This is a genomic window from Isoptericola halotolerans, from assembly GCF_003003075.1.
GTDB lineage: Bacteria > Actinomycetota > Actinomycetes > Actinomycetales > Cellulomonadaceae > Isoptericola > Isoptericola halotolerans_A.
Map to the genome: position 1 here is coordinate 1 of NZ_PVTX01000004.1, position 57,671 is coordinate 57,671.

Annotated in this window: 46 protein-coding genes and 2 tRNA genes (1 of these 48 running past the window's edge); 25 read left to right on the forward strand and 23 right to left on the reverse strand. The window is 73.8% G+C overall.

What is annotated here, in order from left to right:
* Window positions 1–446, forward strand: a 446-nt coding sequence (locus BCL65_RS06925; protein ID WP_181340722.1) for an ABC transporter ATP-binding protein, incomplete at its 5' end; no start/stop codon positions are given.
* On the opposite strand, the gene BCL65_RS06930 is transcribed toward BCL65_RS06925, so the two are convergent.
* The gene (locus BCL65_RS06930; RefSeq protein WP_106266509.1) at window positions 443–1,438 is read right to left on the reverse strand and encodes an Fpg/Nei family DNA glycosylase; all 996 of its coding nucleotides are present in this window, start codon (window positions 1,436–1,438) and stop codon (window positions 443–445) included. The genes BCL65_RS06925 and BCL65_RS06930 overlap by 4 nt on opposite strands.
* A gap of 1 nt (window position 1,439) precedes the next feature.
* Window positions 1,440–1,898 carry a ribose-5-phosphate isomerase gene (locus tag BCL65_RS06935; RefSeq protein WP_106266924.1) on the reverse strand — a complete coding sequence of 153 codons (459 nt, stop codon included), beginning with the start codon at window positions 1,896–1,898 and terminating at the stop codon, window positions 1,440–1,442.
* Window positions 1,899–1,990: 92 nt separating this feature from the next.
* Between BCL65_RS06935 and BCL65_RS06940 the strand changes: the two genes are divergently transcribed.
* Window positions 1,991–4,003 (forward strand): M13 family metallopeptidase, encoded by a 2,013-nt coding sequence (locus tag BCL65_RS06940; protein ID WP_106266511.1) that lies wholly within the window; start codon window positions 1,991–1,993, stop codon window positions 4,001–4,003.
* A 21-nt stretch (window positions 4,004–4,024) separates the two neighbouring features.
* Here the strand turns inward: BCL65_RS06940 and BCL65_RS06945 are convergent, their stop codons facing one another.
* A complete protein-coding gene (locus BCL65_RS06945; RefSeq protein ID WP_106266512.1) occupies window positions 4,025–5,056 on the reverse strand; it encodes a hypothetical protein in 1,032 nt (343 codons plus the stop codon).
* A 260-nt stretch (window positions 5,057–5,316) separates the two neighbouring features.
* Between BCL65_RS06945 and pepN the strand changes: the two genes are divergently transcribed.
* Window positions 5,317–7,896 carry an aminopeptidase N gene (pepN, locus tag BCL65_RS06950; RefSeq protein WP_106266514.1) on the forward strand — a complete coding sequence of 860 codons (2,580 nt, stop codon included), beginning with the start codon at window positions 5,317–5,319 and terminating at the stop codon, window positions 7,894–7,896.
* 75 nt (window positions 7,897–7,971) lie between these two features.
* Here pepN and malQ read toward each other — a convergent pair whose 3' ends face one another.
* The gene (gene malQ / locus BCL65_RS06955) at window positions 7,972–10,140 is read right to left on the reverse strand and encodes a 4-alpha-glucanotransferase (RefSeq protein WP_243400897.1); all 2,169 of its coding nucleotides are present in this window, start codon (window positions 10,138–10,140) and stop codon (window positions 7,972–7,974) included.
* Window positions 10,141–10,250: 110 nt separating this feature from the next.
* Here malQ and BCL65_RS06960 point away from each other — a divergent pair, with 110 nt between their 5' ends.
* Window positions 10,251–11,246, forward strand: a complete 996-nt coding sequence (locus BCL65_RS06960; protein WP_243400884.1) for a mechanosensitive ion channel family protein — start codon at window positions 10,251–10,253, stop codon at window positions 11,244–11,246.
* Between the two features lie 101 nt (window positions 11,247–11,347).
* On the opposite strand, the gene BCL65_RS06965 is transcribed toward BCL65_RS06960, so the two are convergent.
* Window positions 11,348–11,587 (reverse strand): glucose PTS transporter subunit EIIB, encoded by a 240-nt coding sequence (locus tag BCL65_RS06965; RefSeq protein ID WP_106266518.1) that lies wholly within the window; start codon window positions 11,585–11,587, stop codon window positions 11,348–11,350.
* 161 nt (window positions 11,588–11,748) lie between these two features.
* Between BCL65_RS06965 and BCL65_RS06970 the strand changes: the two genes are divergently transcribed.
* From BCL65_RS06970 to BCL65_RS06985, 4 genes are all read left to right on the forward strand, one after another.
* Window positions 11,749–12,132 carry a globin gene (locus BCL65_RS06970; protein WP_106266928.1) on the forward strand — a complete coding sequence of 128 codons (384 nt, stop codon included), beginning with the start codon at window positions 11,749–11,751 and terminating at the stop codon, window positions 12,130–12,132.
* Between the two features lie 12 nt (window positions 12,133–12,144).
* On the forward strand, window positions 12,145–13,047 hold the full coding sequence (locus BCL65_RS06975) for an acyl-CoA thioesterase (protein WP_106266929.1): 903 nt from the start codon (window positions 12,145–12,147) through the stop codon (window positions 13,045–13,047).
* A gap of 62 nt (window positions 13,048–13,109) precedes the next feature.
* Complete coding sequence (locus BCL65_RS06980) at window positions 13,110–14,093, forward strand: DNA topoisomerase IB (protein WP_243400879.1); 984 nt, start codon at window positions 13,110–13,112, stop codon at window positions 14,091–14,093.
* On the forward strand, window positions 14,090–15,625 hold the full coding sequence (locus BCL65_RS06985) for an SDR family oxidoreductase (protein WP_106266520.1): 1,536 nt from the start codon (window positions 14,090–14,092) through the stop codon (window positions 15,623–15,625). The genes BCL65_RS06980 and BCL65_RS06985 overlap by 4 nt, the downstream gene beginning before the upstream one ends.
* An 11-nt stretch (window positions 15,626–15,636) precedes the next feature.
* Here BCL65_RS06985 and BCL65_RS06990 read toward each other — a convergent pair whose 3' ends face one another.
* Together BCL65_RS06990 and BCL65_RS06995 are read right to left on the reverse strand one after the other, a co-directional pair.
* Window positions 15,637–18,351, reverse strand: a complete 2,715-nt coding sequence (locus BCL65_RS06990) for a glycoside hydrolase family 48 protein (protein WP_106266522.1) — start codon at window positions 18,349–18,351, stop codon at window positions 15,637–15,639.
* Between the two features lie 124 nt (window positions 18,352–18,475).
* A complete protein-coding gene (locus BCL65_RS06995; protein ID WP_125206511.1) occupies window positions 18,476–21,133 on the reverse strand; it encodes a substrate-binding domain-containing protein in 2,658 nt (885 codons plus the stop codon).
* Between the two features lie 83 nt (window positions 21,134–21,216).
* Here BCL65_RS06995 and BCL65_RS07000 point away from each other — a divergent pair, with 83 nt between their 5' ends.
* From BCL65_RS07000 to BCL65_RS07015, 4 genes are all read left to right on the forward strand, one after another.
* Window positions 21,217–22,266: a LacI family DNA-binding transcriptional regulator gene (locus BCL65_RS07000; RefSeq protein WP_106266525.1), complete on the forward strand. Its 1,050-nt coding sequence runs from the start codon at window positions 21,217–21,219 to the stop codon at window positions 22,264–22,266.
* Between the two features lie 148 nt (window positions 22,267–22,414).
* On the forward strand, window positions 22,415–24,694 hold the full coding sequence (locus tag BCL65_RS07005; protein ID WP_243400877.1) for a glycoside hydrolase family 6 protein: 2,280 nt from the start codon (window positions 22,415–22,417) through the stop codon (window positions 24,692–24,694).
* A 96-nt stretch (window positions 24,695–24,790) separates the two neighbouring features.
* Entirely contained in the window at window positions 24,791–26,248 is a 1,458-nt protein-coding gene (locus tag BCL65_RS07010; RefSeq protein WP_106266529.1) for an endo-1,4-beta-xylanase, read from the forward strand.
* Window positions 26,249–26,506: 258 nt separating this feature from the next.
* Complete coding sequence (locus tag BCL65_RS07015) at window positions 26,507–29,242, forward strand: cellulose binding domain-containing protein (protein ID WP_106266530.1); 2,736 nt, start codon at window positions 26,507–26,509, stop codon at window positions 29,240–29,242.
* 111 nt (window positions 29,243–29,353) lie between these two features.
* On the opposite strand, the gene BCL65_RS07020 is transcribed toward BCL65_RS07015, so the two are convergent.
* The 10 genes from BCL65_RS07020 to BCL65_RS07065 form a co-directional block, all read right to left on the reverse strand.
* Window positions 29,354–29,851: an acyl-CoA thioesterase gene (locus tag BCL65_RS07020; RefSeq protein WP_106266532.1), complete on the reverse strand. Its 498-nt coding sequence runs from the start codon at window positions 29,849–29,851 to the stop codon at window positions 29,354–29,356.
* Window positions 29,852–29,912: 61 nt separating this feature from the next.
* The gene (locus BCL65_RS07025; protein ID WP_106266534.1) at window positions 29,913–31,598 is read right to left on the reverse strand and encodes a GTPase; all 1,686 of its coding nucleotides are present in this window, start codon (window positions 31,596–31,598) and stop codon (window positions 29,913–29,915) included.
* On the reverse strand, window positions 31,595–33,667 hold the full coding sequence (locus tag BCL65_RS07030; RefSeq protein ID WP_106266536.1) for a dynamin family protein: 2,073 nt from the start codon (window positions 33,665–33,667) through the stop codon (window positions 31,595–31,597). The genes BCL65_RS07025 and BCL65_RS07030 overlap by 4 nt, the downstream gene beginning before the upstream one ends.
* A 184-nt stretch (window positions 33,668–33,851) precedes the next feature.
* Window positions 33,852–35,534, reverse strand: a complete 1,683-nt coding sequence (gene ettA, locus BCL65_RS07035) for an energy-dependent translational throttle protein EttA (RefSeq protein WP_106266538.1) — start codon at window positions 35,532–35,534, stop codon at window positions 33,852–33,854.
* Window positions 35,535–35,635: 101 nt separating this feature from the next.
* Window positions 35,636–36,232: a single-stranded DNA-binding protein gene (locus BCL65_RS07040; RefSeq protein WP_106266539.1), complete on the reverse strand. Its 597-nt coding sequence runs from the start codon at window positions 36,230–36,232 to the stop codon at window positions 35,636–35,638.
* Between the two features lie 51 nt (window positions 36,233–36,283).
* Window positions 36,284–37,861: a GTPase gene (locus BCL65_RS07045; protein WP_125206510.1), complete on the reverse strand. Its 1,578-nt coding sequence runs from the start codon at window positions 37,859–37,861 to the stop codon at window positions 36,284–36,286.
* Window positions 37,858–39,513 (reverse strand): GTPase, encoded by a 1,656-nt coding sequence (locus BCL65_RS07050; protein WP_106266541.1) that lies wholly within the window; start codon window positions 39,511–39,513, stop codon window positions 37,858–37,860. Before BCL65_RS07050 ends, BCL65_RS07045 begins: the two co-directional genes overlap by 4 nt.
* 93 nt (window positions 39,514–39,606) lie before the next feature.
* Window positions 39,607–39,927 carry a DUF3467 domain-containing protein gene (locus tag BCL65_RS07055; protein ID WP_106266543.1) on the reverse strand — a complete coding sequence of 107 codons (321 nt, stop codon included), beginning with the start codon at window positions 39,925–39,927 and terminating at the stop codon, window positions 39,607–39,609.
* A 271-nt stretch (window positions 39,928–40,198) separates the two neighbouring features.
* Window positions 40,199–40,271, reverse strand: a tRNA-Arg gene (locus BCL65_RS07060).
* Between the two features lie 15 nt (window positions 40,272–40,286).
* Window positions 40,287–41,495: an MFS transporter gene (locus BCL65_RS07065; RefSeq protein ID WP_165799968.1), complete on the reverse strand. Its 1,209-nt coding sequence runs from the start codon at window positions 41,493–41,495 to the stop codon at window positions 40,287–40,289.
* 181 nt (window positions 41,496–41,676) lie between these two features.
* Between BCL65_RS07065 and BCL65_RS17965 the strand changes: the two genes are divergently transcribed.
* The 8 genes from BCL65_RS17965 to BCL65_RS07105 all read left to right on the forward strand — a co-directional run bounded on the left by BCL65_RS17965 (window position 41,677) and on the right by BCL65_RS07105 (window position 46,914).
* On the forward strand, window positions 41,677–41,886 hold the full coding sequence (locus tag BCL65_RS17965; RefSeq protein WP_106266547.1) for a hypothetical protein: 210 nt from the start codon (window positions 41,677–41,679) through the stop codon (window positions 41,884–41,886).
* Between the two features lie 127 nt (window positions 41,887–42,013).
* Complete coding sequence (orn, locus tag BCL65_RS07075) at window positions 42,014–42,652, forward strand: oligoribonuclease (protein WP_106266549.1); 639 nt, start codon at window positions 42,014–42,016, stop codon at window positions 42,650–42,652.
* Window positions 42,653–42,721: 69 nt separating this feature from the next.
* Window positions 42,722–42,794, forward strand: a tRNA-His gene (locus BCL65_RS07080).
* A 129-nt stretch (window positions 42,795–42,923) separates the two neighbouring features.
* Window positions 42,924–43,679 carry a class I SAM-dependent methyltransferase gene (locus BCL65_RS07085; protein WP_106266551.1) on the forward strand — a complete coding sequence of 252 codons (756 nt, stop codon included), beginning with the start codon at window positions 42,924–42,926 and terminating at the stop codon, window positions 43,677–43,679.
* A 128-nt stretch (window positions 43,680–43,807) separates the two neighbouring features.
* Window positions 43,808–44,629, forward strand: coding sequence for an ABC transporter ATP-binding protein (locus BCL65_RS07090; protein WP_106266553.1), 822 nt, complete (start codon window positions 43,808–43,810; stop codon window positions 44,627–44,629).
* Complete coding sequence (locus tag BCL65_RS07095; RefSeq protein WP_106266555.1) at window positions 44,626–45,264, forward strand: ABC transporter permease; 639 nt, start codon at window positions 44,626–44,628, stop codon at window positions 45,262–45,264. The genes BCL65_RS07090 and BCL65_RS07095 overlap by 4 nt, the downstream gene beginning before the upstream one ends.
* Window positions 45,264–45,950 (forward strand): ABC transporter permease, encoded by a 687-nt coding sequence (locus tag BCL65_RS07100; protein ID WP_106266557.1) that lies wholly within the window; start codon window positions 45,264–45,266, stop codon window positions 45,948–45,950. The genes BCL65_RS07095 and BCL65_RS07100 overlap by 1 nt, the downstream gene beginning before the upstream one ends.
* Before the next feature lie 46 nt (window positions 45,951–45,996).
* Window positions 45,997–46,914 carry an ABC transporter substrate-binding protein gene (locus BCL65_RS07105; RefSeq protein WP_106266559.1) on the forward strand — a complete coding sequence of 306 codons (918 nt, stop codon included), beginning with the start codon at window positions 45,997–45,999 and terminating at the stop codon, window positions 46,912–46,914.
* A 19-nt stretch (window positions 46,915–46,933) separates the two neighbouring features.
* Here BCL65_RS07105 and BCL65_RS07110 read toward each other — a convergent pair whose 3' ends face one another.
* Both BCL65_RS07110 and BCL65_RS07115 read right to left on the reverse strand, forming a co-directional pair.
* A complete protein-coding gene (locus BCL65_RS07110; RefSeq protein WP_106266561.1) occupies window positions 46,934–47,845 on the reverse strand; it encodes an ATP-grasp domain-containing protein in 912 nt (303 codons plus the stop codon).
* Window positions 47,846–47,869: 24 nt separating this feature from the next.
* The gene (locus tag BCL65_RS07115; protein WP_106266563.1) at window positions 47,870–49,348 is read right to left on the reverse strand and encodes a dihydrolipoyl dehydrogenase family protein; all 1,479 of its coding nucleotides are present in this window, start codon (window positions 49,346–49,348) and stop codon (window positions 47,870–47,872) included.
* Window positions 49,349–49,563: 215 nt separating this feature from the next.
* Between BCL65_RS07115 and BCL65_RS07120 the strand changes: the two genes are divergently transcribed.
* Genes BCL65_RS07120 through BCL65_RS07140 form a run of 5 tightly spaced genes read left to right on the forward strand, consistent with a single transcriptional unit; the run spans window position 49,564 to window position 54,020 of the window.
* Window positions 49,564–50,184 carry a biotin transporter BioY gene (locus BCL65_RS07120; RefSeq protein WP_106266565.1) on the forward strand — a complete coding sequence of 207 codons (621 nt, stop codon included), beginning with the start codon at window positions 49,564–49,566 and terminating at the stop codon, window positions 50,182–50,184.
* Window positions 50,185–50,186: 2 nt separating this feature from the next.
* Complete coding sequence (locus tag BCL65_RS07125; protein WP_106266567.1) at window positions 50,187–51,689, forward strand: class I adenylate-forming enzyme family protein; 1,503 nt, start codon at window positions 50,187–50,189, stop codon at window positions 51,687–51,689.
* A complete protein-coding gene (locus tag BCL65_RS07130) occupies window positions 51,686–52,774 on the forward strand; it encodes a thiolase family protein (RefSeq protein WP_106266569.1) in 1,089 nt (362 codons plus the stop codon). The genes BCL65_RS07125 and BCL65_RS07130 overlap by 4 nt, the downstream gene beginning before the upstream one ends.
* Before the next feature lie 5 nt (window positions 52,775–52,779).
* Window positions 52,780–53,451, forward strand: a complete 672-nt coding sequence (locus BCL65_RS07135; RefSeq protein ID WP_374956673.1) for an energy-coupling factor ABC transporter ATP-binding protein — start codon at window positions 52,780–52,782, stop codon at window positions 53,449–53,451.
* On the forward strand, window positions 53,448–54,020 hold the full coding sequence (locus tag BCL65_RS07140; protein ID WP_106266573.1) for an energy-coupling factor transporter transmembrane component T family protein: 573 nt from the start codon (window positions 53,448–53,450) through the stop codon (window positions 54,018–54,020). The genes BCL65_RS07135 and BCL65_RS07140 overlap by 4 nt, the downstream gene beginning before the upstream one ends.
* An 11-nt stretch (window positions 54,021–54,031) precedes the next feature.
* On the opposite strand, the gene BCL65_RS07145 is transcribed toward BCL65_RS07140, so the two are convergent.
* The 4 genes from BCL65_RS07145 to trmB form a co-directional block, all read right to left on the reverse strand.
* Window positions 54,032–55,300 carry a sugar ABC transporter permease gene (locus BCL65_RS07145; protein WP_106266575.1) on the reverse strand — a complete coding sequence of 423 codons (1,269 nt, stop codon included), beginning with the start codon at window positions 55,298–55,300 and terminating at the stop codon, window positions 54,032–54,034.
* Window positions 55,297–56,058 (reverse strand): ATP-binding cassette domain-containing protein, encoded by a 762-nt coding sequence (locus BCL65_RS07150; RefSeq protein WP_106266576.1) that lies wholly within the window; start codon window positions 56,056–56,058, stop codon window positions 55,297–55,299. The genes BCL65_RS07145 and BCL65_RS07150 overlap by 4 nt, the downstream gene beginning before the upstream one ends.
* Window positions 56,059–56,137: 79 nt before the next feature.
* Window positions 56,138–57,226 carry a sugar ABC transporter substrate-binding protein gene (locus BCL65_RS07155; protein ID WP_106266578.1) on the reverse strand — a complete coding sequence of 363 codons (1,089 nt, stop codon included), beginning with the start codon at window positions 57,224–57,226 and terminating at the stop codon, window positions 56,138–56,140.
* 166 nt (window positions 57,227–57,392) lie between these two features.
* A protein-coding gene (gene trmB, locus BCL65_RS07160) for a tRNA (guanosine(46)-N7)-methyltransferase TrmB (protein ID WP_106266580.1) crosses the window boundary here: on the reverse strand, window positions 57,393–57,671 show its 3' portion. The gene runs 528 nt beyond the window's last position; the window shows 279 of its 807 coding nt (coding positions 529–807); the start codon falls outside the window, past its right edge; it ends in the stop codon at window positions 57,393–57,395.

Sequence of the window (57,671 nt, forward strand, 5' to 3'; positions counted from 1 at the left end):
CGCAGATGACCGGTTCGAAGAACATCGAGATCGGGGGCCTCGCCCTGGGCATGACGCCCAAGGAGGTCGACGAGAAGTTCGACGAGGTCGTGGAGTTCGCCGACATCGGCAGCTTCGTGGACCTGCCGATGAAGACGTACTCCTCGGGCATGGCCGCCCGGCTGCGGTTCGCGATCAGCTCCGCGGCCATCCCCGACATCCTCATGGTCGACGAGGCCCTGGCCACCGGCGACGCCGCGTTCAAGTCCCGCTCCAAGGCGCGCATCGAGGAGGTCCGCCAGCAGGCCGGCACCGTGTTCCTCGTGAGCCACTCGATCTCCACGATCGAGGCCATGTGCACCCGCGTGCTGTGGATGCACCAGGGCCGGCTCGTCATGGACGGACCGGTCGAGGAGGTCACCGCGGCCTACAAGACATTCATCCGTGCGCACCGCCACCAGGGCTAGCCCTCGCAGACCCCGCACCAGAACAGGTTGCGACCGGCCAGCTCCTTGAGCAGCACGGGAGCGCCACAGACGCGGCACGGCAGCCCGTCGCGGTGGTAGACGTAGAACGCCTGCTCCGACGCCACGGCCCCGGCATCGCCGTCGGTGTTCTGACGTGGACGACGCTGCGGAGCCGGTGCCCCGGTTCCGGGGTGCTCGGACCGGTGCTCGGGCCGGGTGGTGACGATCCGGCCGGTGTCCGCGCCGTCGCGCATCAGGACGACGAGGTCGTCCCACAGAGCCCCGAGGACCTCTGCCGGCACCTCGCGTCCGGGGACGAGCGGGTCGACGCCGGCCCGGAACAGGGCCTCCGCGCGGTAGATGTTGCCGACCCCGGCGACCACGGCCTGGTCCATGAGCTGCTGCCCGACCGTCACGCGCGACCTGCGCACGCGCTCGACGAAGGCGTCTCGCGCCGCGTCCAGGGAGCCTCGGCCGCCGTCGGTCCGGATCGGGTCCGGACCGAGGCGCGCCTCGACGCCCGCCTTCTCGGCCGGCGTGAGCACCTCGCAGGCGGTCGGGCCGGTCAGGTCCGCCACGGCGTGCCGTCCGAGCAGACGGACCCGCACCGCGCCGCGCGGCTCCGGCACGGTCCACTCCCCCGCCGACGGCTCGGGTGCCGGGAGCGAGTCCCGCTCGCCGATCCGGCGCCGCGGCGCGCCGATGGCGTGCACGACGTCGGTGCTCGCGTCACCGGCGAACGTCCACGCCCCGTAGAGGCCGAGGTGTACCCGGAGCCAGTGCTCCGGCTCGGCCGTCTCGCCTGCCGGCCCGGGGGCGAACCCGACGAAGAGCTGCTTGCCCCACGCCTCGGCCGCGACGACCGTGCCGCCGTCGAGCAGCGACGCCCCGGCAGCGAACCGGCCCTGGGGGCTGGTGACGCGCACCGGGCTGCCGGCGAACAGCTCGCGCAGGAGCCTGGCGAGCCGGTGGACGGTGTGCCCCTCGGGCACGTCAGGCGGTGGTTCGCGACGCCTCGTAGGCGGCGAGCTGGTCGATCCGGCGCTGGTGGCGGGCGTCGCCCGAGAAGGGCTCGGCGATGAAGGCCTCGACCAGCGCGGTGGCCTCCTCCAGCGAGTGCATGCGCCCGCCGACGGCGACGACGTTCGCGTCGTTGTGCTGCCGGCCGAGCGTGGCCGTCTCGCGGGACCAGGCCAGCACCGCGCGCACGCCGGTCACCTTGTTCGCCGCGATCTGCTCGCCGTTCCCGGACCCGCCGATGACGATGCCCAACGACCCGGGCTCCGACACGACGGCCTCGCCGGCGGCGAAGCAGAACGACGGGTAGTCGTCCTGGGCGTCGTACTCGTGGGCACCGTGGTCGACGACGTCGTGCCCGGCGGCGCGCAGGTGGTCGACGAGGTGGGACTTGAGCTCGAATCCGGCGTGGTCGGCGGCGATGTGCAGGCGCATGACCCCATTCTCACCCACGCGCGGGGACGCCTGCCGACCCGTCTCACCGGCCTGCTCCACGGAGGCCGGCTGCTGGTGCGTACGCTGGCGCCATGACGACCGACGCGACCGGGCTGCGGTCCGGCATCGACACATCAGCACTCGACGAGGGCGTACGCCCGCAGGACGACCTGTTCCGCCACGTGAACGGCCGCTGGCTCGACGCGCACGAGATCCCGGCCGACCGCTCCATGGACGGGGCCTTCCGTGCGCTGCACGACGCCGCCGAGGAGCAGGTCCGCGAGATCATCACCGACGCGGGCGACGCGGCCCTGCGCGGTGCGGCGACCGGCTCCCAGGCACAGGTCGGCGCCCTGTACGCGAGCTTCATGGACACCGAGCGGATCGAGGCGCTGGGCACCTCTCCCGTGCGCGACGAGCTCGCGGCGATCAAGGAGGCGACCGACCGGGCGTCGCTCGCCCGCGTGCTCGGCACGCTGCAGCGCACCGGGGGCGGCGGCGCCGTCGGGTTCTACGTCGACAACGACGCCAAGGACCCCGAGACGTACGTGACGTACTTCGTCCAGGGCGGCATCGGCCTGCCCGACGAGGCCTACTACCGGGAGGAGCAGTACGCGCCGATCCGCGCCCGCTACACCCCGCACGTCGCGCGGATGCTCACGCTCGCGGGCGTGGGGCAGGACGCCTGGGGGACGACGGCGGACGACGCGGCCGAGCGGGTCGTCGCCCTCGAGACGCGGCTCGCCTCCCACCACTGGGACGTCGTGCGGGACCGCGACGCCACCGAGACGTACAACCCGACCACGTTCGGCGAGCTGGTCGCCTCGGCCCCCGGCTACGACTGGGCCGGGTGGGCCGAGGCGCTCGGCGCCCCGGAGGGCTCCCTCGACGCCCTGGTGGTGCGCGAGCCCTCGTTCGCCACCGGCTTCGCCGCGCTGTGGGCGTCGGCCGACCTCGACGACTGGAAGCTCTGGGCCGCCTACCACCTGATCACGGCCCGCGCGCCCTACCTGGCCGACGCCGTCGTCGAGGCGAACTTCGACTTCTACGGCCGCACGCTGTCCGGCGCCCAGGAGGTGCGCGAGCGCTGGAAGCGGGCCGTCACGGTGGTGCAGGGCGCGCTCGGCGAGGCCGTCGGCCAGGAGTACGTGGCCCGCCACTTCCCGCCCACGCACAAGGACCGCATGGACGAGCTCGTCTCGTACCTCGTCGCGGCCTACCGCGAGTCCATCCAGGAGCTCGACTGGATGACCGACGAGACCAAGCAGCGCGCGCTGACCAAGCTCGAGAAGTTCACCCCGAAGGTGGGCTACCCCGTGAAGTGGCGCGACTACTCCGGCCTCGAGGTCGTCGCCGACGACCTCGTCGGCAACGTCCGGCGCGCGCACGCGTTCGAGCAGGACTACGAGCTGGGCAAGATCGGGCGACCCCTGGACCGCGACGAGTGGTTCATGACGCCGCAGACCGTCAACGCCTACTACAACCCGGGCATGAACGAGATCGTCTTCCCCGCGGCCATCCTGCAGCCGCCGTTCTTCGACCCGGAGGCCGAGGACGCCGTGAACTTCGGCGGGATCGGCGCGGTCATCGGTCACGAGATCGGCCACGGGTTCGACGACCAGGGCTCGAAGTACGACGGCGACGGGCGCCTCGAGGACTGGTGGACCCCGACCGACCGGGCGGAGTTCGAGCAACGGACCAAGGCGCTCGTCGACCAGTACGGCGCCTTCCGGCCCGCGCAGCTCACCGGGGACGACGCGTACGTCAACGGGGCGCTGACGATCGGCGAGAACATCGGCGACCTCGGCGGGCTGTCCATCGCGATCAAGGCGTATCGGATCGCCCTCGGCGGGTCCCTGGACGACGCGCCGGTGATCGACGGGCTCACCGGCCTGCAGCGCGTGTTCCTCGGCTGGGCGCAGGTGTGGCAGGCCAAGGGCCGCGACGAGGAGATCGTGCGCCGGCTGGCCACCGACCCGCACTCGCCGAACGAGTTCCGGTGCAACGGCGTCGTGCGGAACCTCGACGAGTACTACGCGGCTTACGACGTCGCGGCGGACGACGCGCTGTACCTCCCGGCCGAGGAGCGGGTCCGGATCTGGTGACCGGTCCGGCGTCGGGGCCGGTCAGTAGGTCCCGACGCCGGCCCGTGCCAGCGAGAAGCCCTTGCCGGTCGGGTCGTGCTGGCAGTACATGCCGTCCTGCTCGCTGGAGCACGTGAAGTCGCCCTCGGTCACGGACTCGCCGTAGGGCACCTCGTCCAGCTTCTTCGGGGCCTTCTTGGGCTTGTCGGCACCCGCGACGCACGGCAGCGCGACCTTCCCCTGCCCGTCGAGGGTCACCACGTAACCGGTGGTCCCGTCGCAGCCCTCCACCGGGGCGGGCTGCTGGTTCAGCTCGGCGATGGCGCACGACACCTGGTTCTCGAACACCTCGCACGAGATGTTGCGCGACGGCGAGGCGAACGTGCTGACCGACGCGCCCGGGTCGTCGGCCGCCTCCTGCCCGTCGTCGCCCTCGGCGTCGTCCTGCGCTTCCTGGCTCGTGCCGGCGCTGGGCTGCGCGGCGGCGTCCACGGGCGCCAGGTCGGAACCGCCCAGCACGTTGACCGCGAACACGACCGCCACGACGATCAGGATCGCGTCCGCCGCGATGAACGCGATCCAGCCGGGCGTCAACCGCTTCCCCCGGCGCTTCCCGGCCGGCGTCGTCGGGTGCTGCGCGGTCCCGGGGGGCGGCGCGGGCTGCTGGTAGGCGTACTGCTGCGGCGTGTAGCCGTACTGCTGAGGAGGCCCCTGCGGCGGCTGCTGGTGGTGCGCCTGCTCGTACACGGGCTGCTGGTAGACCGCCGGCTGGTAGGCGGGCTGCCGCACCGGCGCGGTGTACTGCGGCTGCTGCGGGGCCGACGCGGGCTGGGGCTGCTGCACCTGGGTGGGTGCGGCCTCGGCCCGGTTCGGAGCCGGCGGGATCGGCGCGTGCGGGCTCGGCGCGGGCGACGGCGAGCCCGTCGCCCGGGCGTCGGGCGGGGTGCCGGGGGCGAACGACGGCGGGGCCGCCGCAGCGGACGGGCGGCGCACGGGTTCCCGCGACGAGTCGTCGCCGTAGCCCTGCGAGGCAGGGCCGGGCGGCGGCGGGGGCGGCGGCACGTTGCCGGACATCTGGACTCCCTCCCGGGACGGTCGGCCGCTACGACCGGCCGACGCGCTGACGCGCACAGCGCAGGATGTCACGACCAGGTCTCGTCCGTCGAACCTGCACCTCCCGCCGGTCGCGGGCCGACGCGCACGTGACGGCTCGGCGGCGCCGCGGAAAGGCGGGGAAAGGGTTCGGCACGCCGGGTCCGAGGTGGCATGATCGACGCACGCGACCGCGACGACCTCGTGGTCGGCGCCACCCGTCACCGTCCCAGGGAGCACCCGTGCCCGGAGAGAACCTGACCCGCGTCGAAGCGATCGAGCGCGCCCGGGTCATCACCACCGTCGAGTCGTACGCCGTCGACCTCGACCTGACCACCGGTCCGGAGACGTTCACGTCCACGACCGTCATCCGGTTCTCCGCGGTCGAGGGAACGGGCACGTTCGTCGACCTGGTCGCCCCGGTCCTGCGCGAGGTGACGCTCAACGGGCGGTCGCTCGACGTCACGCAGGTCTTCGCCGACTCCCGCATCGCGCTCGAGGATCTCGCCGCCGAGAACGAGCTGCGCGTCGTCGCCGACTGCGCCTACATGAACACCGGGGAGGGCCTGCACCGGTTCGTCGACCCGGTCGACGGCGAGGTCTACCTCTACACGCAGTTCGAGGTGCCCGACGCCCGGCGCGTCTTCGCCACGTTCGAGCAGCCGGACCTCAAGGCGCCCTTCCAGCTCACCGTGACGGCCCCGGCCGCGTGGCACGTCGTGTCGAACCAGCCCACGCCGGAACCCACGCCCGCCGAGCACGCCACCGAGCCCGCGGTGGAGGCCGCCCGCTGGGAGTTCGAGCCGACGCCGCGCATCTCCACCTACCTCGCGGCGCTCGTCGCCGGTCCGTACGCCGTGGAGCGCGGCGAGGTCACGTCGTCCGACGGCCGCACGATCCCGCTGGGCGTCTTCTGCCGCTCGTCGTTGTCCGAGCACCTCGACGCCGAGGCGATCATGACGACGACGCGCCAAGGCTTCGCCTTCTACGAGGAGACGTTCGGCGTCCCGTACCCGTTCGACAAGTACGACCAGCTCTTCGTGCCCGAGTACAACATGGGCGCGATGGAGAACCCGGGCTGCGTCACCTTCACCGAGTCCTACGTGTTCCGCTCCCAGGTCACCGACGCCGTCCGCGAGCGGCGCGTCGTGACCGTGCTGCACGAGCTCGCCCACATGTGGTTCGGCGACCTGGTCACCATGAAGTGGTGGAACGACCTGTGGCTCAACGAGTCCTTCGCCGAGTACGTCTCCACGCTCGCCACGGCCGAGGCCACGGAGTGGGAGGGCGCCTGGACCACCTTCAACGCGATGGAGAAGACCTGGGCCTACCGCCAGGACCAGCTCCCGTCCACGCACCCGATCGTCGCCGCGATCAACGACCTCGAGGACGTCCAGGTCAACTTCGACGGCATCACCTACGCCAAGGGCGCCTCGGTGCTCAAGCAGCTCGTGGCGTGGGTCGGCCGCGAGGAGTTCGTCAGCGGCGTCTCGGCCTACTTCCGCAAGCACGCCTGGGGCAACACCGAGCTGCCCGACCTCCTCGTCGAGCTCGAGGCCACCAGCGGGCGCGACCTCGGGGCCTGGGCGAAGACCTGGCTCGAGACCGCGGGCGTCAACACGCTGCGCCCCGCCATCGAGCTGGACGACCACCGCCGGATCACGTCGTTCCAGATCGAGCAGACGGCGCCCGCCGACCACCCCACCATCCGGCCCCACCGCCTCGGCATCGGCTGCTACGACCTCGACGACTCCGGGGCCGTGGTGCGCACGCGGTCCCTCCAGGTCGACGTCGACGGCCCCCGCACGGCGGTCCCCGAGCTGGTCGGCCTCGCCCGGCCCGACCTGGTGCTGATCAACGACGACGACCTCGCCTACGCCAAGGTGCGTCTCGACGAGGCCTCGCTCACCTTCGCCGTCGAGAACCTGTCGCGCATCAGCGACCCGTTGGCCCGCTCGCTCGTGTGGGGCTCGGTGTGGGACGCGGTGCGCGACGGCGAGACCCCGGCGTCGGCGTACGTCGACCTCGTCCTGGGCAACATCGCGGCGGAGACGGAGTCGACCACCGTCCGCACCACGCTGGCCCAGCTCGGCCTGGCCGCCCGCTCGTACGTGGCTCCCGAGCGCCGGGCCGCCACCCTCGAGCGCGTGGGCGACACCCTGTGGACGCTCGCTCAGGAGGCTGCTGCCGGGTCCGACCTGCAGCTCCAGCTCGTCAAGTACTTCTCGACGCTGTCGTCCACCGAGGCGCACGTCGCCCCGCTGCGCGGTCTGCTCGACGGCTCCGTCGTCCTCGACGGGCTGGCGGTCGACACCGACCTGCGCTGGGAGCTCCTGCAGGGGCTCGTCCAGCTCGGTGCCGCCGGCGACGACGAGATCGACGCGGCACTGTCCGCCGACGACACGGCGTCGGGCCGCCAGGCCGCCGCACGGGCCCGTGCGGCGACGCCCACCACCGCCGGCAAGGAGCGTGCGTTCGCCTCGGTGGTCGAGGACGCCGACGCACCGAACGCGATCATCCGCGCGACGGCGGCCGGGTTCGTGCAGGTCACCGACCCCGCGGTGCTGGCGTCGTTCGCCCAGCGCTACGTGGACGCGCTGCTGCCGATCTGGGAGACCCGCAGCTACCACATCGCGGAGGAGCTCATCGAGGGGCTCTACCCGGCTCCGCTCGCGTCGACGCGGCTGCGGGACACGGTGCGCGGCTGGCTCGAGACCCACGCCGACGCGCCGTCGGCCCTGCGTCGCATGGTGATCGAGGCGCTGGCCGGCACCGAGCGGGCGCTAGGCGCCCAGGCGGTCGACGCGGCCGTCACCGACTGACGGGCACGACCCCGCCGCGAACGCGCCGAGGGGCCCGGACCGCACGGTCCGGGCCCCTCCGTCGTCTCGAGGCGGCTATCTCGCCGCCGCGACCGCCGCGAAGAGCGACCGCAGCCGCGCGTTGTCGAACAGGTCCTCGACCAGCACCACGTTCCCGGCGGAGTCGCCGAGCGGCACCTTCCAGTTCGGGTACTCCCGGTCGGTGCCCGGCTGGTTCTGCGCGCGCCGCTCCCCCACCGCGTCGACGAGCTGGACGCCGACCAGCGCGGCCGACGACCGGCGCAGGTACCGGTGCAGCGCCTCGACGACCTCGCGCTCCGACGGGTTGTCCCCGACGAGCCCCTGCTCGGCCAGCACCGCGACCGCCGCGTTCCGCTCGGCCCGGGCCTGCCCGCGCAGCGCCTGCGCGTCCTCGGCGAGCAGGCCGAGCCGCTCCCGCAGGTCGACGTGCTCGCCGGCGAGGTACCCCGCCGTCGGGGGCATGTCGTGCGTGCCGACGGTGGCGAGGGTCAGACGGCGGTAGTCCTGCGGCGCCGTCGGCCGGCCGCCCGTCTTCTCGAACCAGAACACGGACGTGCCGAGGACGCCGCGATCGGCCAGGTACTCGCGCACCCACGGCTCGAACACACCGAGGTCCTCACCGATGACGACGGCGCCCGCGCGCTGCGCCTCCAGCGCGAGGATCCCGACCAGCGCGTCGTGGTCGTAGCGCACGTAGGCGCCGTCCCGGGCGGACCGGCCCTCCGGCACCCACCACAGCCGGAACAGGCCCAGGATGTGGTCGACCCGCAGGGCACCGGCGTGCCGCAGCGCGGTGCGCAGCATGTCGCGGTAGGGCGCGTAGCCGGCACGCGCGAGCGCCCGCGGGTTCCACGGCGGCTGGGACCAGTTCTGGCCCTGCTGGTTGTACATGTCCGGCGGGGCACCGACCCCGACGCCGCGGGCGAGCACGTCGGCGTTCGCCCAGGCGTCCGCGCCGTCAGGGTGCACCCCGACGGCGAGGTCGTGGACGATCCCCAGCCGCATCCCGGCGTCGACGGCCGTGCGCTGGGCCGCTGCCTTCTGCTCGTCGAACACCCACTGCAGCCAAATGAAGAAGTCGACCCGCTCGGCGAGCCGCTCCCGGGCGGCGGCGACGGCCGGGGACCCGGGATCGGCCAGCTCGGCGGGCCAGGGTCTGCCGCCCAGCTCCTCGACGATCGCGCACCAGGTCGCGAAGTCCTGCAGACCGGCCCCCTGGGCGGCCACGAACTCCTCGTACGCCGCCTGTCGAGCGGCTCGACGCGGCGCGGAGTGCACCACCTCGAGCGCAGCCTTCTTCGCGTCCCAGACGGCGTCCCGGTCGAGCGGTCCGCCGTCCCCGTCGAGGTCCCGGACCGGGTCGGCCGCCCACTCCACCAGGGAGCGGTCCGCGGCCGACAGGTACGCCGTCTCCAGGATGTCCTCGACGCGGACGTAGACCGGGTTGCCGAACCGGCGCGACGTCGGCAGGTAGGGCGACGGCGTCATGGGCGTGACCGGCTCGGCCGCCGACAGCGGGTTCACGGCCACGAAGTCCGCCCCGGCACGGTGCGCGGTGAGCCAGGCGAGGTCGGCCAGGTCGGCCAGGTCCCCCAGCCCCCACGACGTGCGCGAGCGCACCGAGTAGAGCTGCGCGAGGACGCCCCAGACCTGGCCCCGCGCGACGGCCGCCGGCAGCTCGAGCCGGTCCGGCGTCACCACGAGGGTGGTGGACGACTCGTTGCCCTCGCTCAGCGCGTAGAGCGTGTGCCAGCCCAGCGGGACGTCGGCGGGCACCGCGAACGTCGCACGGCCCACACGCCGGCCGTCGACCTCGCGCGGCGGGACGTCGTTCTCGGTCTGTGCCAGGTCGCGCCGCGGACGGACGGCGTGGCGCCGGGCCGCGGGCTCGGCCCCGTCCAGCTCGAGCCACACGTGCACCGACGCGCCGTCGGTGACGTGCACCGGCACCTGGGACTCGTGCCCCTGGCGCACGACGACGGTCGGCGGCAGGACCGATCGCCACTCCTCGTCCCGCACCCGGCGCAGTCCCTGGGAGACGGCCTGCGGGCTGCCGGCCTCGACGCCGAGCGCCTGGAGCACGTCGACCAGGGTCGCGTCGGGCACGTGCGCCAGCTCGCCGCCGAACCGGTGGTACTCGGTGAGCACCCCGTGCGCCGCGGCGAGCTCGTGCAGCTCGGCGCGCGCGCCGTCGTCGGGCACGGCCTGGTCCATGTCCTTCATGCTCACGGGGACGATCCTGCCACCATCGGGCGCCCAGGACCGACCCCCCACGCCACGGACCGCCTCGACGGCGGTACCGGCGACCGGGACCGGCCGTTACGGTGGCACGCGTGAACTTGCTACGCCTCCCCGCCGTACCGCCGACCGCCAGCACGCCGGACCCGTCGCCGTCGCCCACCCTCCCGGAGGAGATCGAGGAGGCCGGCGACGCCTTCTGGACCTGGTTCACCGGCTGGCCGCTGCGCGTCCTGATCATCGTCGTGGTCGGCATCGTCGTCCTGGTGCTGCTGCGTCGCGTCATCTCCCACGTGACCGAGCGGATCGCGACAGGTGTCCCTCGCGCCCAGGAGAAGGGTTGGAAGGACTGGTTCCGCCGTTCACCGATCGTCGGCGACGCGCTGGTCATGGCGAACCCGCTGGCCTCGGCGCGGCGTGCCCAGCGCGCCCGGACCGTGGGTTCGGTGCTGAACTCGACGGCCAACATCGTCGTCGGCGTCCTGATCCTGCTCATGGTCCTGACCGAGATCGGGTATCCCGTCGGGCCGCTGCTCGCCTCCGCGGGTGTGGCCGGCATCGCGCTGGGCTTCGGCGCGCAGTCCCTGGTCAAGGACTTCATCTCCGGCATCTTCATCCTCATCGAGGACCAGTACGGCGTCGGCGACGTGGTCGACCTCGGCTCCGGCGCCGAGGGAGTCATCGAGGAGGTGCAGCTGCGCACCACGCAGGTGCGCTCGATCGACGGCACGCTGTGGTGGGTCCGCAACGGCGAGATCCTGCGCGCCGGCAACCGCACGCAGGGGTGGTCGCGCGCGCTGGCGGAGGTCCGGGTCCCGGTGGACGCGGACGTCGACGTGGTGCGGGCCGCGCTCGGGCGAGCGGCCGACGCCGTCGCGGCCGACCCGGAGTGGGCCGACGAGTTCCTCGAGCCGCCGTCGGTCCGCGGCGTGGACGCCGTGACGGACTTCTCGATGTCCTTCACCCTGCACGCGCAGGTCAAGCCGGGCATGCAGTGGGACGTCTCGCGGGCGATGCTGCGCGCCGCGCAGGCTCAGCTCCGCGGCGTCAAGGTGCTGCGCACGGACGCGGTCGAGTCCGGCGAGGGCTGAGCTCGGTCGCCCCGCCCACCTCACCTCCCGCTGTGGGTGCACGACACGCCGGTCGGCTGGGCGCCGACACGGCGTGTCGTGCACCCACAGCGATCACCGGGTCAGGCCGAGGCGAGGCGTCCGTCCAGCTCGGCGGCCAGGTTGTCCGCCTCCGGGCCCACGATGACCTGGATGATGCTGCCCGAACGGACCACGCCGAAGGCACCGGACGTCTTGAGGCCGTGCTCGTCGACGAGCTGGGGGTCGGACACCTGGACACGCAGTCTCGTGATGCACGGTTCGAGCTCGACGACGTTGGTGGTCCCGCCGAGGGCTGAGAGGATGTCTTCCGCCTTGCTCATTCGGTATCTCCCCAGGAAGTGGTTCGTCGGATCGCGTCGTTGCAGGTCCATCACCACCTTAACGTCTCGGGCAACCGGGCGGGTCGGCAGAGCGGTGCCGGGCGTCCATCGGGTGACCGCCGCCACGGTCCACCGGTGCGCCGATCTGGGAAGATGTGCCGGTGACGACACCCACCTTCTACGACGACATCGGCGGGCACGCCACGTTCGAGCGCCTCGTGGACGTGTTCTACGCGGGCGTCGCGGACGACGAGGTGCTGCGCCCCATGTACCCCGAGGAGGACCTCGGCCCCGCCAAGGAGCGGCTGACGCTCTTCCTCGAGCAGTACTGGGGCGGGCCGACGACGTACAGCGAGCAGCGCGGCCACCCACGCCTGCGGATGCGGCACGCGCCCTTCAAGGTCAACCCGGACGCCCGCGACCGCTGGCTGGCCCACATGCGCACCGCCGTCGACTCCCTCGAGCTGGCCCCGGCGCACGAGTCCCAGCTGTGGGACTACCTGGAGCGCGCGGCCTTCAGCATGATCAATACCTTCGAGGAATGATGCGGAGTGAGCGTGACCGTGACCGACACGAGCGGTAGCCCCCTCGACCAGCTGCTCGCAGCCCTGGACCTGCGGGAGGTCGAGGGCTGGGGCCCGCGCGGCGAGGACGACCTCTGGCGCGGCGAGTCCGTGCCGGGCCCGGGACGGCGGGTGTACGGCGGGCAGGTGCTCGCCCAGGCCTTGCTGGCGTGCGGCAGGACGGTGGAGGACGACCGGCTCCCGCACTCGCTGCACGCCTACTTCCTGCGCGAGGGAGCCCTCGACTCCCCCGTCGACTTCGCCGTCGAACGGCTCCGGGACGGGCGCTCCTTCAGCGCACGCCGCACCCACGCGATCCAGGCGGGCCGCCCCATCCTGTCGCTGACGGCCTCGTTCCAGGTGGACCAGCCCGGCTACGAGGCACAGCTGCCGGCGCCCGACGACGTCCCCGCCCCGGAGGACGTCACCTCGACGTTCGAGGCGCTCGCCGGCGTCGACCACCCGGCGGCGAAGTACTGGTCGGAGGGGTCGGCGTTCGAGCTGGCGCACGTGGGCGGCTCCGTCTACCTCGGTGCGGCGACGGACCCTCGGCCGGACCAGCTGGTCTGGATCCGCGCCCGGCACACGATCGACTCCGACGACCGGCTGCTGCACCGTGCGCTGCTGGCGTTCGCCTGCGACCAGGTCATGCTGGAGCCGGTGCTGCGCCAGGCCGGGACGTCGTGGCTGGACGTGGGCGGCAAGGTCCCGATGGCCTCCCTCGACCACGCGATGTGGTTCCACCGGGACGCGCGCGCCGACGAGTGGCTGCTGTACGTCCAGGAGTCGCCCGGGGCCCAGGGCGGCCGTGGGCTGGGGCTCGCCCGCGTCTACGACCGTGACGGCGCGCTGGTGGCGACCATCGCGCAGGAGGGCATGGTGCGGCTCCCGGGCTGAGCGTGAGCAGCGCCCCCTCCGCATCCCGTGCACGATGACGCAGGTCGTTCCACACTGTCGGGGTGCGTCTACGCCGTTCGTCACCGTCGGACCCGGGCTACTCGCGCCGTCGGAAGGGCGACGGGTGGGTGTTCCTGGACGTCGACGGCATGCCCTTGACCGACACCGACGAGATCGAACGGTGCCGGCAGCTGGCGATACCACCCGCCTGGCGCGACGTCTGGATCTGCCGGCACCAGAACGGCCACCTGCAGGCTTTCGGGCACGACGACGCGGGCCGCGGGCAGTACCTGTACCACCCGCAGTGGCAGGAGCGCCGGACCCGTCGCAAGCACGACCACGTCCTGGAGTTCGCCCGGCGCCTGCCCGGCGCGCGGCGGAGGGTGACCCGCGACCTGGCCCTGCCCAGGTTCCCGCGCCAGAAGGTGCTGGCCCTCGCGTTCCGCCTGCTGGACGAGGCCTACTTCCGGGCGGGGAGCGAGGTGTACGCGCGCAAGCACGGCACCTTCGGGCTCGCCACGATCCGCAAGGAGCACGCGCGGGTGGCCCGGGACGGGTCCGTCCGCTTCCGCTACCCAGCCAAGTCGGGGCAGGTGCGCGACGTGGTCGTGGCGGACGAGACCGTGGCGGGCATCGTGGCGTCCCTCAAACGGCGCCGCGGCGGCACGGAGCTGCTCGCCTGGCGGGACGACGCCGGAGGCGGCCGTACCTGGCACGACGTCACGAGCGCGGACGTGCAGGCGGACATCCGGGCGCGTCTCGGGGAGGACGCCACGCCCAAGGACTTCCGGACCTGGCACGCGACCGTCCTGACGGCCCAGGCGCTGGCGGAGACCGGGCCTGCGCCCTCCTCGCAACGGGCCCGACGGCGCGTCGTCGCCGGCATCGTGAAGGACGTGGCCGAGGAGCTCGGGAACACCCCGGCCGTCGCCCGGTCGTCGTACATCGACCCCCGCCTGTTCGACCTGTGGGAGCGGGGCGAAACGATCCCCGCCGCCCGCCGCCGGTCGGGCGCCGAGCGGGCCGTGCTGGAGCTGCTCGGATGAGGGCCGTCGTCACCGGGGTCACCGGCTACGTGGGCGGCCGGCTCGTGCCCGAGCTGCTGGACGCCGGGTTCACCGTCCGCGCGCTCTCGCGGAACCCGGCCCGCCTGGACGGGCGCGAGTGGGCCGACGACGTCGAACGCGTGGCGGCCGACGTCGGCGACCTCGAGGCGGTGCGCGACGCGCTCGAGGGGGCCGACGTCGCCTACTACCTGGTCCACTCGCTCGGGACGGGCCGCACGTTCGAGGCCGTCGACCGCCGCAACGCCCTGACGTTCGCCCGTGCCGCGCGCGAGGCGGGCGTGGGCCGCATCGTCTACCTGGGCGGCCTCTACCCCGACGTCCCCGAGGGCGAGCTGTCCCCGCACCTCGCGTCCCGCAAGGAGGTCGAGGAGATCCTGCTGGCCTCCGGGGTGCCGACGGCGGTGCTGCGGGCGGCGGTGATCCTCGGCTCGGGCTCGGCGTCGTTCGAGATGATGCGGTACCTCACCGAGCGGCTCCCGGCGATGACGACGCCACGCTGGGTGGACAACCGCATCCAGCCGATCGCCATCCGTGACGTCCTGCGCTACCTCGTCGGCGCGGCGACCATCCCGGCCGAGGAGTCGCGCGGGTTCGACATCGGCGGCCCGGACATCCTGACGTACCGCGAGATGATGCACCGCTACGCCCGGGCCGCCGGCCTCCGGCGGCGGGTCATCGTGGGCGTGCCGGTGCTCACCCCGCGCCTGTCCAGCCACTGGGTCGGTCTGGTCACCCCCGTGCCGTCGGGCATCGCACGCCCGCTCGTCGAGTCGCTCCAGCACGAGGTCGTGTGCCGGGACGACGACGTGCGCCGGTTCGTGCCGGACCCGCCCGAGGGGCTCGTCGGCGTCGACCGCGCGATCGAGATGGCGCTCGCTCGCGTCCACGACGGCGAGGTGACGACCCGCTGGTCGTCGGCCTCGCTGCCGGGGGCGCCGTCGGACCCGCTGCCCACGGATCCCGACTGGGCCGGGGGGTCGTTCTACGTGGACGAGCGCCGCACGGTGGTGGAGGCCCCGCGCGACGTGCTCTGGCAGGTGATCGAGGAGATCGGCGGCCAGGACGGCTGGTACTCGTGGGCGCTCGCCTGGCGGTTGCGCGGGGTGCTGGACCGCCTCGCCGGGGGGCCGGGTCTGCGGCGCGGCCGTCGCGACGAGCATCAGCTGCGCGTGGACGACGTGCTCGACTTCTGGCGGGTCGAGGCGATCGACCCCGGCAAGCGGCTGCTGCTGCGCGCCGAGATGAAGCTGCCCGGCCTCGCGTGGCTCGAGCTGCGCGTCGACGAGGCGGCGGAGGAGGTCACGGACAGCGACGACGACGGTCCGGTGCCCGAGGACGCCGCCGGCCCGGGCCGCACCTACTTCGCCCAGCGGGCGCTGTTCCACCCCCACGGCCTCGCCGGCCAGGTCTACTGGTGGTCGGTCGCCCCGTTCCACGGGATCGTCTTCGGCGGGATGCAGCGCAACGTGGCTGAGGAGGCCGAGCGGCTGTTCCGCCGCTCGGCCTCCTGAGCCGGTCGGCGTCAGCCCGCCGGGACCGTCCCGGTGCAGTCGAGCTCCTGCGCGGCCGGGGCCGCACCGTTGCCGATGAACCCGACCGTGGCGGTCTGGTCGGGACCGAGGTCCGCGTTCCACGACTCCGGCGTGACGACACCGTCGGCGAGGCGACCGCCCCACATGTTCGACGTCGTCAGCCCGTCGGGAACGGTGACCTGCCAGCCCTGGACGCCCTCGGCGCCCCCGGTGACCGTGATGGCGCCCTGGTACCCGCCGGACCAGGAGTTCGCGATCGAGAGCTCGGCGGTGCAGGCACCGGCCGGCGGGTCGACCTCGCCCTCCCCCGTCGTCACCGTCACGGCGTCGGACGCAGCGGACACGTTGCCCGCGGCGTCGTGCGCCGTCACCGCGTAGGTGTACTCGGTCGACTCCTCGAGGCCCGCGTCGGTGAACGCCGTCGTGGTCCCTCCGACGCCGGCCACGACCTCGCCGTCACGGGTGACGTCGTACCCGGTCACCCGCACGTCGTCCGTCGACGCGGTCCAGGAGAGCTCCACCGTGGTGCCGTCCGCCGTCGCGGTCAGGTCCTGCGGTGCCGTCGGCGCCTCGACGTCCTCCGGCGGCTCGACGACGTCGCCGAAGAGCCGGTCGTAGTCGGCGAGCGCCGTCGCCACCGCCGTCTGGGCCCAGAACCGGTGGTAGGTGAACTCCGGCTCCGGCCCGCCGTCGAGGTGCGCCTGGACCTTGTCCCACTCGGGGTCGTCGCGCAGGAACGAGCGGATGTCGATGAAGGACACGCCGGGCTCGATGACGTCGCCGTTGGGCATGGTGCCGCTCCAGCCCTCGGGGACGTAGACGCCGTCGCCGTCCGGCTCGGTCAGCACGTCGTCGAAGCGGCCATAGTCGCCGCGCGTCTCGGTGGTGGCCACGCCCAGGGGGTCCGAGCTCTGCGTCCACAGGGCGTCGAGCAGGTCGTGCGAGACCTGCTGCGCCTGCGTGTCGCCGGAGGCCGCCGCGTAGTACATCAGCGTGCGGGCGAGAGCGCCCGCGACGCCGACGTCCTGGCCGTACCCGGTGACCTCGACGCTGAGGCCGGAGTTGTCACCCGGGTTCTCCGGGTCCCAGGTGTCGGGCTGACCGGTCCAGGCGATGTTGGACGGGATCTGCCAGTCGTCCTCGGAGACGGTGATGTGGGAGATCACCCACGGCACCCAGGAGTCCAGGATGTCCTTCGCCCGATCGTCGCCGGTCTCGTGGTAGAGCTGCGCGATCCGCTCCACGCCCCAGCCCTGCATGCCGAACCACTCGTTCGACGGCGGGTCGTGGTAGACCGGGGCCTCGTCGTAGGCCATGCCGTAGAACGTCGACGTCCCGGCGGGCCGCTCGGCGTAGGCGCCGTCCCAGCTGTTCGTGGCGCCGCCGGCGATGCCACCCTCCGGGGACTGGAGCCACTGGAAGAGCTCGACCTGCCGGTCGAGGCTCTTCGACCAGTCGTCGTCGGCGGTCGCCGAGTCGGGCACGAGGTCGGGGTCGTTCGCCAGCGCCCAGGCGGCCATCGGGTTCTGGTAGCCGAAGTGCGCGTGGGAGGAGCCGATGCGCCAGGCCCACGGAGCCTGCTCGTCGAGCGCGCCGCCCCAGGCGTAGTACCAGCTCAGCAGGTAGTGGGCGCTGTCGCGACCGCTGCCAGCGGGGCACGACGGCGAGTCGCAGCCGGGAGTCTTGAAGTACTTGTCGAAGAGCGAGTACCGCAGGTAGTCGCCCATCTTGGCGGCCTTGCCCACGGCCTCGGCCACGGCCTCCGGCTGGCCCTGCTCGGTCGCGAACTTGTTGGCCCAGTAGGCCGCCTCGACGGCCCGGGCGTCGGCGTCGGGGGCGTTGGTGTACTTCCACTGCTTCGCCGGTTGCGGGTCGGCCGTGAACAGGTCGAGGTAGCCGAACTCCCCGCCGTAGGAGAAGTCGTCGATCGACGGCTGCGGGATCGTCTCCCAGACGGACTCCTCGGGACCGCGCTGGAACGTGTTGATGTAGCTCGTGCCCTCGTGGTCGGGGCCGAGCAGCTCGCCGGAGCCCGGGGCGGCGCCGTAGCCGTAGACGTTGTCGACGTCGGCGAGCCAGTGCATCCCGTAGATCTCGTCGGTGCCGTACGTCTGGGAGAGCTCGCCCGCGAGCGGGTCGCTGCCGACGGTGACCCCGGAGTCGAGCTCGGAGGGGTAGCCGCTGGGGTGGTTGTGCTCGGCGGCGTAGGTGGCCGGGCTGCCCGGGTCGTAGGCGCCGTTGGTGGGCTGGTTCTCCGTGGTCGGGATCATGTACGCCTCGAGGGTGGCCCAGGCGTCGTTGAACGGTTCCCAGTCCCCGGTCACCTGACCGTAGGACGTCTCCAGCCAGAGCCAGAACGAGTACGCCTCGCTCGTGGTCTCGTGACCGTTGTCCGGGGCCTCCACCATGAGCGACTCGACGGCGTGGTACGGGATGCCCTGGTCGGAGAAGTACCCGTTGGCGGGGTCGTGGATCTTGTCGTAGAGCTCCAGGAACCGCTGGGTGTACTCCCCGTCGGTGTCGAGGTCGCCGAGCGCCGCAGCGACGGGTGCCGCGGCGACGGGTGCCGCGGCGGCGGGTGCCGCGGCGGCGTCGGCCGACGCGGGCGGCGCCGCGCCGGCGGGGACGGCCGCGACCAGCGCGGCCAGGGTGGCCGACGCCGCGGCCCCTGCCAGCAGCCGGGATCGGATGGATGCGCGATGCATGGTGCACCTCTCTTCGTTGAGCGGACACCCTGACGATCGAGGGATGGAAGCGTTCCCACAACGCGGCGAAACGTTTAGGAGGACGCCCCGCCCGCTTCGTGGGCGGGGCGTCCTCGGCCCGGCGTCACGCGTGGGCGTCGGCCGTGGCCTGCCACCGCAGCACGCCGGTCTTGCGGTTCAGCGCGGCGGTGACGCGCTCCAGGACATCGGCCGCCCTGAGGGGAGCACCGCCCGGCTCGGTCGTGGCGACCCGCTGCACGTCGGCCCGCGAGCCGAGGACCGCGGCGAGCCGCGCCGCCCGGTGCTGAGCGGACCTGCCGTCCTGCCCGTCGAGCAGCACCGCCACACCCACGGTCCCGACGGGGGTGGCGCAGTCGTCCTCGTCGAGCTCGCCCCGCAGCCGGCGCAGGTCCGCGCCCGCCGGCGGTCCGGGCAAGGACACGGCGAGGACCTGCCACGCGTAGGCGGGCAGCCGCCGGCGGCGACGGATCGCCCGCTCGAGGCGGTCCACGAACAGCTCGTGCACCACCAGACCCGTCTCCACGTCCACGAAGGGGCGCTCGGCCGGGAGCACCGGCGACGACGAGGTGTCCCCGACCACGGCCATGGCGCCCACGAGCCGGGCCGGCCGGTCACCGGCGTCGTGCACGGTCACCGCTCGGCACCGGACATGCAGGTAGTCGCCGTCGGCGTGCCGGATGCGGTGCTCCACGTCCAACGGCTCGCGCGTACCCGACAGCTGCGCGGCCACGGCGGCGTGCACCCGCCGGGCGTCCTCCGGGTGCACGCGGGAGAACCACTCGCGCGGGTCGTCGGCGAGCGCGCTGCGGTCCAGGCCCACGGTCCTGGCCCACGCCTCCGAGTAGCGCACGGTGCCGGCGTCGACGTCCCAGTCCCAGGTGCCGTCGTTGGCCGCGATCGAGACGAGGGCGGAGCGCTCCTCGACCTCGGCGACGTCGTGCGCCAGCGCCCGCTCGCGCTCGGCCTCCTCGACGAGCCGGCGGCGCTGGTCCTGCAGGGCCGTCAACGACTCCTCGGCCTCGAGGGCCACGGCGAGCATCGCGGCCCAGTGGTTGTAGCGGGCGCGGGTGCTGGTCGCCCGCGAGTCGACGAGCCCGCCGACGGCCAGGAACCCGCGGTCGGACCGACCGAACGCCACCGGGACCACGACGGTCAGCGAGCGCGGGTCGGTGAGTGCCGGCGGCGGGAACTCCTGCGAGGGCATCGTGCGGCCCACCAGGTTCTCCCCCGCGCCACCCCGTACGCCCACGACGCGCAGCACCCGCTCGCCGGGGCGCGCCGGGTCGTCCTCCCACAGCGCGAGCGCAGCCGTCGAGGTGCGTGCGCGCGGCATCCAGTCCAGGCGGCGCAGGGACTCCCCGTCGGCCCGCATCAGCTCCAGGTCGACGAGGTTCTGGTCGACGAGGTCCTGCTCGAGCCGCCCCGCGCGCGCCAGGTCGCCGTGCGCGCACCCTCGGGCGAGGGCCACGACGATCTCGGAGATCGCCTCCTCGACGGCGTCGGCCGCCTCCGGCTCGAGCCCGGCGACGACGGCTGGGCCGTCCTCCCGGGTCGCCGCCGCGGCGGCACGCTCGGCCAGCCGCTCGCGCACCCGCGCGCTCTCGAGGCGCAGCGCCGGGACGAGCTGCTCGAGGGCGCCGGGCCCCGGGCGCAGGGTGGCCGTGCGGTCGCCGAGCGCTCGCAGCGCCGTGGCCGGCGGCTGCTGGGCCGTCGCGACGCTCGCCTCGACGAGCTGGCGCACCATCGTCAGCCAGGCCTCGGTCGCCCCGGGGTTGCGCACGCCGTCGGCACGGGCGAACACCACGCGGGCGACCGTCCCGAGCGGGTCGGGGTCGCATCGCGGTGCGTTGCCCGCCACCACCACCGTGCTCCGGGTGCCCCGCGCGCAGCCGCACGACTCACGCATCACCAGCGCCGAGACGTCGAGCCGGTGCACGCCTCCGACGCGCTCCCCGCGGGCGCGCGCCAGCACCAGCTCCGCGGCCCGCTCCCCGACCGCGTCGTGCATCGGGTCCACCGACGTCAGGCGGGGCCACGTGCGAGCACCGACGTCCGAGTTGTCGAAGCCGACGACGGCCTGGACCGCCGGGGCGTCCAGCCCGGACAGGTGCAGCCCGCGCAGGAACCCGACGGCGTTGCGGTCGGTGGCCGCCAGGGTCGCCGTCGTGGCCATGCCCTGCTCGGCCAGCCGGCGGGCCACCGCCTCCGCGGCGGCCTCCTGGTTGTCGCGGGTCCGGTACACGTGCTCGGGGGCGTGCTCGAGGCCGTGCGCCGCCAGGGCGTCGCGGAAGGCGTCGTAGCGCTCGGCGATGTCACGCTGGTCGGTGCTGCCGAGGAACCCGATGCTGCGGTGACCGTGCTCGACCAGGTGGTCGACGGCTGCCCGCACGCCACCGACGTTGTCGGGCGACACGGCAGGTGCCCGCAGGTCGTCGGGCGGGACGCCCAGGGTCACGACCGGGGTGCCGGTCGCGTCGAGGCGCCGCAGCTCGGCGTCGGCGAGCGCGGTGGTCACGACGACCAGACCGTCGAACCTGCCCAGGCCCGGCGCGGCACGCCGGTAGGGCGGCACGGGGAACTCGTCACGATCGATGTCGGCCGGGTACGTCTGCACCGCGACCAACCGGTGCCCCTCGGAACGCAGCACCCGGGCCATCCCGGCGAGCATCCGCCCGAAGTAGTAGCCACCGACGACCGGGCACAGCACCCCGATCGTCAGTGTTCTGCCTGGTCCTCTGCCTGCCTGTGCCCAGATCGACACGTGCACCACCGTCCTCGCCGTCGAGTCCTGCGTGCGCCCCCCGCAGGTGCATCATGCCCTGAAAACCGGCAGAGTGTGGGAGCGTGTCCAGAACTCCAGCCACCGGCGGCACCCCTGCGGCCGCCGGTCGTCGCGTCACGATCACCGACGTCGCGCGGGCCGCCGGCGTCTCCATCGCGGTGGTCTCCTACGCGCTCAACGGACGTCAGGGGGTCTCCGACAGCACCCGGCGGCACGTGCTCAAGGTGGCAGCCGACCTCGACTGGCGCCCCAGCGCCGCCGCCCGCTCGATGCGCTCTGCCGCCGTGACCAGCGTGGGTCTCCAGGTGCTCGACGGCGTCGGCGCGTCCCACAGCCGGTCGGCCGGGCTCGACCTCGCGAGCGGGCTGCGGGCGGTGCTGGGCACCGTCGCGCTCTCGGTCGAGGTGGCCGCGGACCGCGCGACGGGTGCCACGGACCTCGAGCGGGACTTGAGCGAGCGACGGCACACCGCGTTCGTGGTCCAGGACCTGCTGCTCGACGACCCCCGCACGCGAGCAGCGGCGCGGGTCGGCGCGCGGGTGGTGGGCGTCACGCCCCCGGGCCTGGGCACGGCCGGGATCGAGCGCGGCGTGTGGTTCGACGGCGACGCGGAGGCCGCCGTCGGCCGCTACCTCGTCGACCTGGGGCACCGGCGGCTGGTGCTGCTGGTGGCCGACGCGGACGGCGACGTCGCGCGGGCGCTGCATGCGGGCCTGCTGACCGCCACGGCCGGTCTCGTGGCGACGGTGGACGTCGTCGAGGCCGCGTCGGCCCCGGCGGCCGGTGCTGCCGCCGCCCGCTTCCTGGCGGACGACCAGCGGCCGACGGCGGTGGTCACCGACGGCGACGTCACGGCGCTGGCCGTGCTGGAGGCAGCTCGCCATCGTGGCCTGGAGGTGCCGTGGGACGTCTCCGTGGTCTCCGGCGCCGATGCCGAGACCTGCCGCCTGGTGGATCCGCAGCTCACCGCGGTCGGCCGGCCGTGGCACGACCTGGCCGCGACCGTGGCGTCGGCCCTGCGGATCGCCCCGCAGCCGCCGGCAGGGGTGCCGTCCGCGCGCCTGGTGATCCGCGGGACGACGGCCCCGCCACCGAGCACCGGACTGCCCTAAACGTTTCAGCGGGATGCGCGTGGGAGCGCAACCAGGCCACGTTGGGGACGTCGGGCCGACAGCCCGGCGCACGGGCGACGAGGCCCGTGCTTCCGATCTCCTGGAGGATCCCGTGCGATCACGATCCTTGCGGCCCCGCGACGAAGCGGTGTCCCGACCCGTCGCCGTGGCGGCGACGCTGGCCCTGGCCGCTGTCCCCCTGCTGGGCGCCACCACCACCGCCTCGGCGGCGGAGCGGGTCGACAACCCGTACGTCGGCGCCGACCAGTACGTGAACTCCTACTGGTCCGAGAACGTGGTCGACGCCGCCGCGGAGGCTGGCGGCGACCTCGGCCAGCAGATGCTGACCCTCGCCGACACCCCCACCTCGGTGTGGATGGACCGCACATCGGCCATCGAGGGCAACGTCGACGGGCCCGGCCTGCGCTACCACCTGGACGCCGCCCTCGAGCAGCAGCAGGGTGACACCCCGATGGTGTTCAACCTGGTGATCTACAACCTGCCGGGGCGCGACTGCTACGCGCTGGCGTCCAACGGTCTGCTCGACCCCACGCCCGAGGGCATGGCCGAGTACAAGAACGAGTACATCGACGTCATCGCCGACATGCTGGCCGAGCCGCAGTACGCCGACCTGCGGGTCGTCGCCACCATCGAGCCGGACTCGCTGCCGAACCTGGTCACCAACATGTCCGAGCCCAAGTGCCAGGAGTCGGCGCCGTACTACCGCGAGGGCACGGCCTACGCCCTGGACCGCCTCTACGAGGCCGGCAACGTCTACTCCTACATCGACGCGGCGCACGCCGGATGGCTCGGCTGGGACTCCAACGCCGGACCCGCCGTCGACGTCTTCCAGGAGGTCGTCACCAGCACCGAGCACGGCTACGACACCGTGGCCGGGTTCGTGACCAACACCGCGAACTCGACCCCGCTGCACGAGCCGTTCCTGGAGGACGAGCCGTTCGGCAGCGGCGGCGGCACCCAGGTGCGCCAGGCGGACTTCTACCAGTGGAACAGCGACTTCGACGAGCTCGACTGGACCGAGCACCTGTACTCGCTCGCCGTGGCCGCCGGGTTCCCCTCGGACATCGGCATGCTCATCGACACCTCGCGCAACGGCTGGGGCGGGCCTGACCGGCCGACGGCCGAGAGCAGCTCCAGCACCCTGAACACCTATGTGGACGAGTCCCGCGTGGACCGCCGCACCCACCGTGGCGCGTGGTGCAACCCGGCCGGGGCCGGCCTGGGCGAGCGCCCGACGGTCAACCCGACCGACAACCCGGCCTCGCACCTCGACGCCTACGTGTGGGTCAAGCCTCCGGGCGAGTCGGACGGCAACTCCGAGGAGATCCCGAACGACCAGGGCAAGAGCTTCGACCGCATGTGCGACCCGACGTTCGCCTCCCCGAAGCTCGACGGCAAGCTCACGGGCGCCCTGGGCGGCGCGCCGCTGGCCGGCCAGTGGTTCCAGGACCAGTTCGAGATGCTGGTGACCAACGCCTACCCGCCGATCGACGGCGGCTCGGTCGACCCCGACACCGAGGCGCCGACGGCACCTGCCGACCTGGCGGCGACCGGCACGACCAGCACCTCGACCGACCTGACCTGGGGCGCCTCGAGCGACGACACGGGCGTCACCCGGTACACGGTCCTCGTCGACGGCGCAGAGGCCGGGACGAGCGCGACGACGTCGTACACCCTCACCGGGCTGACGCCGTCGACCACCTACGAGGTGACCGTCACCGCGCGAGACGCGGCGGGCAACGTCTCCGCGGCGTCGGCACCCGTGACCGTCACGACGAAGGAGGCGACCGGCGGGGAGGACACGCAGGCGCCGACCGTGCCGACCGGGCTCGCGGCGGGCGAGGTCACGTCGTCGTCGGTGGAGCTCACCTGGGCGGCCGCCGACGACGACACGGGCGTCGCCGGCTACCGGGTGCACCGGGACGGTGACCTGGTCGCCGACGTGACGGGGACCTCCGCCACGGACTCGGGTCTCGCCGCGGACACCGCGTACTCGTACACGGTCACCGCGTACGACGCGGCCGGCAACGCCTCCGCGGCCTCGGACGCCCTGTCGGTGACCACCGAGGAGGGTGGGACCACGCCGACCGGCGGGTGCACCGTGGACTACTCGGCCAACTCCTGGAACACCGGGTTCACCGGATCCTTCGTGGTGACGAACGACTCCGACGCCGCGATCGACGGCTGGGAGCTGACGTTCACCTTCGCCGACGGCCAGACCGTGGACCAGATCTGGTCCGCGCAGGCCTCGCAGAGCGGCTCCGCGGTGACGATCACGCCGGCGGCGTGGTCGACCACCATCCCGGCCGGCGGCTCCGTGACGTTCGGCTTCAACGGGTCGCACTCCGGGACCAACACGGCTCCGGACGACTTCGCCCTCGACGGCGTGGCCTGCGACATCGCCTGACCCTCGCGGGGGCGGCTCCGGCCGCCCCCGCCCCCTGCTCCGCGGCCGGGGCTCCGTGCCCCGGCCGCGGGTTCCACGCCATCTTCCGGAGGAATCATGCGAACATCATTCGAAAACGATTACCATGATCGTGGCGCCCGCAGGTCGGTCGCCGGGGCCGCCGCCACCGCCCTGCTCGGCGGCGCGCTGCTGGCCGGCGGGATGCTGACCGGGCCCGCCCAGGCGGCCGAGCCCGTCCACGAGCCGCTCCGCGACGCCGCGGAGCGCCAGGGCATCACGCTCGGGTTCGCCCTCACACCGGGTCATCTGAACGACCCCGGCTACCGCGCGATCGCCGAACGCGAGTTCAACCTCGTCGTCGCGGAGAACGCGATGAAGTGGGACGCCACCGAGCCGAGCCAGGGCAGCTACAGCTGGGGCCAGGCCGACCAGGTCGCGGACTTCGCCGCCGCGCAGGACGCCGACCTGTACGGCCACACGCTCGTGTGGCACTCCCAGCTGCCGGGCTGGGCGGAGGGCATCACGGACCCCACGCGGCTCCGCGACGCGATGTACGACCACATCGACGCGGTGGCCGGGCGGTACGCCGGCGACGTCGACTCCTGGGACGTGGTCAACGAGATGTGGGAGCAGGACGGCAGCCGCCGCCAGAGCGTCTTCCAGCGCGTGCTGGGCGACGGCTACATCGCCGACGCGCTGACCCGGGCCCGGCAGGCCGCGCCGGACGCCGACCTCTGCCTGAACGACTACAGCACCGACGGCATCAACGCGAAGTCGACCGCGATGTACGACCTGGTGGCCGATCTTCTCGCCGACGGCGTCCCGATCGACTGCGTCGGCTTCCAGTCGCACCTCATCGTCGGGCAGGTGCCGAGCACCTACCAGCAGAACCTCCAGCGGTTCGCCGACCTCGGCGTCGACGTCCGCATCACCGAGCTCGACGTCCGGATGAACGTCCCGGCATCCACGACCGACCTGGCGCAGCAGGCGCGGGACTACCGCGCCGTGGTCGAGGCGTGCCTCGCCGTCGACCGCTGCACCGGCGTGACCGTGTGGGGCATCGACGACGGGCACTCCTGGGTGCCCGACGTGTTCGGCGGCCAGGGCGCGGCCCTGCCGTGGGACGCGCAGTACCGGGCCAAGCCCGCCTACACCGCGATCGCCGAGGCCCTGGGCGCGCAGGTCGAGGGCGAACCCGACCCGGACCCGAGCGACCCGGGTGACCCGGGTGACCCGGGCGACGCCGCGTGCTCGGTGAGCTGGTCGAACGCCGGCTGGAACACGGGGTACACCGGCACGGTCACCCTGACCAACACCGGCGACTCCTCCTGGAGCGCGTGGACGCTCACGGCCGACCTGCCCGCCGGGCAGACGCTGACGAACGGCTGGTCCGCCGACTGGTCCCAGTCCGGCTCGACGATCACGGCAACCCACGCCGCCTGGAACGGTGCCGTACCCGCGGGCGGGTCGGTCCAGATCGGCTACAACGCGACGCACAGCGGTGACAGCGGCGTGCCGACGCAATACACGGTGAACGGCGCCGACTGCTCCTGACCCGGCCCCGCTCGCCTCCCGTTGTGGGCGGGAAATCTGGCCCGATACGCACCTTTGGTGCTGATCTCGCGCCCAGATTTCCCGCCCACAACTCTTCGCGGTCCCTCGACGGGTGCTGGCTCCTAAACGTTTCGCGCCCAGCTGCGGCCCCCTTTCATCGAAGCGCTTCGACTACGGTGCGTCCCAGACACGACGACGTGTCACCCGGGCCGGCCACCGGCCGCGGCCCGGTCCGTCCGCACCGAGGAGTGAGATCGGATGAGACTTCGACCAGCGGTCGCCGTGCTGGCGACCACCGGGCTCGTGGCCGCGGGGGTGGGTGCCGCCGTCGCGCAGACGCCCGCCGCTCCGCTCGCCGCCGCGCCGGCGAGCATCGCCGACGACTACGACTGGCGCAACGTCGAGATGGTCGGCGGCGGGTTCGTCCCCGGCATCGTGTACAGCGAGTCCGAGCCCGGCCTCGTCTACGCGCGCACCGACGTCGGCGGCGCCTACCGGCTCGACCAGGCCACCCAGCGCTGGGTGCCCCTGCTCGACCACGTCGGCTGGGACGACTGGGGCCATTCCGGGGTGCTGTCGCTCGCGACCGACCCCGTCGATCCGGACAACGTCTACGCCATGGTCGGCTCCTACACGAACTCCTGGGACCCGAACGACGGGGCCGTGCTGCGTTCGTCCGACCGCGGCGAGACGTGGACGAAGACCGACCTGCCGTTCAAGGTGGGAGGGAACATGCCGGGCCGCGGCATGGGCGAGCGTCTCATGGTGGACCCGAACGACAACTCGGTGCTCTACCTGGGCACGGAGGGCGGGAACGGCCTGTGGCGCTCCACCGACTCGGGCGCCAGCTGGTCCGAGGTCACGAGCTTCCCGAACCCCGGCAACTACGTCGCCGACCCCGACGGCGGCGAGTACAGCGACAGCATCCAGGGCGTCGTGTGGACGCTCTTCGACCCGACCTCCGGCACGCCGGGCGAGCCCACCCCGACGATCTACGTCGGCGTGGCGGACACCGAGAACAACGTCTACCGCTCCACGGACGCCGGCGAGACCTGGGAGCGGGTGCCCGGCCAGCCCACCGGGTTCATCCCGCACAAGGCGGAGCTCGACCACACCTCCGGGCAGCTCTACGTGGCGACGTCGGACACGGGCGGCCCGTACGACGGCGGCTCCGGCGACGTGTGGCGCCTCGACACCGCCACGGACGGGTGGACCCGGATCAGCCCGGTGCCCTCCGACGACCCGGACGCCTACTTCGGGTACTCCGGCCTGACGATCGACCGCCAGGACCCGGACACGCTCATGGTGGTCTCGCAGATCTCGTGGTACCCCGACATCCAGGTCTTCCGGTCCACGGACCGCGGTGAGACCTGGGAGCCCATCTGGGAGTGGACCAGCTATCCGGAGCGGTCGAAGCGCTACGACCTCGACATCTCGGGGGCACCGTGGCTGGACTTCGGCAGCACCGGCACTCCGCCCGAGGACTCCCCCAAGCTGGGCTGGATGACCGAGAGCTTCGAGATCGACCCGTTCGACTCGGACCGCTTCCTGTACGGCACCGGCGCCACGATCTACGGTGGCGAGAACCTCACCGCGTGGGACGACGGCGGCACGGTCGACATCTCCGTCCGGGCCCAGGGCATCGAGGAGACGGCGATCCAGGACCTGGTGGCCCCGCCCGGGGACGTCGAGCTGGTCTCGGGGATGTACGACATCGGCGGTTTCGTGCACCACGACATCACCCAGGTGCCCGACGCCTACGGCTACACCCAGCCGTACCAGAGCGGCGTGCTGAGCCTCGACGTCGCGTGGCAGGAGCCGGACACGATGGTGCGCGTCGGTACCGGCGGCGACCAGCTCCTCGGGGTGACCACCTCCGGTGGTGACTCCTGGTGGGCCGGGCAGCAGCCGGCCGGCGCCACCGGTCCCGGCAACGTGGCGATGGCGGCGGACGGCTCGGCGATCGTGTGGAGCCCCGAGGGCACCGGCGTGCACGTCTCGACGTCGCTGGGCTCGTCCTGGACACCCTCGACCGGCGTGCCCGACGGCGCCACCGTGCGCGCCGACCGGGAGGACCCGTCGGTGTTCTACGCGCTCGCCGACGGCAGGTTCTACACCTCGCACGACGGCGGCGCGACCTTCGCCGCGTCGTCCGCGACCGGGCTGCCCGACGCCGGGCGGCACCACGTCGAGGCCGTCCCCGGCCACGCCGGGCACGTGTGGGTCGCCGGGGGCGAGGCCGACGGCGTCTACGGGATGTGGCGCTCGACCGACCACGGCGAGACGTTCGAACCCGTCGCCGGCGTCGACGAGGGTGACACGATCGGCTTCGGCAAGGCTGCCGAGGGCCATGACCACCCGGCCGTGTACACCTCGTCGAAGATCGACGGCGTGCGCGGCATCTTCCGGTCCGACGACGCGGGTGCCAGTTGGGTGCGGATCAACGACGACGAGCACCAGTACGCCTGGACGGGCGGTGCCATCACCGGCGACCCGGACGTCTACGGGCGGGTCTACGTCGGCACGAACGGCCGCGGCATCGTGGTCGGCGAGTTCGGCGGCACCCCGCCGGAGCCGACGCCGACGCCGGACCCGACCGAGCCGGACCCGGACCCGACGGACCCCGAGCCCACTCCCGACCCCACCGAGCCGGACCCGGGCCCGAGCGAGGACCCGGCTGAGGGTTCCTGCGCGGCCGACTACGCCGTCGTCGGCCGGTGGCAGGGCGGCTTCCAGGGCGAGATGAAGGTGACCAACACCGGCGACCGGGCCCTCGCCCCGTGGGAGCTGGCGTGGGAGTTCACCGGTGGCGAGACCGTCGCGCAGTCCTGGGGCTGGAACGTGACCCAGACCGGCGCGCACGTCACCGTGACGGGACCGGCGTGGCAGACCGACCTCGCACCGGGCGCGACCGCGTCGGTCGGCTTCATCGGGACCGGCAGCCCCGCCGAGATCGCGGCACCCACCGCCAACGGACAGCCCTGCACCACCTGACCCGATGTTGTGGGCGCGATCTCTGGCCCGATACGTCCGCTTCGCCGGACTTCGCGGCACAGAAATCGCGCCCACAACGCTCGGCCGGGACTGCCGTGCCGAGCCCGAGGGTCAGCGGCGGCGGCGGAAGACGATCGGGTCGCCGGCGAACTCCGCGAACACCGCCCGCTCGTCGGCCGAGAGCCGGCGCGGGCGCCCTGCCTCGGCGTCGAGGACCACGATCGTCGTCGTCGCACGGGTGTAGGGCTCCAGGCCCGACGCCGGGCCCGTGCGCGGGAAGCCGCCGGGAGCGCCGTCGTACACCTCGTAGCAGACCTCGAGCGAGGCGCCGCCGATCGCCCCGATCCACATCTCGATGCGCACCGGGTCGCGGGAGAACTCGAGCGGTCGCAGGTACTCGATCTGCTGCCCGGCCACCAAGGTGTGCGACGTCGCGTGCGGGCCCGTGTCGAGGATCGCCGTCGGCCACGGATCCTCGGCCTCCGGGTGGCGCCAGAACGCCGTGATGCGGGCGTCCTCCAGCAGCCGGAACATCGCGACGTTGTTGACGTGCTGGTAGGCGTCGAGGTCGGACCACCGCAGCGAGACGGGGACGTGCAGACGGGTCATGCCTGGCATCGTCGCACGGCTCCACGCCCGGTCCGCGCGGGGCGGCGTCTCAGCACCCGCCTCACGCCGCCGCGGTCGCCGCGTGCTCACGGCACGTGGCCAGCGCGGCCATCTCTGCCGCGACCGGCTCACGGACGTCCTCGCGCGCCACGGCCTCCACCGACGTCCGCAGACGACGGCGCACCCGCCCGGCCCGCCGGCGCGCACCCAGCGCGGCCAGCGGTCGCGCGAGGAGCGCGACGAGCAGCCCGCCGAGGATGCCGCCCAGGGCGAGCACCGTCGCCCACGGCAGGTCGAAGGCCCCACCGCCCCACCGCGTGAAGTCGAACGTCAGGACCGGCATGATCAGTGCCGGGAGCTGGAAGTAGCGCAACGCCGCCGCGACACCCAGCCACAGCAGCCCCACCACCGCCGCCGCCAGCAGGAGCCACTGCAGCACTCCGACCGCCCGCCACCAGACAGGGCGCCGCGCCTCCTCCAGGCGGGTCGAGGCCACGGCCTGGTCGAGGGTGTCCGGCAACCGATCGACGGCCTCCGTCCCCCGTTCCCGTGCGGCGAGCACCCACGCGTCCGGCGCCCCCGCGGAGACCTGGTCGACGTAGGTGCGCACCGCCGTCGCCGCGGAGGCCCGCACGCTCGGGCGCGTCTGGGGCAGCGACGTGCGAGCAAGGTCCGGCCGGTCGACCGGGACCCGCACCTGGTCGCTGCGCAGCCCGAGCCGACGCAGCGGGTCCTTGCGGGCGCGCGTGATCCAGCGCGTCACCGGCCACCCGGTCGCCAGGTGCGCGTCCCGCTTCGCCGCCCTGCGGACGGCGTCGACCACCGTGGTGGCCCCCGCCGCCTCCTCGAGCGCGTCGACCAGCGCACCCTGCGCCCGGTCGGCCGCCCGGGCCGGAGGCGCCTGCCCGCACGCGTCCACCACCCGCCGCGCGACCGCCCGCGTGTCCGCGGCCAGGCGTGCCGTGGCGGCCTCCCGCCGTCGGGCCGCGTCCGCGAGCAGGCCGCGCAACCGGTCGACCCCCTCGCCCGTGCGCGCGGACACCCCCAGCACGCGCGCCCCGGAGAGCCCGTCCGCGGCGACGAGCCGCCGCAGGTCGGCCAGGATCGCCTCGGCCTCGTCGGGTGCCAGCCGGTCGATCTGGTTGAGGGCCACGACCACGACCTCGGAGCGCCCCGCCAGCGGGCGCAGGTACCGCTCGTGGAGGGCCGCGTCGGCGTACTTCTGCGGGTCGACGACCCAGACCAGCAGGTCGGCGCGCTCCACCAGCCGCTCGGCGCGCACCCGGTGCTCGACCACCACCGAGTCGTGGTCCGGCAGGTCCAGGAGCACCAGCCCCGTCGAGATGCCGGCCGGCGGCCGAGCGCGGCGCAGCAGCCCGGCCGATCGGTTCGAGGGCGTGGCGTCGACGTCGGGCTCCATCTCGTGCCGGCGCCGCACGTCCAACCAGTCCAGCAGGTCGTCCGCCCCCTCTCCCCACACCGCTGCCAGCGCGTGCGAGGTGGTGGGCCGCTGCACGCCGGGCTCCGCCAGCTCCGTGCCGGCCACGGCGTTGAGGACGCTGGACTTGCCCGACCCGGTGGCACCGGCGAGCGCCGCCACCGTGTGCTCGGCGCTCAGTCCGCCACGCTCGCGGGCGCGCTCGACGACTCCGCGCGCCTCGTCGGCCAGCTCGCGGTCCAGCCGCCCGGCTCCGGCCGCGACCGCCTGCGCCAGGGCCGCGGTGCGGGTGGCGAGATCCGGCTTCATCCCTGGTCCTTCCGTCGCCAGCGCCGCCAGAACGGCACCTTGGGCTCGTCCGAGGCCTCGGGCCCCCCTGCGTCGGCCGTCGTCTGGCCTGCGGACCCGCGCCCCGCGAACGAACCCGGCACCCCGGGGATGCCCTCGGGACTGGTCGGCGGCCGGAAGGTCCCCGCGCCCCGCAGCATCCCCCCGCTCCACGGCCGGGTGAGGCCGTCGTCGGCCCGTGACCGGGTGGCCCGTTCGTCGCGGGCCGCCGCCGCCACGTCGCGGGCCGCGTCGCGCAGGCGGTCGCCGCGCACGTCGTCGGTGCCGAGTGCGTCGAGCTGGGCGGTGTACCGGGCGGACTGGCCGCGCAGCACGGCGTCGACGCGGGCCGTGAGCCGTTCCTTCGCCTGCGCGGCGAGGCGACGCACCGCATCGTCGCCGAAGACCGCCTCGAGCAGCTTCTGGGCGACCACCGCGGTACCGCCGGCGATGCCCACCTCGAGCCCCGTCAGACCTGCGGTCGAGGCGAAGACGACGACCATCAGGCTCACGCCCAGCGCGTTGACACCGAGGGACAGCGCCCGGGCGGTCCCTCGCCTGCTCTCCCCCTGCTCCCGGACGAGCTCGAGGACGTCGCCCTGCCACGCGCGGATCGCCCCGGCGACCTCGGGGCGCAGGCCGGGCGCGGTGCGGCTCAGCTCGAGGCCGTCCAGGAGCCCTGCACCCGCCGCGTCGTCGCGCCAGGCGGCATACGTCCGCTCGGCGGCCTGCTCCGCCGCGTCGAGCACCACGGACTCGAGACCGTGGGCGATCGCCCGTTCCACCTGCGGCGCCTCCTTGGGCCGGCCGCGCACGACCCGCACGACGGCGTCACGGACCTTCCCGGCACGCGCCTCCAGCGACCGGAAGAACTCCCCCGTGCCGATGAAGTCCTGCCACCGGGCGAGCACCTCGCCCCGCAGCAGGGCGCCGTCGGACGTCGCGGCCTCGACCTGTCGCAGGGCATCGGCGTGGTGGCGTTCCACGACGTCGCGCAGGCGCGCGTCGGCGGCGTGCTGGACGTCGGCCGTGCCGGCCAGCTCGTTCGCGCGCCGGACGAGGTCGTCGACGACGCCGTCGCGCGTCGCAGCGATGACGCGCGCCCGCGAGTCGGGGTCGCCGCCCAGGCCCGTCAGCCAGGTGGCGAGCTCGCCGACCGCCTGCTCCGGCAGCAGCCCGTCCGACAGCACGGTCTCACCGCCCGGTCCTGCCTCGGGGACGACGAAGAGCGCGGCCTCGGCCAGACCGTGCTCGGTCATGAGGCGGCGCAGGTCGGTCGCGACCTCCTCCGTGCCCGGGTCGACCCGGTCCAGGACGAGCGCGACCTGCGCACGCCGGGCCGCCGCCGTCGTCAGCAGCTCCCACGGCACCGCGTCCGCGTACCGGGCCGCGGTGGTGACGAAGAGCCACAGGTCGGCGGCGCCGAGGAGCTGGGTGGCGAGGTCGCGGTTCGCCTCCTCCACGGAGTCGACGTCGGGAGCGTCGAGGAGGGCGAGTCCCTGCGGCAGGTTGCTGGAGGCGACCAGACGCAGCGCACGCGGCCCGGCCGCCGGTCCTCGGTCGTCGCCACGGCCGCCGTCACGTGCGCCGTCCGGCGGCGTGCCGTGGACGCTGGTCCGCGCCAGGCCGGGCAGCACCCGGTCACCGGTGAACCACCGGGCGTCGAGCGGGTGGTGGACGAGCACCGGGGCGCGGGTGGTGGGGCGCAGGACGCCCGGCGCCGTCGCCTGCTCCCCCAGCAACGAGTTGACGAGGGTGGACTTCCCGGCTCCCGTCGACCCGCCGACGACGACGAGCAGCGGCGCACGCTCGGCGCGCAGGCGGGGCAGGAGATAGTCGTCGAGCTGGTCGGTCGCCCGGGCGAGGTCGGTGCGAGCGTGGTGGACGCCCGGGGTCTCCAACGGCAGCCGTAGGGCGCCCAGCCGGGCCCGCAGCGCGTCCAGCGCATCGAGCAGCGCGGCCGCACCGGCGTCGGGCGTCAGCGCGGCGCTCGCCGAGACGGCTCCGTCGGTGCGCTCGTCGTGCTCGTCGGGCGGGCCGGTCGCGGTCATGTGCCCAGTCTGCACACATCGGACGTTCGGTGCATGGAGGCGACCGCGTCGTCGTGTCGCCTGGCCGCGCCGTGCGCGACCGGCCCCACGGAGCGTTGTGGGCGCGAATTCTGGGTCCGAAGATCGCCCATAACGGGGCAGAACGGACCAGAAATCGCGCCCACAACGGCACGGAGGGTGGGGGTCAGTCGCGGGTGAGGCGACGGTAGGTCACGCGGTGCGGACGCGCGGCGTCCGCGCCGAGGCGCTCCACCTTGTTCTCCTCGTAGGACGCGAAGTTGCCCTCGAACCAGTACCAGTTCGCCGGGTCCTCGTCGGTGCCCTCGTAGGCGAGGATGTGCGTGGCGACGCGGTCGAGGAACCACCGGTCGTGCGAGACCACGACGGCGCAGCCGGGGAACTCGAGCAGCGCGTTCTCGAGCGAGCCGAGGGTCTCGACGTCGAGGTCGTTGGTCGGCTCGTCGAGCAGCAGCAGGTTGCCGCCCTGCTTGAGCGTGAGCGCCAGGTTCAGCCGGTTGCGCTCACCTCCGGAGAGCACCCCGGCGGCCTTCTGCTGGTCCGCGCCCTTGAAGCCGAAAGAGGCCACGTAGGCGCGCGATGGGATCTCGACGTTGCCGACCTGGATGAAGTCGTGCCCGTTCGAGACGACCTCCCACAGCGACTTGTCCGGGTCGATCCCGCCGCGGGACTGGTCCACGTAGGAGATCTTGACGGTGTCGCCGACCTTGAGGTCACCGCCGTCGAGCGGCTCCATGCCCACGATCGTCTTGAACAGGGTCGTCTTGCCGACGCCGTTGGGGCCGATGACGCCGACGATGCCGTTGCGGGGCAGCGTGAACGACAGCCCGTCGATGAGCTGGCGGTCGCCGAAGCCCTTCTCCAGGTTCTTGGCCTCCAGCACCGTGCTGCCCAGGCGCGGACCGGCCGGGATCTGGATCTCCTCGAAGTCGAGCTTCTTCGTCCGCTCGGCCTCCGCGGCCATCTCCTCGTAGCGGGCCAGGCGCGCCTTGGACTTGGTCTGCCGCCCCTTGGCGCTCTGCCGCACCCACTCGAGCTCGTCCTTGAGGCGCTTGGCGAGCTTCTGGTCCTTCTTGCCCTGGACCTCGAGACGGGCCTGCTTCTTCTCCAGGTAGGTCGAGTAGTTGCCCTCGTAGGGGTACAGGCGGCCGCGGTCGACCTCGCAGATCCACTGGGCCACGTGGTCCAGGAAGTACCGGTCGTGGGTCACGGCCAGCACGGCGCCGGGGTACGTCGCCAGGTGCTGCTCGAGCCACAGCACCGACTCGGCGTCCAGGTGGTTGGTGGGCTCGTCGAGCAGCAGCAGGTCCGGCTTCTCCAGCAGCAGCTTGCACAGCGCGACGCGGCGACGCTCACCACCGGAAAGCACGGTGACGTCGGCGTCCGGCGGCGGGCACCGCAGGGCGTCCATCGCCTGCTCGAGCTGGCTGTCCAGGTCCCACGCGTCGGCGGCGTCGATGGCCTCCTGCAGCTCGCCCATCTCCGCCATCAGTGCGTCGAAGTCCGCGTCGGGCTCGGCCATGAGCGTGGAGATCTCGTTGAAGCGGTCGACCTTGGCCTTGATCGGCCCGACGGCCTCCTCGACGTTGCCGAGGACCGTCTTCTCCTCGTTCAGCGGCGGCTCCTGCTGGAGGATGCCGACGGTGTAGCCGGGCGACAGCCGCGCGTCGCCGTTGGAGGGCTGGTCCAGGCCGGCCATGATCTTGAGGATCGTCGACTTTCCGGCACCGTTCGGGCCGACGACGCCGATCTTGGCGCCGGGCAGGAAGTTCAGCGTGACGTCATCGAGGATGACCTTGTCGCCGTGCGCCTTGCGCGCCTTGTACATGGAGTAGATGAACTCAGCCACTGGCTCGTTTCCACCGTTCGATCGCGCTGTCTGAGGGTTACCGGCGGGCACGGCGGAGGACCGGCGTGCAGCCGGTCCCCCAGCCTACGCGACGCCGCCCCTCAACCGCCGACCGGTTCCGCCTCACCGGTGAGCTCGTCGACCACGTGGGCGCCCGTCGCCTGCCGGTCGTCGCCCGTCAGGTCGTCCGCCACCAGGTCGTCGTCGCGTCCGGAGCGGTCGCCCGACGACGCCTCGCTCGTCGCGTCGTCGCCGGTCAGCGAGCGGGCGTCGTCCGGCGCCGCCGGGACCGCCCACGGAGAACCGCCCTCGTCGTCGGGCACCGGGCCCGACTCGTGGACCACCTTGGTGTACCGCGTCATCCCCCGGGTGGCGTCGGGACCGATCGCGTCGGCGTCCACCACCAGGTTCACGCGGTCGCGGCCGTCACGGTCGGTCCACTCCTCGGCGGAGAGCCGCCCGGTCAGGACCACCGGTTGTCCCTGCACGAGGGACTCGCAGACGGTGCGCGCCGCACCGCGGAACGCCTTGACGGTGAACCATGTGGTCCTGCCGTCCCGCCACTCCCCCGTGACGGCGTCACGCAGCCGGCGCGTGCTACCCACGCGGAAGCTGGTCCAGGCGACGTCGTTCTGGGACAGGTGCAGCGCAGGGGTCGTGCCGACGTAGCCGGTCACGGTCACCGTGGCCTCGCTCATGAGGTCCTCCTGGGGTCTCTGGCCGGCACCGTGCCGACCGCACCCCCAGGCTCAGGCGGACGTGGCGGCCCTGTCGTCCTGCTCCGGTGCTTCTGTGGACGCCACCCTGGCTGGGGATAGCCTCAGCGCCCCGGTGAGCGGACGGGACGACGGCAGGTCGCGCGCCGACCGCGCGAGCTCGCGCACGCGGCGGTGATCCACGAGCACCCGCTGCGTGGGCTCGCCGAGGTGGCGCACCAGCACGTCCCGCACCGCCTCGCGTCCCTGCCGGGCCACCTCCGACCTCCGCCGGGCGGCGAGCCGCCGGCGCACCACGGCCCGCACCAGGGCCAGCACCGCCGCGACGACGAGGAGCACCACGCCGCCGCCCAGCAGCACCTGGTCCCACGGGCCGGCCACCTCGAGCACGCCCGTCAGCGCGAGCACGCCCGCGACCACCATCAGCGCCCCGAGCGCCGCGCACACCCAGGCCGCACGGCGTACCGGCCGTGACCAGGCCGGACCCCGCACGTCCAGGTCCACGCCCTTGAGCGCCTCGGCCACGGCGGCACGCAGCCGGTCCGCCCCGGCGACCGACTCGGCCAGCGACCGCTGCCAGCCGGGACGCAGGGCGACCCCGGCACGGGTCAGCCAGCGCGCCCGGGACAGCGCGATCGTGTCCCGGTCCGGCGCGGGGACCTCGGGCATGCCGTAGCCGTTGCGCACGGCGGCGCCGACCTGGCTCGCGACGGCGTCGAGCCCGGTGGCACCCACGACGGGCTCGAGCTCGCGGTCCACGGCGGCGTCGAGCTGCCAGGGGATGTCCGCCGGGACCTGCGTGAGCAGCGCGGCCGCCGCGGAGTCGAGCTCGGCGGCGGCACGACCGGCCGCCACCGACCGCCGCGCGCACGCCTCCTCGAGGATCTCGCGGACGTGGCCGATGCCCTCGCCCGTCTTCGCCGACGCCGGCTGCACGTGCACCCCGGTCAGGCCGTCGTCGGCCAGGAGCCGGCCGAGGTCCTCGACGAGGTTCTCCCGCTGGGAGTCGGGCACGGTGTCGACCTGGTTGAGCACCAGCACCATCGAGGACTCGGAGCCCACCTGTCCGCTCAGGTAGCCGGTGTGCAGGGCGTCGTCGGCGTACTTCTGCGGGTCCACCACCCACACCAGCAGGTCGACCAGGGGCAGCACGCGATCCACGACCTCGCGGTGCGCGGGCTCCACCGAGTCGTGGTCGGGGAGGTCGAGCAGGACGAGGCCCGCCAGCCCGGCGGCGCCGTCGCCCTCGAGGTCCTCGCTGTGCGTGATCCGCCGTTCGCGGTCGACGCCGATCCAGTCGAGGAGCGGTTCGGCGCCGTCGGACCACGAGCAGGCCGTCACCCGCGCCGTCGTCGGCCGCTTGACCCCGACGTCCGCGAACGACAGGCGCGAGATCTTGTTGAACAGGCTGGACTTGCCGGAGCCGGTGCCGCCGGCGAAGGCCACCACCGTGTGGTCGACGCCGAGCTCGAGCCGACGGCGGACCCCCTCCACGGCCGTCTCCACCCGCTGCGCCGTCACCCGGTCCAGGCGGGGCCCGGCGAGCGCGAGCGCCTGGGCGAGGTCCTCGGTGCGCGCGCGCAGCGTCGCGTCGTGCGAGGTCGTCGTCACGTGAGCCTCCTCAGCTCGGCGAGCCGCAGACGCAGGGCGGTGGCCGCGTCGTCCGCCAGGTCGGGTGAGTCGAGCCGCGCGCGCACCGCGTCGATCTCGGCGCCGACGACGAGGGCGGCCCGGTCGGCCAGGTCCTCGCGCAGCGCCGCCACCGGTTCGGACGCCACGTCGGCCACGACCCGGTCCAGGAGCCGCGCGGCGTCGTCGCTGCCCGCCGCCGCGGCGAGCAGCAGGGTCGCCAGGCCGCGCTCGCCGAACGCCTTGGCGGCCGCCCGCACGGGTGCGGCGGGCTCGGGGCCGAGCAGGGCGGCCACCCGGTCGTCCGCCCCCGCAGCCCACTGCGCGACCGTGCTGCTCGTGGTCTCGCCACGCGCCGTGGCGCGTTCCTCGGCGTCCGGCAGCGCGTACGGCCCGCCGGCGGGAGCCGCTGGACCGCCGAGGAGCGCCCGCAGCCGCTCCTCGACCCGGGCGCCCGACGCCGTCAGGGTCCGCTGGGCGGCGGCCTCGACGTCGTCGCGCAGCACCTCGAGCGCCTCCGAGCGGGTGCGGCCCGCCCGGCGCGAGCTGCGGGCGCGGTCGCCCCGGACCTTGACGCGGTCGACGCCGGCCGTGCCGGACAGCTCGCGCCACCGCGCCTCGACCGACGCCCCGGCGACGACGCCCGCGGCCACGGCGTCCCGCGCCAGCTTCTCCGCGGCGGGCAGCTCGGCGTCGACGAGGCGGCGCAGGCTGGTGGCGGCCTCGGCCTGCGCCTCGACCGCGTCGGCGAGGGACGTGACCCAGCCGGGCAGCGCGGCCAGGGAGCCCTTGAGGGTGCGCACCACGACGGCCCGGGACCGGTCCGGCCCGGCCAGCATGTGGAGCCACCGCTTGATCTGACGGACCACCGACTCCTCGAGCAGCCCCTCGTGCGGCCCCACGTCCGGGACCACGAACAGCGGCGTGTCGGTCATGCCGTGGGCGCGCAGCCTCGCCATCAGGTCGCCGCGGATCGTGGTGAGGTCCGCCTGCGGGACCCGGTTGAGGACCATGGCCACGGACGCCCCGCGCTCGGTCGCCCGCGCGAGCGCCTGCCACGGCAGCGCGTCGCCGTACCGGGACGCGGTGGTGACGAAGAGCCACAGGTCCGCACCCTCGAGGAGCTGCTGGGCGATCGAGCGGTTCTCCTGCACGAACGAGTCGAGGTCGGGCGCGTCGAGCAGCGCGGTCCCGCGCGGGACGCCGTCGTGGTGGATCACGCGGGACAGCTCGGTGACGGGCCCGTCGGCGATCACGTCGGCGTCGGCCGGGTTGAAGGCGAGGACGGGCTCACGGGTGGTGGGGCGCAGCACCCCGGCCTCGGAGACCTCCTCGCCGAGCAGGGAGTTGTAGAGGGTGGACTTGCCGGCACCGGTCGAGCCGGCCACGACGACGACGGCGGGCGAGCTGAGCTCGGCGAGCCGTGGCAGCAGGTGCTCGTCGAGCTGGGCGAGCAGCCGGTCGCGCGACGCCGCAGCCTCCTGCGCGCCGTCGATCGACAGGGGGAGGCGCACGTCGGCGACGTCGCGGCGCAGGTCGCGCGCGACGTCGTGGACGGTGAGGCCGAGCTCCTCGGCCGCAGCGGCGTCCGACCGCCCGCCGCGGAAGCGGGAGGTGCGCGTGGAGGAAGTCACGGGCTCATCCTGGCGTGCCCGGCGGTCGGTGCCAAACGCGCGCGCCGTCGACGGCACGACTTCTCCGTCCGCGGGGACGACGGCGGCCCTCGGTCAGGCTTTCGGCCCGGAGCCGTCCGCCTTCCGGCCGGTCTCGCGCTCCCAGGCGTCGAGCTGCTGGGTGAGCGCCCGCGCCAGCTCGAACACCTGCTGGGGCGGGATCCGTACCCGCGACACGACCCTCGCGGGCATCACGCGGCCACCGGTCTGGGCGCCGGTCGCCTGGTCGACCGCCGGCTTGGCCGGCGACTTCGCGGCGACGAAGTCGAGGACGAACGACGTGGACGTGTGCCACACGGACGCGAAGTCCGCCGGCACCCCCGTCTCGTGCTCGCTGGGCAGATCCACCTGGAGCTTGAGCTCGGAGCTCGCCATGGCGGTCCTCTCTGTGGCAGTCCGGAGGCGTTGTGCGGTCGCTCCGACCGTACCCCTCGCCGAAGAGCGAGGTTGGTCACGATCGGGCCCGCAGGTGGAGCGCTCGGCGGAGGCTTGCTTGAATGACCGCCGCCCGCTCGGTGGGCGCTCGTCGCGGGCGGCGTAGCCGTCATCGCGACCGTCGGCGCGGGCACGTGACGGCCGCACCTCGTCCGGCGGCGACATCGCATCTTCCAGGCGTCGTTGACGTTGGCCGCCTGAGCGGCACGGGTGCCCCCAGCAGGACTCGAACCTGCAACCTACGGATTAGAAGGCCGTTGCTCTATCCATTGAGCTATGGAGGCGCGGGCCCATCGTAGTCAATCGGCGGCGGGAGCCGGGGCGCGCATCCGCAGCGCGACCAGCCCGCACACCAGGCACACGGCGACGTTCACGGCCACCAGCACCCGGTGGTCGACGACGGCGAGCGCGGCCGCGCCGGCCAGGGTCACCAGCACCCCCGGCAGGTTGAGCACCACGTGGCTGGCGGCACCGACCCGGCCCTGCATGCGGACCGGGGTGAGCACCTGCCGCTCGGTCACGTAGGCGACGACGGCGCTGGTGACGGTGAAGCCCACGATCCCCATGCCGAGCACCGCGGGCAGCACCCACGACCCGGCCAGCGGCACGAGTCCGACACCCAGACCCACGAGGCCGAGCGAGAACACCCGCAACCGGCCGAACCGCAGCATCAGCCGCCCGACGACGAGTCCCGCCGCCAGCCCGGCGACGCCCTGCAGCGCCGTCAGCGGTCCGAGCAGGGCCGCCTCGAGGCCCAGGTGCTCGAGGATCGCGAACGCCACCGCGTTGACGAGCCCGACCGCTGCCATCGCCCAGAGGATCGCGGTGGTCATGCCGCCGAGCGGCGGCGTGGAGAACAGGTAGCGGAACCCCTCGGTGGCCTCGGCCCAGAATCCTGCCCGCGCCTCGTCGTCCGGCGGCGACTCCGCGATCCGCACGACGGCGAAGACGGCGGCCGAGGCGACGAAGGCCACGATCGCCGCGACCACCAGCGGCGCCGGGCCGACCCACGCGTACACGGCCGCACCGAGCACCGGCATCGCGATGCGGAACACCTGGTCGATGGCGGCCAGCCGCCCGTTGGCGTGGCCCAGGGCCGCGTCGGGCAGCAGGTCCTTGAGCAGGCCGGACTGGCAGGCGGCCGTCACGTAGGCGACGGTCGCGTAGAGCACGGTCACGAGGTAGACGACCCAGACGTGCTCCGCGCGCGAGACGGCGAGCAGCGGGACGAGCACGAGCGCCCCGGCCGCGTAGGTCCACACCAGCATCCGACGGCGGGACACGCGGTCGGCGAGCCGGCCGAGGAACGGCGCCGCGAGCGCCGGGACGCCGAGCGCCGCGAAGGTGGCACCACCGAGCGCCGCGCTGCCCGTGAGGTCGGTGACCCACACCGCCAGGATCAGGACGAGCACCGAGTCGGCGAAGTTCGTCAGCGCCCAACCGGCGGTCAGCGTCCTGAACTGCGCGGTACGGAGCGCGGCGACCGGGCTGGGCACGGGGGTGGGCACCTGCCGCAGGATACGCGAGCACGACCGGCGCGAGGCTGCTACCAGCGAAAAAGCCGTGCATCCCGTCAGGGCCCGGGTGCATGCTCGGAGCACACCGCGGTGACGCCCGTCCGGCCAGATGCCGGACGGTCGGGTGGTCCCTGGCCCGGACCGACGAACCCACGTCACGAAGGAACGAACGATGCACCCGATCGAAGCGCACGCCGTCGCGCGCGCCATCCACCAACAGCGCCTCGCCGAGGCCGAGCGTGCCCGACAGATGCGTCGGCAGCGCGAGGCCCAGGCCGGCGCACCGTCCTCGCAGGACGGCCGGCTGCCCCGTCGGCACCGCCGTCGTCTGCGGCTGCGACTCACCGCCGCCGGTACCGCCCGGGGGTGGCGAGTCGCATGACCGCACCGCAGCCCGGCGCCGAGAGCCCCGGCCGTCACGACCACCGCGTCGCGACCGCCGGGGCTCTGTGCGTCACCGCCCGCCCCGCGGGCCCCGGACGTGGGCGGCAGAACGTAGGCTGGCTCTCGTGAGCCCGAGCAACCCGAACGACCGCATCGTGTGGATCGACTGCGAGATGACCGGCCTCGACCTGCGCGCCGACGCGCTCGTCGAGGTGGCCGCCGTCGTGACCGACTCCGAGCTGAACGTCCTGGGCGAGGGGGTCGACGTCGTCGTGCGGCCACCGGCGCAGGCGCTCGAGCAGATGAACGACTTCGTGCGCCAGATGCACACCACCTCCGGGTTGCTGACGGAGCTCGACGCCGGCACGACGCTGGCCGACGCCGAGGCGCAGGTGCTGGCCTACGTCCGCGAGCACGTCCCCGAGACCGGCAAGGCTCCCCTGGCGGGCAACTCGGTCGGCACGGACAAGATGTTCCTCGAGCGGGACATGAGCGAGCTGGTGGGGCACCTGCACTACCGGATCGTCGACGTCTCCTCGGTCAAGGAGCTGGCGCGGCGCTGGTACCCGCGGGTCTACTTCGCCTCGCCGCAGAAGAACGGCGGCCACCGCGCGCTGGCGGACATCCTGGAGTCCATCGACGAGCTGCGCTACTACCGCGAGGCGCTCTTCGTCCCGCAGCCCGGCCCCGACACGAAGTCGGCACGCGCGATCGCCGAGCGCATCAAGGAGACGTCGGTCACGACCCGTCCGGCGATGTCCTGATCGCCCGGCGGAGCATGTACACTTTTCGACGGCTGAGGCACTCGTTGTCATTCGTCTGTCGAAGCCATGGTGGCTATAGCTCAGTCGGTAGAGCGCCTGGTTGTGGTCCAGGAGGTCGCCGGTTCAAGCCCGGTTAGCCACCCCGTCGCACGAGGCCCGATCGCGGCTCGCGGAACTTCCGTGAGCCACGGTCGGGCCTCGTTCTCGTCGTGGGCCCGCAACGGCCGAAAAGCGCTGGGGGACCCCGGCCCGCACCGTCGACAATGCCGCCATGCGCGCACTGGACGACCTCGTGGCCGAGGCGGAAGCGGCCGACGTCACCGGCTGGGGCTTCGAGTGGCTCGACGGCCGGGCGACGGAGGAACGGCCGCCCTGGGGGTACGCCCGGCTCCTCGCCGACCGACTGGCCTCCTCCCGGTCCGCCCTGGACATCGACACCGGAGGTGGCGAGGTCCTCGCGGAGGCACCGGTGCTGCCGCCCCGGATGACCGTCACCGAGTCGTGGGCGCCGAACGCCGAGCGCGCCCGGCAGCGGCTGGAGCCGCGCGGGGTCCGCGTCGTCAGGTCCGAGGCGGACGGGCCGCTCCCGTTCCCCGCCGGCTCGTTCGACCTCGTGACCGCCCGGCACCCGGTCCGGCCGGACTGGCCCGAGATCGCTCGCGTGCTGGCCCCGGGCGGCCGCTACCTCGCCCAGCACGTCGGCCCCGGCTCCGCGTTCGAGCTCGTCGAGCACTTCCTGGGGCCGCAGCCCGACAGCCGGCGGGACCGTCACCCGGACACCGAGGTCGCCGCGGCCGAGGCCGCCGGCCTCCGGGTCGTGGACCTGCGGACCGCCCGCTGCCGGATGGAGCTGTTCGACGTCGGCGCCGTCGTCTGGCTGCTGCGCAAGTGCCCGTGGTGGGTCCCCGGGTTCTCCGCGGACGAGCACCGCCCGGCGCTGGAACGTCTCGACGAGCTGTTCCGCCGGGGCGAGCCGTTCGTGGCGCACTCCACACGCCATCTCGTCGAGGCGGCACGACGCCCCTGACGCCGTCGTGACCGCGCCGGACTCCGACGCAGGTCGTCGATGTCCCGCCGCACCGGCGGGTGCTCTCGCGCCTCGGGCAGGATTGTGGTCGGGTAGGACGTCGAACCCCCCGCCCGGAGGCACAGCCCATGATCGAGTTCCGCTCGGTGACCAAGACGTACCCGGACGGCACCCACGCCGTCGCGGACTTCGACCTGGTCATCCCGCCGCACACCACGACCGTGTTCGTCGGGTCGTCGGGCTGCGGCAAGACGACCCTGCTGCGGATGATCAACCGGATGGTCGACCCGACGTCGGGCGTCATCGAGATCGACGGCGAGTCGATCCTCGACCGGGACGCCGTGCAGCTGCGGCGCAGCATCGGGTACGTGCTGCAGAACGGCGGCCTGCTCCCCCACCACAAGGTGGTCGACAACGTCACGACCGTCCTGCGGCTGGAGGGCACGCCGCGCCGCCAGGCGCGCGACCGTGCGCTCGAGCTCCTGGACACCGTGGGCCTGGACCGTGCTCTGGCCGAGCGCTACCCGAGCCAGCTCTCCGGCGGCCAGCAGCAGCGGGTCGGCGTCGCCCGGGCGCTCGCGGCCGACCCGAACATCCTGCTCATGGACGAGCCGTTCGGCGCCGTCGACCCGATCGTGCGCGCCGAGCTGCAGACCGAGACCCTCCGCCTGCAGCAGGAGCTCCACAAGACGGTCGTGTTCGTCACGCACGACATCGACGAGGCGTTCCTGCTGGGCGACCAGGTCGTGATCCTGGAGAAGGGCGCCCAGGTGGCCCAGATCGGCTCGCCGAGCGAGATCATCGAGAACCCTGCCAGCGAGTTCGTGGCCAGCTTCATCGGGGCGGAGCGCGGCGCGCGTGCCCTGCACACGAAGCAGACGGAGCGCGGGACCGTGCTCGTCGACGGCGCCGGCCGCACGCAGGGGGTCCTCGTCGAGGACGGCGCATGAGCTGGGTCCTGGACAACCTCGACCTGATCGGCCGCCTCACCGTGGAGCACCTGCGACAGAGTGCGCTGCCCATCCTGCTCGGGTTCCTCGCGTCCATCCCGGCGGGCTGGCTCGCGTTCAGGTTCCGGCTCACGCGGGGCCTGGTCCTGACGCTCGTCGGCCTGCTCTACACCATCCCGTCGCTCGCCCTGTTCGCCCTCCTGCCCCCGCTGCTGGGCATCAGCTTCCTCAGCGAGATCAACCTGATCATCGCGCTGACGATCTACGCCGTGGCCATCATGACGCGGTTCGTCGCCGACGCGCTGGCCTCGGTCGAGCCGTCCGTCCGGCAGGCCGCGATCGCCGTCGGTTACGGCAGCTGGCGACAGTTCTGGCAGGTCGACCTGCCCCTCGCCGGCCCCGTCGTCCTGGCCGGCCTGCGGGTCACCGCCGTGTCCACCATTTCCCTGGCCACCGTCGGCATCCTCATCGGCATCGACAACCTGGGCTACCTCTTCACCAACGGCTACCAGCGTCAGATCGTCCCCGAGATCCTGGCGGGCGTGGTCGCCGTCGTCGTCATCGCTCTGCTGGTCGACGCGCTCCTGGTCCTGGTGGGCAGGGCCCTGATGCCGTGGTCCCGGAAGGGGGCGTGATGAACCTCTTCGCCGAAGCCTTCGCCTGGATCTTCTCCCCCGACCGGCAGACCGGCTCGTTGCCGCTGTCCGAGGCGATCTGGACGCACCTGGCGTTCACGTTCGTCTCCGTCGTCCTCGCCGCCGCGATCGCCGTGCCCCTGGGCTGGCTCATCGGCCACACCGGTCGGGGCCGCGAGGTGGCGGTGGCGCTGTCGGGCGCGGCGCGGGCGGTGCCGTCGTTCGGACTCGTCCTGCTGCTCGTGCTCGTCCTGGGGGTCACCCACAAGGTCGGCGCCTCCACCACGGCGTTCGTGCTGCTGGCGATCCCACCGATCCTCGCCGGCGCCTACGCGGGCGTGGAGGCGGTCGACCGCCGTGTGGTCGACGGTGCCCGCTCGGTGGGTATGACGTCCACGCAGGTGCTGCGCAAGGTCGAGGTCCCCCTCGGGTTGCCGCTGCTGATCGGCGGTCTGCGGTCGGCCACCCTCCAGGTGGTCGCCACGGTCACGCTCGCCGGCTACGTCGGGAGCTGGGGTCTGGGCTTCTACATCGTCCAGGGCATCCAGATCCGCGACTTCGCGCAGATCCTCGGTGCGGCGCTCGTCATCGTGGTGCTCGCCGTCGTGCTCGACGCCGTCTTCGCGATCCTCGAACGGCTCGTCGTGCCGGCGGGTGTCTCCGCGCGGCGCGCTCGCGAGAGCTGACTTCCCCCTTCCCTCCCCCTCCCTCGAAGCCCACGAAAGGCAGAACATGCGAACGACCCGACGCACCACCGCCCTCGTCGCCGGAGCAGCCGCCGCGCTGCTCACCCTCACGGCCTGCGGCGGCGACTCCGACCCGCTGGAGCAGGACACCGGTGGCGGCGAGGAGACCATGGCGTCCGACACGATCGTCGTCGGCTCGCAGGCGTACTACTCCAACGAGATCATCGCGGAGATCTACGCCCAGGCCCTGGAGGCCGACGGCTTCACCGTCGAGCGGAACTTCTCCATCGGCCAGCGGGACGCCTACATGCCGGCGCTGGAGAACGGCGAGGTGCAGGTGTTCCCCGAGTACACCGGCAACCTGCTGCAGTACTTCGACCCGGAGACCACCGCGACGTCGACCGACGACGTCTACGGCGCGCTCCAGGAAGCCCTGCCGGACTCCCTGGCGGTCCTCGACCAGTCGGCCGCGACCGACCAGGACTCCTACAACGTCACGTCCGAGTTCGCCGAGGCCAACGGACTGACCACCATCGGGGACCTCGCGGACGTCGAGGAGGAGATCGTCGTCGGCGGCCCCGCCGAGCTCGAGGAGCGCCCGTACGGCCCGCAGGGCCTGGCCGACGTCTACGGCGTCGACGTGTCGTTCGAGGCGACCGGTGACACCACGGTGCAGGACCTCGTGGCGGGCACCGTCAACGTGGCGAACGTGTTCAGCGCCGACCCGCGCATCCAGACCGAGGGCCTGGTCACGCTGGAGGACCCCGAGGGCCTGTTCCTCGCCTCCAACGTGGTGCCGCTGGTCAGCGAGGACGTGGCCGACGAGGTCGCCTCCGTCATCGACCCGATCAGCGCCGCCCTCACGCCCGAGGGTCTGGTGGACCTCAACGTGCAGTCCACCGAGGAGCAGCGCTCCAGCGAGGACATCGCCGCGGACTGGCTCGCGGAGAACGACCTGGCCTGAGCAGCCCGGGACCGCGGGCTCAGCCCAGGCGGGCGACGATCGCGTCCGCCAGCGCCCCCGCGGTCCCGGCGCCGCCGTCGTGCTTCAGCCACAGCGAGGGCTCCGTGAGCTCCAGCTCGATGACGGTGGGCGACTCCTCGCCCCCGACCAGGTCCACCCGGGCGTAGAGGAAGGGCCGGCCCACCTCGAGCTGCTCGTGCGCGACGGCGAGCGCCCGGCGGGCCACCTCGACCTCCGCCTCGGTGGCGTCGACCGGCCGCATCTTCTCGCGGGCGTAGAGGCCCTGGGTGGGGCGGCTCGGCCCGGTCAGCAGGGCGTTCTTGCGCACCGAGTGCCGGACCTCGCCGTCGACGAAGATGAGGCAGGTCTCGCCCTGGGTGTCCACGCTGGTCACGTACGGCTGGATCATGACGGCACGCCCGTCGTCGAGCAGCGACTTGGCGTGCTGGATCGCCAGAGCCCGCGACGCCGAGCTGACCGGCTGGTAGCGGCCCGTGTCCTTGGCCCCTGCGGAGACGACGGGCTTGACGACGAAGTCGCCGAAGGCCGGCATGCGGGTGTGGATGGCGCGCTTCGACAGGTGCCGCTCCGGGTCGAGCCAGATGGTCGGGATGACGGGGACACCGGCAGCGTCGAGCGCCTTCAGGTAGGTCTTGTCGGTGTTCCACGCCAGGACGTCGGCGCTGTTGGCCAGCCGCGGCACGGAGCGTGCCCACTCGACGAACCGGTCACGCCGGGGCGAGTAGTCGTAGGTCGAGCGCACGACGACGAGGTCGTAGTCCGCCCAGTCGACGTCCGGGTCGTCCCACACCACCGGCTCCGCGGTGACGCCGCGGGCGGCGAGGGCGGGGACGAGCGGGCGGTCGTCGGCGTCGAGGTCGGGCAGGACGGAGCAGGTGGCGAGTCCGACTCGCTTCGTCGTCGTGGTCACGGCCCAGAGCCTAACCGCTGGGCCTCACAGCCCGTACTCCTCGCCGAACCGCAGCCACACCTCCGACACCGTGGGGAAGGCGGGCACGGCGTGCCAGAGACGCCCCAGCGGCACCTCGCCGACGACGGCGATCGTGGCCGCGTGGAGCATCTCGCCCGCGTCGGGTCCCACGAACGTGGCGCCGACGATCACCTCGCGCTCGGTGTCCACCAGCACCTGCGCCCGGCCGCCGTACTCGGGCGACGTGACGCCGGCGCCGGCGACGGCGGACAGGTCGTAGGCGACGGCGCGCACCGGCAGGCCGGCGTCGCGCGCCTCGGCCTCGGTCGGTCCCACCGACGCCACCTGCGGGCGGGTGAAGACCACCTGCGTCTGGGCGCCGTGGTCCGCGGTGGCGGCGTACCGGGTCCAGGCGCGGCTGCCCGGCGGCGGGAGCTCGGAGCCCCCGTTGTCGGGGCCGTAGAGCGTGGCGACGACGTCCCCGGCGACCCTGCCCTCGTACTTGCCCTGGTGGGTCATCGCGACACGGCCGGTGACGTCACCGCAGGCGAACAGCCAGGGTCGCCCGCCGGCCGCGCGGGAGGCACCCTCCACGGCCATCGAGTCGTCCGTGGTCAGCGGAGCGTCGGTGGCCAGTCCCACGGTGTCCAGGCCCGCGTCGCCCGTGCGGGGCCGTCGTCCGGTCGCGACGAGCAGCTCGGCGGCCGTCACCTGCTCCGTCCCCCGGCCGTCCTCGACCGTCACCGTCACCGGACCGCCGACCTCGGGACGCGACACCTCGGTCACCTCGGCACCGAGCCGGACGTCGACGCCCGCCTCCCGCAGCGCGTCGGTCACGGCGTCACCGGCGAACCGCTCGGCCCCGCTCAGCAGCCCGCTGCGCGCCACGAGGGTGACCCGCGAACCGAGGTCGGCGTAGGCGGTCGCCATCTCGCAGCCGACCACACCACCGCCGAGGATCACGAGCGACTCGGGCACCTGCTCGGCGGCCGTGGCCTCGCGCGACGTCCACGGGTTCGCTGCGGCGAGCCCCGGGACCGGAGGGAGCACCGGCGCGCTTCCCGTGGCCACGATGACGGCGCACCGGGCGTGCAGGAGGTGCGTGCCGCCGTCGTCCACGGACCCGGGCTCCGGGGTGACCTCGACCTTGCGCTCCCCCACCAACCGACCGTGGCCGCGCACCAGCGCGACCCCGACCGACTCGAGCCACTTCTCCTGGCCCGAGTCGTCGCCCTCGCCCGTCATCCGGTCACGCCAGGCCAGGACGGCGGCGGCGTCGAGCGGTCCGGGGTCGGCCACGCCGGGCGTCGCACGGGCGGCCGCACGGACCGCACCGGGCCGCAGCAGCGTCTTGGACGGGATGCAGGCCCAGTAGGAGCACTCCCCGCCCACGAGCTCCGCCTCCACGACCGCGACCGAGAGCCCCGTGGCGGAGGCCCGGCCCGCCGCGTTCTCCCCGACAGGTCCGGCACCGATGACGATCACGTCGTACGTCTGATCCATGCGGGCATCGTCGCGTGCCTGGACCGTCCGCGCCACCGCGTCAGCACCATGGCCACTCCCGCCAGCCGTGCCGCGGCAGGTTTGGCGGATCCCGCAACCGCTTGTGGGATTCGTGCACGACGGCGCCGCGCGGGTGGGCGCGGCACCCCGCGCCCTGCGGCCACCCGGCCGCCAGAGTGGTACCCGACCACCCCGGACCCTGACCGAGGAGCACCATGACCGAGGCCACCGAGCCCCCCGCCGGCGCCACGCGGACCGTGCGGAGCGACCGCCGGGCGCTGGACGCCGCCGACGCCGCGCGGGTCGCCACGTTCGCCGCCCTGATCGCCGTGCTGGGGCTGCCAGGTTCGCTGAGCCTGTTCGGCAACGCCGTCCCGATCACCCTGCAGACCCTCGGGGTGATGCTCGCGGGGGCCGTGCTCGGAGCCCGCCGCGGTGCCCTGGCGGTGCTCACCCTGCTGGCGCTGGCCGCCGCCGGGCTGCCGCTGCTCGCCGGGGGCCGTGGCGGGCTCGGCGTCTTCGTCGGGCCCTCCGCCGGGTACTTGGCGGGCTTCGTCGCGGGGGCGTTCGTCGTGGGCCTGATGGTCGAGCGGCTCCGCCGGGTCACGTTCACCGGGGTGCTCGTCGCGGCGCTGGTCGGCGGCGTCGGCGTGGTGTACGCGTTCGGCCTGCCCGTCCAGGCGCTCGTCACCGGCGTCCCGCTGCCGCAGACCGCCTGGCTGTCGCTGGCGTTCCTGCCCGGCGACGTCCTCAAGGCGGTCGCCTGCGCCGGCATCACGGTCGCTGTGACCCGCGCCTACCCCGCGGCGCTGCGGCACCGCACGCGGGAGGGCTGAGGGTGCCCGTCGCCCATCACGTCCTGCGCCACGGGGCCGGTGCCGCCAGCGGCCGCACCGCGCTGCGCCACGACACGCGCCGCCGCACGTACGCCGAGCTGGCTGCCGACATGCGCGCCGGCGCCGAGCACCTCGCCGCCACCGGCACCCGCCCCGGCGACCTCGTCGCGCTGCTGCTGCACGACCCCGTCGACGCCCTCGTCGGTCTCCTCGCGGTCGACCTCGTCGGCGGCACCGGCCTGGTGGCCGACCCCGCCTGGCCGGTGCACCAGCGCGCCGAGGTGCTACGCGCCCTGACGCCCGCCGCCGTCGTCCACGTCCCGCTGCCGCGCGCCGCACCGGGCGCGGACGCTCGTGCGGACGGCCGTGCGGACGGTCTCGGGGAACGTCCCGAGAAGGGCGCGGTCGGTGCGCCCGGCGTCGGTCCGGCGCCCGACGACGCCGACCTCGCCTGGGCCGGGTTCTCCTCCGGCAGCACCGGCCGCCCCCGGGCCGTGGTCCGCACCCGCGGGTCCTGGACCCGGTCGTTCGACCACGTCAGCCGCCTGACGGGCACGGGCGCCGCCGACACGGTGCTCGTCACCGGGTCGTTGGCCAGCTCGCTGCACTGCTTCGCCGCGGTCCACACGCTCGCGGTCGGCGCGTGCGCCCTGCTGGCACCGGGGCCGACGGCGACGACGGCGGCGCTCGCGGCGAGCGACGTCGCCCACCTGGTGCCCTCCCGGCTGGACGACGTGCTCGACGCCCTGGACGCCGGCATGCCGTCGCGGCTGCGGACCGCCGTGGTCGGCGGCGCGGGACTCGATCCCGTCCAGCGGGCGCGCGCCGCCGCGCACGGCCTCACCCTGGTCGCGTACTACGGGGCGGTCGAGCTGAGCTTCGTCGCCGTCGACACCGGCGACGGTCTGCGTCCGTTCCCCGGCGTCGACGTCGCGGTGCGGCCCCAGCCCGGTACGAGCCTCGGCGAGGTGTGGGTGCGCTCGCCGTGGGTGTCGCAGGGGTACCTCGCGGGCGCGCGCGGACCGCTGCGGCGGGACGGCGCGTGGGCCACCGTCGGCGACCTCGCCGAGCTGCCCGACGGCGCGGACGCGGTCGGCACGGACGCCCCGGCGCTGCTCGGCCCCGGCAGCGGGCCCCTGGTGCTGCGCGGGCGCGGCGACGGGGCCGTGCTGACCGCCGGAGCGACCGTCGTGCCCGAGGACGTCGAGGCGGCGCTGCGTCCCGTGCCCGGCGTGCGCGACGTCGTCGTGGCCGGTGCGCCGCACCGCCGGCTCGGCGCCGTCGTGGTCGCCGTGGTCGAGGCCGACGACCGCCCCGGGCTGCGGTCGCACCTCGAGCGCGTGGCCCGCGCCACCCTCGCCCCTGCCCAGCGGCCGCGTCGCTGGTACCGGCTCGACGCGCTGCCCAGGACCCCGGACGGCAAGATCGCTCGCGCCGCGCTCGGAGCCGCGGTCGCCGGCACGGACCCGACGGCACGCGTCGGCGACCTCGGGGTGCTGCGGTGAGCGTCGTCGTCGCCGCCCGCCGCACCTGGATCGGGGTGACAGGCCGCGGTCACCGCCGGGTCGACGAGACGACGCTCGCCGCCGCCGTCCTGACCGCCGCGGCGCGAGACGCCGGCCTGCACGCCGTGGACGACGTCGTGCTCGGCAACGCGGCCGGCCACGGCGGCAACGTGGCCCGGCGGGCGGCACTCGCCGCCGGGCTGACGGCGCCCGGGGTCACCGTCGACCGGCAGTGCGCCTCGGGGCTGGCCGCGGTCGCGGTGGGTGCCGCGCTCGTCGACGCCGGGCAGGCGGCCGCCGTGCTCCCCGGCGGGGTGGAGAGCGGATCGCGCGCGCCCGCCCGCGCGCACGGCGTGCTCGCCTACGACCGTGCGTCCTTCGCGCCCCCGCCGTGGGCCGACCCCGGGCTCGGGGTGGCGGCCGACCGGCTCGCCCGCGACCGCGGGACCAGCCGCGCACGCCAGCACGCCTGGGCCGTGCGCTCCCACGAGCGGGTGCGCACGGCGCACGCGGCCGGACGCTTCGCCACCGAGACCGTGGCCGTCGGCGCCCTCGACCGGGACGAGCACGCCCGGCGCCTCGACCCGCCGCTGCTCGACCGCCTGCCCGGCGCGTTCGTGGCCGGCGGCTCGGTGACGGCGGCGTCCGCCGCCCCGGTCGGTGACGGCGCAGCGGCGGTGGCGGTGGTGCCGGGCGGGGCCCCGGGCCTGCGAGTACGCGCTGTCGCGACCTGCGGCACCGACCCGTCCCGGCCGATGCTCGGACCGGTCGCCGCCGTGCGCGCGGTCTGCGCCCGCGCCGGCGTCACGCTCGACGACGTCGCGGCGGTCGAGCTGGTGGAGGCGTTCGCCGTGCAGGCGCTCGCGGTCACCGACGACCTGGGCGCGGCCGACGACCCGCGCTGGAACGCCGACGGCGGCACGCTGGGGCTCGGCCACCCCTTCGGGGCGAGCGGTGCGGTCGCGGTGGTGCGGCTGTTCGCCCGTCTGGTCACCGCCGGCGCCCCGGCCGGCACCCTCGGCCTGGCGACGGCGGCTGCGGCCGGCGGGCTCGGCGTCGCGCTGCTGGTCGAGGTGGTCCGGTGACCGAGGTGGTGCTGGACGCCGTGCACGTGCGCCACGACGACCGGGAGGTGCTACGCGGCGTCACGCTGCGGCTCACCGAGCGCCGGGTCGCCGTCATCGGGGCGAACGGGTCGGGCAAGTCGACGCTGGCCCGGCTGCTCAACGGGCTCGTCGTGCCGACGTCGGGCCGGGTGCTCGTGGACGGCCTGGACACGCGCCGGCGCGGCCGCGAGGTGCGGCGGCGCGTCGGGTTCGTGTTCACCGACCCCGACGCGCAGATCATCATGCCGACCGTCGCCGAGGACGTCGCCTACTCCCTGCGCCGCTCGGGGCTGTCGAAGGCCGAGTTAGGGACCCGGGTGGCCGCGGAGCTCCACCGGCACGGCCTCGCCGACCACGCCGACCACCCGGCGCACCTGCTCTCGGGCGGGCAGAAGCAGCTCCTGGCCCTGACGAGCGTGCTGGTCACCGCGCCCCGGCTCGTCGTGGCCGACGAGCCGACCACGCTGCTCGACCTGCGCAACACCCGGGCCGTGGCCGACCGCCTCGCAGGGCTGGACCAGCACGTGGTGCTGGTGACCCACGACCTGGACCTCGTGGCCGGCTACGACCGCGTCCTGGTGGTCGACGGTGGCCGCGTGGTGGTCGACGACGTCCCCGCCGCAGCGGTGCCCGCCTACCGCCGGATGATGGCGTGAGCCCGCTGCACCGGCTGGGTGCCGGCACCAAGCTGATCGGGCTCGCGGCGTGCTCGCTCGCGCTGCTCGCGGTGCGCTCGCCGGCCGCGGCGGGTGCCGCCGTCGCCGGCGTGCTGGCGCTCTACGCCGTCGCCGGGCTGGGGCCGCGCGCGCTGTGGTCGCAGGTGCGGCCGCTGCGCTGGTTCGTCCCGTGCGTCGTCGCGGTGCAGTGGGCCACGCTCGGCCCGCTCGCCGCCGCGGTGCTGACCACCCGGCTCGTGGCGCTCGTCGCCCTGGCGGGGCTCGTCACCCTCACCACGCCCACGTCGCACCTGCTCGCCGCGCTCGAGGGTGCGCTCGGCCCGCTGGGCCGGGTCGGGGTCGACGCCGAACGGGCCGCGCTCGTGCTCGCCCTCGCGGTGCGCTCGGTGCCCGTGCTCGCGGACCTCGCCGGCACCGTGCGCGACGCCCGCCGGGCCCGCGGGCGCGAGCACGACGTCCGGGCGTTCGCCGTGCCGCTCGTCGTGGGCTCGCTGCGGCGCGCCGACGCGCTCGGCGAGGCGCTGCGGGCGCGCGGGCTGGACGACTGACGGGCGGCGGCTCAGTTCCGCCGCACGGTGCCCGACGCCCGCGACCTCGAGACCGCGTCGACGGTCGCCGCGAGGACCAGCACGCTGCCCGTGACCATGAAGTTGACGCCGGCCGGCAGGTTGAGCAGGCCGAGCCCGTTGGTGATGATGGCGATGACCAGCGCGCCGACGGCGGCGTGCAGCAGCCGGCCGCGCCCGCCGAACAGCGACACCCCGCCGACGACGGCCGCCGCGACGCCCGACAGCACGATCTCGCGCCCGGCCGCGGCGTCGACCGAGCCCACCTTGCTGATCGACAGCAGCCCCGAGACGACGGCCAGGGTCGAGCAGAGCACGAACCCGGACCACCGGATCATCCGGACGTTGATGCCGGCGCGGCGTGCGGCCTCGGCGTTGCCACCCACCGAGTAGACGTACCGGCCGAACCGGGTCCGGTCCAGCAGGAACGTGCCGAGCCACAGGATGGTCAGCACGATCGGGACCACCACGGGCACCCCGGCGACGATCGCGGCCGGCGAGGCCGAGCGGTTCTGGCTGAGCACGGCGACGACGGCCCCGCCCACGACCAGCACCACGGCGAGCTTGACCCACACCAGCGTGACGGTGCGGTTCGGGACCCCGGCCCGGGTGCGACGTCGGCGGTCCAGGACCGAGGTCGCCGCCACGACGCCCAGGATCACCACGAGCATCAGCCAGCCGCCCCAGACCGGCATGTTCGAGTTCTGGATCGCGAGGATCTCCCGGACCTGCAACCGGTACAGGCCGCCGTCGCCGATAATGGTCAGCGCGAGCCCCTGGAACCCGAGGAAGAGACCCAGGGTGACGACGAACGACGGGATCCCGACCCGCGCCACGAAGAACCCGATGAAGAGCCCGGTCGCGAGCCCCGCCCCGAAGGCGGCGAGCAGCGCGATCGGCCAGGCGACGGCGAACACGTTGTCGAGCACGACGAACAGCGCCATCGTCATGCCGGACGTCACCCCGGCGGACAGGTCGATCTCGCCCAGGAGCAGCACGAAGGTGAGCGCCATCGCCAGCATGACGAGCGTGGCCGCCTGCGTGAGCAGGTTCGCGAAGTTGCGCTCGGTGAGGAAGAACGGGCTGAGGAACGTGAACAGCACGGTCAGGACGACGATCCCGGCGGAGGCCGGCAGCGCACCCATCTCCCCGCCGCGCACGCGGTCCCACCAGGCACGCACCTGGTCGCGCACCCCGCCCTCGACGCCGGAGGCGATCAGCACGGCGTCCGGACCGGACGCCGTGGTCTGGGTGTCGGTCATGCCGAGGTCTCCGCTCCTGCGTAGGTCTTGCTGCCGGTGATGTAACCGACCACGTCGTCGTACGACGTCTCCGCGATCGGGACCTCGGCCACCAGGTGGCCGAGGTACAGCGGGGCGACGTAGTCGGCGACCTCGAACACGTCCTGGAGGTTGTGGCTGATGATGATGACCGCGACGCCCTGGTGCGCCAGCCGCTCGACCAGGGAGAGCACCTGCGCGGTCTGCGCGACCCCGAGGGCCGCCGTCGGCTCGTCGAGGATCACCACCCGGGCCTTCTTCAGCACGGCACGCGCGATCGCGACCGTCTGCCGCTGCCCTCCGGAGAGCGAGGCGACCTTCTGCCGCACCGACGTCATGGTGCGCACCGACAGCGACCGCAGGGCGTCCGAGGCGTCCTTCTCCATCACCCCCTCGTCGAGGGTGCCGTGGGACATCTCCTCGCGGCCCAGGAACATGTTCTGCACGATGTCGAGGTTGTCGCACAGCGCCAGGTCCTGGTACACCACCTCGATGCCGAGGCGGGCGGCGTCGCGCGGGCTCTGCAGCTCGACCCGCTCGCCGTCGAACATCACGGTCCCGCTGTCGTACGGCTGGACGCCCGCCAGCCCCTTGATGAGCGTGGACTTGCCCGCTCCGTTGTCACCGACGAGCGCGGTGACCTTGCCCGGGTAGGCCCGGAAGTCGATGCCCTGCAGCACGCTGACCGGCCCGAAGCTCTTGCGCACGTCCTGCAGCTCGATGATCGGCGCGTCGCTCATGCCGTGGTCCCTCCTGTGGGTGGACGGGACCTCGCGTCGTGCCGAGCGGCACGACACGAGGTCTCGGACGGTCGACGGCTCAGTAGTCGATGCCCTGCTCGTCGCACTTCTCGGCGACCTCGCCCTGGCACACCTCGGCGGCCTCGGCGTCGCCGTTCTCGATGACGGTCGCCACCTCCTCCGGGCCCACCAGGACGGGGGTGACCGCGATGTACGGCGTGCCGTCCTCGAGCTGCTGGTCGGCCTCCGGCTCCTCGCCGTTGAGCAGCGCGACGGCCGTGTCGACGGCGGCCTCGGCCTCGAGCGTGACCTGCTTGTAGACCGTCGCGGTCTGCTTGCCCAGCAGCACGTTCTGCAGACCCGCGACCGACGCGTCCTGGCCGGAGACCGGGACCGTGAGGTTCTGCTTGTCCAGGACGGTGATGACGCCCGCCGCGTTGGTGTCGTTGGCGACCCACACGGCGTCGACCTCGCCGCCGAGCGACGTCAGCGCCTGCTCGAAGTTCGTCGCCGACTCCTCGCCGTCCCAGACGCCCGGGGGCTCGGCGGCAGGCGAGATGCCGGCGGCGGACATGACCTCGTCGGCACCGTCGTGGAACATCGCGGCGTTGCCGTCCGCGGGGTCGCCACCCATGTACACCACGGTGGCCTCGGCCGGGTCCTTGCCCGCGGCCTCGAGACCGTCCACGATCGACTGGCCCTCGAGCCTGCCGACCTCGACGTTGTCGAACGAGACGTAGTAGTCGGCGCCCTCGATGGGGCGGTCGTAGGCGACCACGGGGATCCCCTGCGACTGGGCCTTCTCGGTGACGGCCAGCGCGGCGCCGTTGTAGTCGACGAGCAGCATGACGCCGCAGCCCTGCGTGAGCTGCTGGTCGGCGATCGTCGCGTACATGTTGGTGTCGCCCTGGGCGTTCTGGATGTCGCTGTCGAACCCGGCGGCGGCAAGACCCTCCTCGAGCGCCGGGCGGTCCATGTTCTCCCACCGGGGTGACGACGCCGCGTCGGGCAGGATCACGCAGGCGCGGGTCCCGGTCATGTCGTCGGCCGCGGTCTCCGTCCCGCCGCCTTCCTCACCGCCACCGCTACCGCCGTCGGAGCACCCGGTCAGGACCAGGGCAGCCGCGCCCACGGCCGCTGACACGCCGAACCATCGTGAACGCCTCATCGTGCTCACTCCCTCGTGACATCGATTTCGCCCCGTCGTCGTCGGCGGTGACACCTCGGATTCTGCACCACTGACAGGGGTGTCAGCGGGTGAACTCGGGTCACGGTTCGACAACGGGTCGGAGCGCTCCCATGCCCGGACCCGCCCGCCCGGCCGTTGGAACGGTTCAGACCCGCACGAACTCCAGGTCCGTCACGTCACGCCCCGCGGCGAGCCCCTTGCGCTCGAAGCTCGTCATGACGCGGCCCTCGAAGCGGGGCGCACGACCACCCGGCCCGTGGACGTTGCGGAACTCCTCGGCCGCGTCGCCGACCTTCAGCATGACCTCGCCGTACTGCGCCCAGTCGGTGGCCAGGCGCCAGGTGCCGCCCGGGCGCAGCACCCGCGCCACCAGCCGGGCGAGCTCCGGCGTCACCAGACGTCGCTTGTGATGACGCTGCTTGGG

Coding starts and splice junctions, on each gene's coding strand:
- BCL65_RS06940 (WP_106266511.1), top strand. CDS start 1,991: ATGACGACCGACGCGACCGGGCTGCGGTCCGGCATCGACACATCAGCA.
- BCL65_RS06965 (WP_106266518.1), bottom strand. CDS start 11,587: ATGAGCAAGGCGGAAGACATCCTCTCAGCCCTCGGCGGGACCACCAAC.
- BCL65_RS07020 (WP_106266532.1), bottom strand. CDS start 29,851: ATGACCCGTCTGCACGTCCCCGTCTCGCTGCGGTGGTCCGACCTCGAC.
- BCL65_RS07030 (WP_106266536.1), bottom strand. CDS start 33,667: ATGACCGCGACCGGCCCGCCCGACGAGCACGACGAGCGCACCGACGGA.
- BCL65_RS07055 (WP_106266543.1), bottom strand. CDS start 39,927: ATGGCGAGCTCCGAGCTCAAGCTCCAGGTGGATCTGCCCAGCGAGCAC.
- BCL65_RS07010 (WP_106266529.1), top strand. CDS start 24,791: ATGCGAACATCATTCGAAAACGATTACCATGATCGTGGCGCCCGCAGG.
- BCL65_RS06985 (WP_106266520.1), top strand. CDS start 14,090: ATGAGGGCCGTCGTCACCGGGGTCACCGGCTACGTGGGCGGCCGGCTC.
- BCL65_RS07105 (WP_106266559.1), top strand. CDS start 45,997: ATGCGAACGACCCGACGCACCACCGCCCTCGTCGCCGGAGCAGCCGCC.
- BCL65_RS07095 (WP_106266555.1), top strand. CDS start 44,626: ATGAGCTGGGTCCTGGACAACCTCGACCTGATCGGCCGCCTCACCGTG.
- BCL65_RS07015 (WP_106266530.1), top strand. CDS start 26,507: ATGAGACTTCGACCAGCGGTCGCCGTGCTGGCGACCACCGGGCTCGTG.
- malQ (WP_243400897.1), bottom strand. CDS start 10,140: ATGAAGGACATGGACCAGGCCGTGCCCGACGACGGCGCGCGCGCCGAG.
- BCL65_RS07150 (WP_106266576.1), bottom strand. CDS start 56,058: ATGAGCGACGCGCCGATCATCGAGCTGCAGGACGTGCGCAAGAGCTTC.
- BCL65_RS07120 (WP_106266565.1), top strand. CDS start 49,564: ATGACCGAGGCCACCGAGCCCCCCGCCGGCGCCACGCGGACCGTGCGG.
- BCL65_RS07100 (WP_106266557.1), top strand. CDS start 45,264: ATGAACCTCTTCGCCGAAGCCTTCGCCTGGATCTTCTCCCCCGACCGG.
- BCL65_RS07115 (WP_106266563.1), bottom strand. CDS start 49,348: ATGGATCAGACGTACGACGTGATCGTCATCGGTGCCGGACCTGTCGGG.
- BCL65_RS06935 (WP_106266924.1), bottom strand. CDS start 1,898: ATGCGCCTGCACATCGCCGCCGACCACGCCGGATTCGAGCTCAAGTCC.
- BCL65_RS07090 (WP_106266553.1), top strand. CDS start 43,808: ATGATCGAGTTCCGCTCGGTGACCAAGACGTACCCGGACGGCACCCAC.
- BCL65_RS07155 (WP_106266578.1), bottom strand. CDS start 57,226: ATGAGGCGTTCACGATGGTTCGGCGTGTCAGCGGCCGTGGGCGCGGCT.
- BCL65_RS07025 (WP_106266534.1), bottom strand. CDS start 31,598: ATGAAGCCGGATCTCGCCACCCGCACCGCGGCCCTGGCGCAGGCGGTC.
- BCL65_RS07145 (WP_106266575.1), bottom strand. CDS start 55,300: ATGACCGACACCCAGACCACGGCGTCCGGTCCGGACGCCGTGCTGATC.
- BCL65_RS17965 (WP_106266547.1), top strand. CDS start 41,677: ATGCACCCGATCGAAGCGCACGCCGTCGCGCGCGCCATCCACCAACAG.
- BCL65_RS07085 (WP_106266551.1), top strand. CDS start 42,924: ATGCGCGCACTGGACGACCTCGTGGCCGAGGCGGAAGCGGCCGACGTC.
- BCL65_RS06945 (WP_106266512.1), bottom strand. CDS start 5,056: ATGTCCGGCAACGTGCCGCCGCCCCCGCCGCCGCCCGGCCCTGCCTCG.
- BCL65_RS07040 (WP_106266539.1), bottom strand. CDS start 36,232: ATGAGCGAGGCCACGGTGACCGTGACCGGCTACGTCGGCACGACCCCT.
- BCL65_RS06990 (WP_106266522.1), bottom strand. CDS start 18,351: ATGCATCGCGCATCCATCCGATCCCGGCTGCTGGCAGGGGCCGCGGCG.